This window comes from Shewanella sp. S23-S33 (assembly GCF_043359565.1).
Lineage (GTDB): Bacteria > Pseudomonadota > Gammaproteobacteria > Enterobacterales > Shewanellaceae > Shewanella > Shewanella oncorhynchi.
Genome location: NZ_JBHFFD010000009.1, coordinates 1 through 57671, shown reverse-complemented (window position 1 = coordinate 57671; position 57671 = coordinate 1). Strand labels below are relative to the sequence as shown.

The window sequence follows — 57671 nt, the reverse complement described above, 5'->3', positions numbered from 1 at the left end:
AATTGATAGAGAACAGCTAATGCTGTTCTCTATATCATTGATGGCCTATTTTTCAGATTGGGTGGCTAAAGGCGTTAATGTCACCGTTGAATTTGCCATGATATAAGTAAATTGTGCGTAGGCGGCGACGTTTTGAGCCAATGCGGCAGGGTCGATTTTATCTAAGGTATCATTCGGTGTGTGATGGTAATCGAAATAATCGTGGCCATCTTGCCTCAAGGATGCAACTGGAACACCTAAGGCAGGGAGCATAGACACGTCTGGCCCGCCTGAAGCTTGGTTATTGCCCAGTGCAACGCCATTGAATGACATAGGGCTGAGCGCTTGCTGTACTTCTGTGAATATGTTCTCATTCACTTTAGTGTCGATTTGATAAATTCTACCGGCCCCAAAATCAGACTCTGCAGCTATGTAGTGCAGCGGTAATTCCGCTTTATGAGCCTCTGCATACGCTTTACCGCCAACGAGCCCAACTTCTTCAGCGGCATATAGCACGACTCTAACTGTGCGAGCGGGTTTTATCACGAGATCTTGAATATGCTTGGCTGCAGCCGTCACAATGGCGACACCAGCGCCATCATCAATCGCGCCAGTACCTTCATCCCAGGAATCTAAATGAGCACCAATGAGCACTATTTCATTGGGCTTACTACTGCCCGTTACTTCGGCAATGACATTGTAAGAAGTATTAAAACCTAAGTTTTTTGGCGACATATGCAATTCGAGCAGGGCATTAGGATCGCGTTTTAGCAATGCACCAACCAAATCAGCATCGGGATTTGACATGGCAGCCGCGGGGATCTTAGGCACGCCATCTTGGTAGCGCATGATGCCAGTATGGGCCATGCGGTCATGATCTGTGCCAATAGAGCGGATCACGATAGCAACTGCGCCTTTTTGTGCTGCAGCGACTGCCCCTTTCGAGCGGCCACCAACGCTTTTACCATAACCTTCACCAGTGATATGGCGCTCTGTTTTTTGGTCAATAAAAACAATCTTACCTTGCACCTCTTCAGGCTTGGCTTGTTGTAATGCCTCTAGGCTATCAAAGCGCGCGATTTTAGCTTGTATACCTCCAGCAGGAGTCGCAATACTGCCACCAAGCGCAGTAATGACCAACGGCTGTTCTACAGGGACGGTGATTTTGGCTTTGGCTTCACCGCGCTCCCAAATTGGCACTTGTACGGCTTCTTTATAAACACGGTCAAAACCAAGGCTGGTCAGTTTATTTATCGCCCAATTAACGGCGAGGATATCTTTTGGGCTTCCAGCAAGTCTTGGACCCACTTCAACCGTGAGTGACTCGACTAAGTCATAGCTTAATTGCGAAGATAATGCTGCCTGTTGTAATTGAATGACTTCACTAGGGGCAGTTTCTACTTGAGTTTGGCACGCACTTAAACTCCCGATTAAAAGACTCGAGAGAAGTGTAGTTTGATAGGGCTTCATTAGATTTCCTTTATTTTTATTAAGCATGTCCCATTTTTAAAAACAATCTAGCAAAAAGTGTGCTTTATGTCCCGACTATATCCGTAAGGCGACGCTATATTAGCGCAGGGGTTAGTTTTAGGAGAGAAAGTGCGTAATGAATATTGAATTAATGCAGGAGCGAGCCGATCATGCCGTAGTGCTATTAAAGGCACTCGCGAACGAACGCCGTTTATTTATTCTTTGTTATTTATTGAATGAAGGAGAAATGTGCGTTGGCGAAATGAATAAAAAATTAGGCTTAAGTCAATCGGCACTATCACAACATCTTGCTTGGTTACGCAAAGATAATTTAGTAACCACACGCAAAGAAGCGCAAACGGTATTTTATTCACTCAAGAGTGATGAAGTACGGGAGATGATTCACTTATTGAACAACATTTATTGTCATTAATAGTGTTTTTCAGATATAAAAAAACCGGCAATTGCCGGTTTTTTTCATTTGCTATGTTATAGATTAAGCAGCGATTGCTTTGATCTTAGCGTTCAAACGTGCCTTTTGACGAGCGGCTTTATTCTTGTGAATAAGACCTTTAGTCGCCATACGGTCAACGATTGGTTGTGCAACAGCAAAAGCTTCTGTTGCTGTTTTGTGATCGCCTGCTTTAATTGCAGCGATTACTTTTTTAACGTATGTACGTAACATTGAGCGACGGCTGGCGTTATGCTGACGACGCTTTTCAGATTGAAGCGCGCGCTTCTTTGCAGACTTGCTATTAGCCAAGGTGCAACTCCTAAAAACTGGATTTGATACTTTTAAAGGCCGAGGAATATGCCTGCATTTAGTCACTTTGTCAATGACTATGATTGAATATTCATCATAAAGATAAATTAATCCAACCTGCCTTGGCTATCTTCGACCCAACTCGTGTAATATGTGGCGCAATTCTAGCAGCTATTACCGCAGTGTGACAGAGCCTGAATCGATTTTTTGAGATGTATCACCTAATCAATTCGATATGGGTCTGGGGGACGTTTGAGTAGAAAATTATTAAAATCTGGCCTGATTGTTAGTGCTATGACATTGATATCCCGAGTTTTAGGTCTAGTTAGGGATGTGGTTGTTGCTAATTTGATGGGCGCAGGGACAAGTGCTGATGTGTTTTTCTTTGCAAATAAAATTCCTAATTTTTTACGCCGTTTGTTTGCTGAAGGGGCTTTTGCACAGGCGTTTGTACCTGTTTTAACTGAGTACCAAGAGAAACATACCGCAGAAGAGACTCGTGATTTATTGAGTAAAGTTGCGGGCACATTAGGTTTGTTAGTGACAATAGTGACCCTTTTGGGGGTGGTTGCATCACCTGTGTTGTCAGCTTTATTCGGTGGTGGTTGGTTTATCGCTTGGCTTAACAACGAGCCAGATGGTGCTAAATTTGAACTCGCTACCGTTGTGCTTAAAATTACTTTTCCTTATCTGTGGTTTATCACATTTACGGCATTAGCTGGCTCAATTTTAAATACCCGAGGCCGTTTTGCGGTATCGGCTTTTACACCCGTATTTCTCAATGTGGCAATTATTGCGGCGGCTATTTTCTATGCGCCTACATCGACCCAGCCTGAGATTACCTTGGCTTGGGGCGTTTTTTGTGGTGGTTTGATTCAGTTCCTATTTCAAATTCCCTTTTTATTGCGTGAAAATGCGCTCGTCAAGCCTTCTTGGGGCTGGCATCACCCGGGCGTGGTGAAAATCAGAACTTTGATGATCCCAGCATTGTTTGGCGTGTCTGTCTCACAGATTAACCTGCTATTTGATACATTTATCGCCAGTTTTTTGATGACGGGTTCAATAAGTTGGCTCTATTATGCCGACCGTTTACTCGAATTTCCCTTAGGATTGTTTGGGATCGCGATTGCTACTGTAATTTTACCTGCGCTGTCACGAAATCATGTGAATGACGAAGGTGCGGGCTTTGGCAAGACGATGGATTGGGGGATTAAAGCGATTCTACTGCTAGGTCTACCGGCTATGATGGGGTTGATCGTGCTCGCAAAGCCCATGCTGATGGTATTATTTATGCGCGGCGCTTTTTCATTGCATGATGTTGAAATGGCTTCCTATAGTTTGATGGCTTATGGTAGTGGTTTGCTTAGCTTTATGCTGATTAAGGTGCTTGCTCCTGGCTATTACTCTCGTCAAGATACCAAAACACCTGTGCGTTATGGCATTATTGCCATGATCACAAACATGGGCTTTAACTTACTGTTTGCTATTCCTTTTGGGTATGTTGGACTGGCGATTGCGACTTCGATGTCAGCATTACTTAACGCCACGTTACTATACCGAGGCTTGCATTTAGCTGGCGTTTATCGTGTTTCTAGGCCGACTATGGTGTTTTTTGCTAAAGCCGTGGTCTCTACAGCCTTGATGGTGGTAGTCTTGTATTACTTTTTGCCTTCACAACAAATTTGGTTAGATTGGCATTTGTTCGATCGTGCGAAAGCCTTGATAGGCTTAATTTTAGTTGGGGCAGTCAGTTACTTATTGTGTCTGCTTTTGCTCGGAATTCGTCCTTGGTCAATTAAACGGGGAGCTTGATTGCTGATTCTCATCGCTAGCTGTTATATAATCAGCCGATTTGCGCTTGGCAGTTGTCTAACGTTATGGAATTAATCCGCGGTATACATAACATTTTGTCATCCCACCACGGGTGTGTATTGACTATAGGTAATTTTGACGGCGTCCATCGTGGTCATGCACAGGTGATTGCGAACTTAGTGCAGAAGGCGAAGCAGTTATCGCTGCCATCGACATTAATGACGTTTGAACCTCAGCCGCAAGAATTGTTTAGCGGTGACAACGCGCCGGCTCGTTTAAGTTTATTACGTGATAAAGTCATTTTACTCGATGAACTCGGGGTTGAGCGGTTAGTGTGTGTTAACTTTAATCGCACTTTTGCTAATCAACCTGCAGAGCATTTTATTGAAGAATTGTTGGTCCGCAAACTGGGTGTCAAATACCTCGTCGTCGGTGATGATTTTTGTTTTGGTCAAGGCCGTAAAGGCAATTTTGAAATGCTAGTGCAGGCGGGTATCCAATATGGCTTTACTGTGGTCAGCACTCAAAGTTTTATGCTGGGCTCGCAAAGAGTGAGCTCGACTGCTGTGCGTGAACAATTGGCGAAGGGCAATCTTGAACAGGCGAGACGCCTATTAGGACATCCTTTTACCTTGAGTGGCCGTGTAGCGCATGGGCAAAAAATTGGCCGCACAATTGGTTTTCCCACCGCTAATATCGCCTTAAAGCGCAATGTTGTGCCGGTACGCGGTGTGTTTGCGGTTAAATGTTATTGGGATAACAGCGATATTTATGAGGGTGTCGCCAATATTGGGTTTCGCCCGACAGTGAACGGTCAAGTGTGTCAGCTTGAGGTGCATCTTTTTGATTTTGAAGGTGACATTTACGGCAAACATGTTGAAGTCGAGTTGGTAGCTAAACTCCGAGATGAGCAACCTTTTGACTCATTGGATGCGCTAAAAAAACAGATTTTAAATGATGCAAATGAAGCCAGAGCTTTATTTGGTAATGATGCAGGCTGAAATTTATCAGTTTAATTAACGGTATAGGATCAATGAGCGACTATAAATTTACTTTGAATTTGCCGGAAACAGAGTTTCCGATGCGTGGTAATTTGGCAAATCGCGAGCCAGAGATGTTAGAGCGCTGGACAAAAGACGGTTTGTATCAACAGATCCGTGATAGCCGAATTGGCCGTACTCCCTTCATTTTGCATGACGGCCCACCGTATGCGAATGGCAGTATTCATATTGGTCACTCAGTTAATAAAATCCTCAAGGACATTATTGTTAAGTCAAAAACCATGTCTGGTTTTGACGCGCCTTATGTACCAGGTTGGGATTGCCATGGTTTGCCTATTGAGCTGAAAGTTGAGCAAAAAGTGGGTAAGCCAGGTCAAAAAATCTCTGCAGCAGAATTCCGTGAAGAATGCCGTAAATACGCTGCAGAGCAAGTTAACGGCCAACGTGAAGACTTTATCCGTTTAGGTGTGTTGGGTGATTGGCAAAATCCGTACTTAACAATGGATTTTTCGACGGAAGCTAATATTGTTCGTTCTTTATCGAAAGTGATTGAGAGTGGTCACTTGCATAAAGGCGTCAAACCTGTGCATTGGTGTACCGACTGTGGTTCAGCGTTAGCCGAAGCCGAAGTCGAATATGAAGATAAGACATCACCCGCAATCGATGTGGCGTTTGTCGCCGCTGACAGTAAAGCCGTTGCGGCTAAGTTTGGGGTAAGCGATTACTCACATCCTGTCTCTATGGTAATTTGGACGACCACGCCATGGACGCTACCAGCGAACCGCGCCTTGTCTTTGAGTCCTGAGCTGGATTACAGCTTAGTCGAATTCGAAAAAGACGGTGTGACGCAAGCGCTTATTTTAGCTGAAGTCTTGGTTGAATCTTGCCTGACTCGCTATAACATCGAAAGCCATACTGTGCTTGGTACAACCAAAGGCGCCGCGCTTGAGCTTGTCCGCTTTAATCACCCGTTCTTGGATTTTGATGTGCCTGCAATTTTAGGTGATCACGTCACTACTGATGCGGGTACCGGTATCGTTCATACTGCCCCAGGTCACGGTCAAGACGACTTTGTTGTTGGTCAAAAGTACGGCTTAGAAGTCGCAAACCCTGTTGGCGACAACGGTGTATACAAGCCTGATACTGAGTATTTTGCTGGGCAACATGTTTTTAAAGCTAACGATAACGTCGTAGCTTTGCTGAGAGAAAAAGGTGCCTTGCTGAATCACGTGGCTTACCGTCACAGCTACCCACATTGCTGGCGCCACAAAACACCGATCATCTTCCGTGCGACACCGCAGTGGTTCATATCTATGGATAACCACGGCCTACGCACGCAAGCATTGAAAGAAATCGAACAAACCCAATGGATCCCTGATTGGGGTCAAAGTCGTATCGAAAAAATGGTTGAAAACCGCCCTGACTGGTGTATCTCACGCCAACGTACTTGGGGTGTGCCTATCACGCTGTTTGTGAACCGAGAAACCGAAGAGTTACACCCTGATAGCGTGTCGCTGATGGAACGCGTGGCGAATCGTATCGAACAGCAGGGTATCCAAGCTTGGTGGGATCTTGATACCGCAGAATTGCTGGGTGATGAAGCGGAACAATACCGTAAAGTCACTGATACTTTGGACGTTTGGTATGACTCTGGCTCAACCTTCTCATCAGTGGTAGCCGCACGTCCTGAATTCCACGGACACGGGGTTGACTTGTATCTTGAAGGTAGCGATCAACATCGCGGTTGGTTTATGTCATCTTTGATGATTTCAACCGCAATGAATGGCAAAGCACCGTATAAGCAAGTGCTTACCCACGGTTTTACCGTTGATGGTAAAGGCCGTAAGATGTCAAAATCTATTGGTAACGTGATTGCACCACAAACGGTAACCAACAAATTAGGCGCCGACATTCTGCGTTTATGGGTTGCGGCAACAGATTACAGCGGTGAGATGACGGTTTCAGACGAAATCTTAAATCGCAGTGCCGATGCCTATCGTCGTATTCGCAACACTGCGCGTTTCTTATTAGCCAACTTAAACGGTTTCGAGCCCGCTAAGGATTTAGTGGCCGTTGAAGATATGGTGGCGTTAGATCGTTGGGTTGTTCGCCGTGCCGCTGCGCTACAACAGGAAATCATCGAAGCCTATGATCAATATAACTTCCATATAGTGACTCAAAAACTGATGCAGTTCTGCTCGGTTGAGTTAGGCAGTTTCTATTTGGATATCATTAAAGATCGCCAATATACGGCTAAGCAAGAAGGCCATGCACGCCGTAGTTGTCAATCGGCGCTGTATCTGATCTCTGAGGCCATGGTGCGTTGGATTGCGCCAATTCTAAGCTTCACTGCTGACGAAGTATGGCAATTACTGCCTGGCGAGCGTGATGCTTATGTCTTTACCCAAGAATGGTATCAAGGCTTGAAATCAGTCACCTTAGCGACTGATTTGAGCGATGACTATTGGCAGCAGTTGCTAACCGTGCGTAATGAAGTCAACAAAGTGATTGAACAAGCTCGCCGCGACAAACGTATCGGTGGCTCATTAGAAGCTGAAGTGACCTTGTTTGCGGATGCTACCTTGACTGAGCAATTAACCCATATCGGCGATGAGCTGAGATTTGTGTTGTTGACTTCTGAAGCCAAAGTATTGCCTTTAGCCGATGCGACATTGGAAGCGGTTGAGACTGAGTTGGCATCATTGAAATTAGTGGTTGCTTCAAGCACTGCCGAAAAGTGTGAGCGTTGTTGGCACCACAGAGAAGAGGTTGGTACTATTGAGGCTCACCCAACACTTTGTACTCGCTGCGTAACCAATATTGAAGGTGACGGCGAAGTTCGTCAGTTTGCGTAAAGGATCTGTATGCCATTAACTTGGAAAGACAGTGGCTTACGTTGGTATTGGGTAGCTGTATTGGTGTTTTTAGCCGATCAGCTATCTAAGCAATGGGTCTTAGCCAATTTTGATTTGTATGAATCAGTGAAATTATTGCCCTTCTTTAATTTCACTTATGTACGTAACTATGGTGCAGCTTTTAGTTTTTTAAGTGAAGCCGGAGGTTGGCAGCGCTGGCTGTTTACGATTGTTGCGATTGGATTCAGTACGTTATTAACTGTGTGGTTGCGTAAGCAATCGTCTTCTTTGTGGAAACTGAATCTAGCTTACACCTTAGTGATTGGTGGTGCTTTAGGTAATTTAGTCGATCGATTGATGCATGGTTTCGTGGTTGATTTTATCGATTTCTTCTGGAATAAGAGCCATTATCCAGCATTCAATATTGCCGACGCTGCTATTTGTGTCGGTGCAGTGCTGATTATTTGGGATGCATTTGTAAGCGATAAGTCTGAAGCTGATAGCGCTGAAGGGGTTAAAAAGTGACTGTGACACGTTCATTATTATGCCACATGAACATTGTGCTTGCTGATGGCTCAACTGCCGATAGCACTAAAGCCTCGGGTAAACCGGCTCGATTAAATGTGGGTGATGGTACTTTAAGTCCTGCATTTGAGGCGCAGCTGGTGACGCTTGCTGAAGGTGATAAGCACAGTTTCACGCTTGAAGCGATTGATGCCTTTGGCGAATCCAATCCTGATGCTATCCATTATCTAGATCGAAGCCGTTTTCCGGCTGACATGAGTTTAGAGGCTGGCGTGATTGTGAGTTTTGCAGGCCCTGGTGGTAGTGAGATCCCAGGTATTGTCCGTGATGTTGCGGGTGATTCCATCACAGTCGATCTTAATCATCCTCTGGCAGGACACAAGATCACTTTTGAACTGGACGTAGTAAAGGTATTTTAAGATGAAACTCGATCCTACTAGCCCAAGTTTAAACATTATGCTCGCTAACCCGCGAGGTTTCTGTGCGGGTGTTGATCGTGCTATCAGTATTGTTGAACGGGCGTTGGAATTATTTTCGCCGCCTATTTATGTTCGCCATGAAGTCGTGCATAACCGCTATGTCGTGCAGAATCTGAAGGATCGCGGTGCGGTTTTTGTCGAAGAGTTAGATCAAGTGCCGGATAACAACATTGTTATCTTCAGTGCCCATGGTGTATCTCAAGCGGTGAGACAAGAAGCTAAGGCGAGAGGGCTGAGAGTCTTTGATGCGACGTGTCCTTTAGTGACTAAAGTACATCTTCAGGTGACGCGTGCCAGCCGCAAAGGTATTGAGTGCATCCTGATTGGCCATGAAGGGCACCCTGAAGTCGAGGGTACTATGGGTCAATACGATAATCCTAATGGTGGCGTTTATCTGATTGAATCGCCTGCTGATGTTGAAGCTTTGGAAGTGCGCGATCCCAATAATCTCTGCTTCGTGACACAAACTACTTTGTCTGTAGATGATACTTTGGACATTATTGTTGCGTTACAGAAAAGGTTTCCCTCTATAGAAGGTCCGCGAAAAGACGATATTTGTTATGCAACGCAGAATCGTCAAGATGCGGTACGCAATTTATCTGCAGACGTTGATTTGTTGATTGTTGTTGGCTCAAAGAACAGCTCTAACTCTAATCGTTTACGCGAGCTAGCATTGAAAACAGGAACTCAGTCTTATCTAGTGGATACTGCAGATGATGTTGAGTCTAGTTGGTTTGATAATGTTACACGTGTAGCCGTCACCGCAGGAGCTTCAGCCCCCGAGGTCTTAGTCCAACAAGTGGTTCAAGCAATCGCTAAACTTGCCCCTAGTGTTGTGACTGAAGTTGAAGGACGTAAAGAAGACACTGTTTTTGCTGTGCCAGCCGAATTACGTTAAATCTGTGTACTGTTTAATCGTTAATAAAAAAGAGGCTATAAGCCTCTTTTTTATTGTCTCAAATTCATTCAAAGCATAATGATGTCAATGCTTATGTGCTAATGTTACTGGCTACTTACATTTTACTCATCTATTATTAACTGTTGGTAGTTTTTATCGTAATACTAAGATTTTTAAAGGTAAATAGCTGAAAAGCTTGTCAAAAATATGACTAAAATCGAAAGGTTGACACAAAGGGAATTTCAACGGGGCTTCTCATTAATTGAAGTGCTTGTTGCGTTAGTGATCTTAGTCATTGGCTTAATTGGCATTTTTAATCTGCATATTGTTGCAAAGCGTGGCAGCTACGAGTCTTTCCAAGAAACACAAGCCTCTTACTTGGCAAATGATATGATTAACCGGATGAAATTGAATAGTACTCAATTAGCAGCATATGCAGGTACATATAAGGGAGCTGAAACATCGCCTTCACTCAACTGTATTGGTGGGAATTTATGTACACCAGCCCAAGCTGTCAAATGGGATAGATATGAGTGGGAGCAATCGTTATTTGGTGCAGCTGAAGTCGTTGGGAGTAAGAAAGTGGGAGGGCTTGAAGCTCCAGTAGCTTGTATTACCATAGCGACAAACACAGTGAATGTTATTGTTACTTGGAGAGGAATTAGGGCGACTTCTGATGGTATTGGCTCGTTAAGTTGTGGCTCTGCTACCGTAGATAAAAGACGTCGTGTATTTTCAATTAAAACGGTGATTATTTAAATGTGCCGTTATAGCTATCAAAAGGGAATGTCACTCGTAGAGTTAATGGTAGCTATGGTTATTGGGCTATTTTTAACAACTGGTGTATTTGCAATGTTTGGGATGTCATCTTCTAATATCACGACAACTAGTCAATATAATCAGTTACAAGAAAATGGCAGAGTAGCATTGGCTATTTTGGAGAGAGATCTAAGTCAGTTAGGATTTATGGGAGATATTACGGGGACAGATTTTGTTATTGGATCAAATGCCACTATTTCTCCTGGTACTGCAGTAGTGAATGATTGTATTGGTGATGGCATAAATAATCTTAGTTTACCAAATAATCAGCCTGCACATTTTAGGCGATTATGGGGTTATGAAAATGTTAGTAGTGGTCCATCTTTTACCTGTCTAACAGACGTTAAAATTAATACTGATGTAATACAGATAAAAAGACTCGTAGGGCCATCTGTAGAGGCAAAAGATATTAAATCAACATATTATTATGTCTCTGCAACATCTAGTGAAGCTGTCTTTTTTAGCGGTGCAGGTGCGGTTCCTATATTGAAAAACGCACGAATTTGGGAGTTTCAACACCACATTTATTATATAAAGGATGATGCTGATGGTATTCCGATTCTAAGGCGTAGAACGTTGACGACTGGAAACGGCATGTCTAATGAAGATCAGCTAGTCGAAGGCATTGAAAATATGCGAATTTTATATGGATTCGATAATGATGGCGACGATACTCCTGATACATTTTTGTCTGCTGACGAGGTCACTTCTTTAATGTGGGATAATCAAGAGTTTCAGCGCCTTGTAGCATTGAAGGTATATCTTTTGGTTAGATCAACACAAGAAGATAAAAGTTATATAAATGTTACTAAGTATCGGCTGGGCGACAAAGATACTAATACTAAAATTCCTGTTAAGGAAGACCATTTTAGACGGAAAGTACTCTCTACAACAGTAGTATTAGAGAATCCGATACTAATTAGAAATTAGAAATTAGAAATTAGAAATTAGAATATAAGTTGATTTGAGGCTATGCAATGAAGAAACAGAAAGGAATAGTGCTCTTTTTTACTTTGATAGTACTACTTATTATGACTGTCATTGGCGTAGCTTTAGCTGTTAATTCTACTCAATCGTTACGTATGGCGGGAGCTGGAGCTGAGCGAATTGAAGCTCAGGCAATCGCTAGTGGTGGACTTGATGAAGCTATAGCAAGTAATAAAGGAGCTACGTTGGCAAATATGGTTGCAGTCACAAGCGTGACGAGCACTCTTGGGAGCAAGCAAGTTTTAACTCCAATGCCTAAAGATGGCACAATTCAAGATGTAAGTTGTCAGCGTAGCACTAAGGCAAGTGCTACTAACTTGATTAGTTGCCGACGTGTAGAGATTAGCAGCAATGCTTCATTCGGCAGAGATAAATTAGGCCAACTGAGTGTTGTCGCTGGTATTGAGCAAGAAGTGCTTACTGGGAGTTGATCATGTTCAAAATACTGACCTTCATTTGTGTATTTGTTTTGATAGGAATATCAAGTCTAACTCATGGTGATGACACTGAGCTTTATGTTTTTGAAACTGCCACTGATGCAGGCGCTCGCCCCAAAGTGCTTATTATATTCGACAACTCAGGTAGTATGGATACATGGGAGAATGTCCCAGATCCAGATTATGTTCCTCCAGCCGACTACAATTCAGACTATAATCCTTCGACCGATTACTCGGGGACTGGTATTAAAAATATTATCTATTTTTCAACAAGTTATAGCACTGATCTTGAGTCGTTGTTAGATTCGGATAAGCGTTTTTATAGTAAATACAATGGGTGCCATCAAAGCTGGACACCTTTAGCTGAGTATGGTTTTTTTAAAGGCCATGTTAGTGAACATTATTCTAAAAATTGGAATGATCTTAGAACTAATCAAAATTTAAGTAAAACTAGATATGTTGATTGCTGGGAGGATATAGCGGTCGCAGATCCTATTAACTCCAGTGATTATGGTAACTCTGGTTTTCCGAAGGATGGTAAAAGTACTCCTTATAATCATGTTTCAAGCCCATCAGATAATAGCTGGAACTCCGCGATAGCCACTGCTAAAAAAACGAATATAGGTAAAGGCGGTTCGGTTACCCTTTACACTGAAAACTATCTTTTATGGTATAAGCTAATTAAGAATGGAACTATACCTATAGTATCTAAAAAGCGTATTGATATTGCTAAGAAAGCAATTACTGATGTCATTAAGACTACGCCTTCTGTTGATTTCGGATTGGCCGTTTTTAATGATAACTCCAGTGGTAGCAATAAGGATGGCGGCAGAATAGTTTCAGGTATTCGTGATATGAGCCCGGGCACTACGCCAGGTATCGAGGCTCGTAGTAACCTTATTACAAAAATTGATCAGCTATATCCTGATACTTGGACGCCATTGTGTGAAACTTTAGTCGAGGCTTATCAGTATTTTTCTGGTGGGGCTGTCAAATATGGACACAAGGATACCAGTACCCCTAGCTGGGATGCGAGTATTGAATCTGACTCGAAATATAGTTCTCCTCTGAAAATTTGTACTGATGTTGCATATGTGATTTATGTAACCGATGGTGCTCCTACAAATGATAGTAATGCGAATACCTACGTGAAAGATCTTACAGCTGGAGGAAGCCCTTTAGGGGATTATTCCACCAAGGATGGTAGTTATCTTCCTGCACTAGCTAGTTATATGTATCAAAATGATTTGGTAAATAAAACCGATGCAAATGGAGATAATCCAAATCAAAATGTTCGTACTTTTACGATTGGATTTAGCTCAGGTGCTGATGATGCCGCCCCTCTTTTAATCGAAACAGCAAAACGAGGAGGTGGCAAATATTTTGCTGCTCAGGATAGTTTACAATTAACTAATGCATTATCTGATGCATTGAGTTCTATTCTCGAGATCGATTCAAGTTTTACTTCTCCTAGCATTGCCAGTAATAATTTTGACCGCACTCAGACTTTTGATTCTGCATATTATGCTATGTTTTTGCCAGGGAAGGGTCCTAGATGGATTGGTAATCTTAAAAAATTAAAAGTGACTTCAAGTGGTACATTAGTTGATGCGGGAGGAAATGTTGCCATAGGTGATAATGGCAATATTAAAAAAACAGCTTGTACATATTGGACAGACTGTAGCAAAGGAGCTGATGGTAACCAAGTTGAAGTTGGTGGTGTCTTGCAAACGTTTGAAAAAATTGATAATAGGGTCATTTACAGTAATACTGCTAGCGGCAATGGCCTTGAGGAGCTTAGTATCGCTAATGCTGCCAATGGAAGTTATGCTGATTTAGCTACTTATATGAGTATTGATGAAGCAGAACTTGACTCTACGTTTAAATGGATATATGGACTAGATGTAGATGACGAAAATGGGGATGGTAGTACTACTGACAAACGTAAAGATATGATGGGCGACCCATTACATTCTAAGCCTTTAGCAATAAATCTTGGTACTAATAAAGTCCCTGATGTTAGAGTTATCTTAGGCACTAACCATGGTTTGTTACACATGTTCAAGGATTCAGGTACCAGTGTTGATGAATCATGGGCATTTATGCCATATGAACTGTTACCAAATGCTCCTAAGCTACGAGAAAATTTATCTAGTGGCCACTATGTTTACGGTATGGACGCATCACCTGTGGCATATGTAAAAAGTGGTACGGGTGGTGAGAAACCAACTGCCGCTTGGATCTTCTCGGGCATGAGGAGGGGCGGTTCATCCTACTATGCGTTAAATGTAACTTCGCCAGATACTCCTAGCTTAATGTGGATAATTAATCCTGATGTTGCGGGATTCTCTGAACTTGGACAAACCTGGGCAGAGCCAATAATTACGTCCATTCCTGGTCATGATAAACCCGTACTCATTTTTGGTGGTGGCTATGATACTAGCTATGATTCAACACCAGCCACTTCGCCTCTTGGGAGGAGTGTTTATATTGTTGATGCTGAATCGGGAACTTTATTACATACATTCGGTTCCTCTGCAGGTGATGGAGTTACATTATTGCCAGGAATAAGTGATAGTATTCCAAACTCAGTTGCGGTTTTAGATAGTAATAACGATGGTGTTTCTGACCGCATTTATGCAACGGATACTGGTGGTAATGTATGGCGTATGGATTTACCAGGTACAGATACCTCGAAATGGACAGCATATAAGTTTGCTTCTTTAGGTGGCAATTTAGTTTCTGACCGACGTTTTTTTGCAGAGCCAGTCGTCGCACAAACTTTATTTAGTAATATTTCCGAAGTTTCGGTAGTTAATTCTGATGGTTCGACTACGACTACTAAGAATTATCAGAATGTACCTTATGATGCAATTGCAATAGGGAGCGGTAATAGACCTACGCCATTGTCTAAGTCAACCGAAGATATGTATTATATTCTTCAGGATCGTAATGTTATTACTAAAAGTTATAACAATAGTGATAATCCTGTACCTAGTACAATCACTCTAAGTGATTTATACAATGTTACTAGTGCTGCGCCATCAACGGAAACTGAAAATATTCAATTTGGCAAAAAATTAGGGTGGTATTATGGTTTTTCTACTGCTGGCGAAAAGAGTTTAACCGCAGGTCTAATTGTCGATGGAAAAATCTATTTTACATCTTTTGTCCCACCGTCGCAGTCAGTATCTGACACTATATGTACCGTTTCCGGTTTGGGACGGCTCTATGTGTTCGATTTACATAAAGGAACTCGAACTCTAACTAGCATTTACTATGAACTAGGTGAGCGGGTGCCTGATACACCTCAGATCGTTATTCCTGCACCAAAGACTGGTGAAGAACCATATATTTATATCATTGGTGTAGGCAAAGGTGAAAAGCGTAAGGATGGTGAATATTCTGGTACGATTAATGTTGGGGCTGGATTAGGAGTAAATAAAATTTATTATCATATAAACGACAACTGATAGAAGAAAAATGAAATTATATAAAGGTTTTACTCTGATAGAAGTCATGGTAACGGTTGTCATCATTGGCATTCTATCTTCTATTGCATATCCATCATATATTCAGTATGTGACTAAAAGTGCACGTACTGAAGGGGTTGCTGCGGTAATGAAAATCGCTAATTTACAAGAGCAATATTATTTAGATAATCGTGTTTATACGGAGGATATGGAAGATTTAGGTTTGTCGGCGAATCCATTTATAACTGAGCATGGGCACTATAGTGTCGCATCAGATGGAACGACAAGTATTATAATTACAGCAACAGCTCAAGGGGCTCAAGCATCTCGAGAGTCAACGTGTAAAACTATTACATTGACTGATGCAGGAGTCAAAGGACCTTCAGAGGAGTGTTGGAAATGAGTAAGTTCATTTACGGTTTGTTTTTTTTTGTATTAGTTGGATTTAATCTTGATGCTGTTGCTGAAGTAACTCAAGATTATAAATGCTATGTAAAATCATCATATGGAGATGAGTATGTAGTATTTTTTAAGTGGAAGGAAAAGGATGCAAACCGTCAAATGCAAGCGTTGCCAGCCAAACAACTGTCAGACAAAATAGGTAAGAAATATTTTGTTAAACAGGTTGATGAATGCGTGCCTGTTGATAAGTATTTTAGTTCAAGTAAGGCAAAGGAGCTAGACATGCATACTTCAAAATAGTGTACAATTGATAAATTTTATGAGCAGCCTAAGTCATCTACTCCTAATTTTATGACTCCTGATGTCAATATATTTATACTTTTTGATCCTGATGTTTTTCCACTAGGGCAATAGACTATGATTCCACCGGAAGAAAGTCCATCCGGAGAAAAAGTTATGTAGGCATCATTCTTATTACCTGTAATCTTTTCAGGTCCTTTAATTTTATCATTTGAATTAAAACTATCAATCGAACGTAGAACCTTGGTTGTTCCAATATACACCTTGATACCACTATTCCAGTTTGTTCCACATGCTGAACCGCTTGCATATGGGCAGATATTAACCGTCACACCATAGTTTATAGCTTGATTGCGTGCAAAAACAATAATTCCGTGAATTTTATCAACGTTACTATTCGTTCTGAAACCTTCGTACATAGATATTAGTGAAGGTACGCCGATGGTTAATAATATTGCTGCAACTGTAATAGTTACCATCAGTTCTACTAATGTGAAACCCTGCTTTTTTTTGCACATATCAACCATCCTCGTTTATTCTTAGTAAAGTATAAGCAAGAACGTAGCTAGTTTCAGCATAAATAGATAAGTCATTTTACAATCAATCTTTTGACTTTTAGAAAGATATGTTACTTGCGATTTTTTTAAAGGGGTAGTCTAATTTAATCATTTTCCTTTTATTCGACTATGAGCAATTTATATTGCTGCTTTTTGATAGACGAACCCGTCCTGCTTGATTAACAATAACAGCTCTAGAATAAGGGCTTGTGGCTGATGATGGACAATATTTGAGCGTTCCATTTGTACCAGATGCCAGCCCGTCAGGCTGAAACCGGATTGCCGTACGATTGTATTTAACTGTGTCTTTTGAATCAAAAGCATTTATCTTATAGAGTATTTTATCGCTGTCATCTAGTTGGTTATTACTGTTAGTGTCAATGAATACTGTTAGTCCAACTTGCCAATTTTGTACGCATTTTTCATCGATAACAGCACATGCTGTCACTGTTCTGTTAAGGGTAATTGCTTGGTTGCGTGCAAATTGCAGCGTTTGTTGGATGATGCGTATGCTGCTATCAGCTCTATATTGAGTATAAAAATCAGTTAAGGATGGTATTCCGCCTGTAAGTAAGATCGTTAAGATGGAAAGTGAAGTCATAAGTTCTATCAGGCTAAAGCCTTTTCGATGGAAGTTCATAACAGATCCTTGTTGTTTTACGCTTGCATCCCGCGAGCGAGTTAGTGCTGGTTAGAATGTAAGTATAAAATCTGAGGCAATATTCATAGTACTTTTTTTAGACTTTTATGTGCTAAAAGCGATTTTATAGAAACTGTGTTTTATGAGTAAAGCACTACATTCACTTCAATATTGACGTAACCCCGTGTAAGCTAGTGTTATTCTGTTTGTTTATGTTATTGCAAGGGATGAGGAATTTTTAATGAAAAAAGTTGAAGCCATTATTAAGCCATTTAAGTTAGATGATGTGCGCGAATCACTTGCAGAAATTGGTATCACTGGGATGACGGTACTGGAGGTTAAGGGTTTTGGTCGTCAGAAAGGGCATACAGAGCTGTATCGTGGTGCCGAATATATGGTGGATTTTTTGCCAAAAGTAAAAATAGAGTTAGTGATCCAAGACGATCTGCTCGACCAAGCAATTGATGTCATTGTTGAAACGGCCCGTACTGGCAAAATTGGTGATGGCAAAATTTTTGTCACAGATGTTGAACGTGTTATCCGTATTCGAACGGGTGAAGAAAACGAAGAAGCGGTATAAACTGCTTACGAACGATTCTAAAGGGCCTAGTGGCCCTTTTTTGTTGCCTAAGCATATGGAAAAACTAAATAGTACTGCAGGGTTTCTGAAATATCTTTAATGGAAAATAGCCTGTTTTACTCAACTAATATAGTTATCTCTTATCTGTAACATGGTATAACTTAGCCTCGCAAATGAGTTTTATGAGGTTGTCATTTTGGCTACAAAAAGAATAGTGATCGTGGGTGGTGGTGCTGCTGGTTTAGCGCTTGCATCGAAGTTGGGCCGTAAATGGGGCGGTAGTGATGTCGTCGATGTGTGCTTAATTGATAAAAGTCCTATTCATATATGGAAGCCTAAATTACACGAAGTCGCTGTTGGTGTGATAGATCAATCTATTGAAGGTTTACTCTATCGCGATCATGGACTTAAAAACGGTTATCGCTATATTCGTGGTGAGATAGAGCAGTGTGAGCCGGATGCTAAATCGATTCAGTTAGCCGCAGTCTATAATGATGAAGGTGAGTTGCTCCTAGAGCAACGACAAATCAATTACGATTTTTTAGTGCTTGCATTGGGTGGAGTTTCTAATAGTTTCAATACATTAGGTGCTGATGAGCATTGTATTTTCTTAGACAGCCTTGAAAATGCCAATTTATTTCATCATAAATTACTCGACGCTTTACTCCAATTAAATGAAACGCAAGAAAGAGTCAGCATTGGTATTGTCGGTGCGGGTGCGACAGGTGTTGAATTGGCAGCAGAGCTTCATCATGTCATTGAGTCTGTTAAAGAGTACGGTTATCTGAATATCGCTAAGCATCATCTTGATGTGCATTTGATTGAAGCGTCACCCAAAATCCTTCCTCAATTACCAGAGCGTGTAAGCGCTAGGGCTCAAGCTGTTCTTGATCAGATTGGTATACGTTTACATATCGGTGTTCAAGTTAAAGAAGTGACTCGTGATGGTTTCATTACCCAAGATGGCGATGTGATTAAAGCAGGCTTAAAAGTATGGGCTGCCGGTGTAAAAGGGCCAAAAGCATTTCAGCATTTTGCAAAATTGCCCATTACTCCGCGAAATCAGGTAGAAGTTGATGATTGTATGCGAGTTAAAGGTCATCAAGATATCTACGCCCTTGGCGATTGCGCTCTATTGATCCAAAGTTCTGGCCAGCCTGTTCCACCAAGGGCGCAAGCAGCAGCTCAGATGGCTGATACCTTGTTTGATAATATCGTTAATCGATTACAAGGTAAGCCTGAAAAGGCATTTATTTATAAAGATTACGGCTCATTAGTGTCTTTAAGCCGCTTCTCTGCGGTAGGCAATTTAATGGGGAACCTACGTTCTGGCACTTTCTTTGTTGAAGGCCATATAGCAAGATTGATGTATATCTCTTTGTATCAGAGGCATTTAGCCAGCCTTTATGGTTGGTTTTCGGCAATTGTGTATCGAGTGGCACAAAAGTTATTGAAGTGGCAGCGTCCGAAGCTCAAATTACATTGATTTCTATGTGATTTAGGAGATAGAAAGAGAGCAAATATGCTCTCTTTTTTTATTGTTTAGGAATTGCCGACGAGTCACGAATGATAGGTTCAGGAGTAAAGGTTCTAGAATATATGGCATCTTGCTCGCGACGTTTTGCTATTAATAATTCAGTAGCAACCTGAGCTATTTCTGCGTTTGGCTGATGTACTGTGGTAAGTTTAGGCCAGGTTTGACGTGAGAATGGGCTATCTTCGAAACCGACAATTGATAAATCAACGGGTATGTCTAAACCCGCTAAACGAGCCGCAAAAAGTGCACCAGCGGCAATTTCATCGTTACAAGCAACAATCGCCGTCGGGCGATTTTTTAGTTTGATGAGCTTGTTAGCGCCATCAACACCGGACTCAAATGAGTACTTCCCTTCAATTATGTAGTTTTCATTCAGCTTTAGGTTATTTATTGTTAATGCCTGTTTAAAACCAAGTAATCGCTCTTTGGTGGATTCATGGTGTAAATCTCCGCTTAAAAAAGCGATATGCTTGTGGCCTAAATCAATCAGATGCTGGGTGATTTGAACTGCACCGAATTTATCGTTGACTAAAATAGTCAATCCATTCTGATCGTTGTCTTTTTCTCCCGCAATAATGCGCACATAGTTAGCATCAATTTCAGTGAGTGCTTTGAGTACTTTAGGATCTTCTGACAAGGGAGGTGTTAGTACTAATCCTGCGAGCCTAGAATATTTGACTAGCGCTGTAAGCTCATCGCATATGGTCTCTGATTTGGCATTGCAAGGGTGGATGACAAGTTCATAGCCCTTGTCTTTACAGGCTGACAAGATCCCATTTTGCATATCAATAATATAGTAAGCGTTTGGGTTATCGTAAATAAAACCAATAGCATAGGATTTAGTTCCTGCTAGATTTCTTGCCGCTAAATTAGGTTGGTAGTTAAGTGCTTTTATCGCCTCGTTCACTTTGTCAACGGTGGCCTGCTTCACTGAAGGTTCGTTATTGGTTACACGGGATACTGTCTTGATAGACACTCCAGCATATTTAGCTACGTCGTTGATAGTGACTTTCATTGATGTAAAAACTCTTTGTCTAAGGTCGCGAGGGGTTTAACTGTTCTATGAACGTAAATTCTTTACCAGCAATTTACAAGCTTACATTTTTTATCAGTTTTTTCTGACTTATACATCTTATAGTGCGAGCTTTTGATGTGCTTAGCAATCCTGAATTGTTACAAATTGGCGTTAATTTATCATTGTTACAATTATGCTTGGAGTTGTAAATTTACGTCATAATATTAAAGCTCATGTTTTATAATGATTTTTAATAAAAATACTGATTCAACATTCTGCTTTATGACATTTTTTTGCTTCCATCGTTATTTTGTTGTGGCAAGGCTGTTAATTATTGTGTAATGTTTGCACTAGACATGACAGCGTTGTCATTCCTCGGGGAATGGTTATGAATACTAAAACGATAATAAAGTTATGGAAGGGAAACGAGATGCGACCATCAACCTTTAAGAAAACTGTACTAGCTACAAATATTGCTATCCTACTTGGCAGTGCTGTATCCATTAGCGCTGTTGCTGCAGACGCCGTGGCAACCACCGCAGCACCTGAAAATATTGAAAAAATTGAAGTTCGCGGTATGAGAGCATCAATGAAGGCATCAGTTAACGACAAACGTTTTTCTGATGCTGTAGTGGATGCGGTTACAGCAGAAGATATTGGTAAATTTCCAGATGGAGATGTGGGTGAGTCTTTAGGACGCATTCCTGGTGTCGCGGTTAATCGTCAATTTGGTCAAGGCCAACAAGTATCAATTCGTGGTGCTTCAAGCCAGTTAACCAGTACTCTGCTAAATGGTCATTCTGTGGCTTCAACGGGTTGGTTCGACCAACAAGCTATTGACCGTAGCTTTAATTACAGTCTATTACCACCAGAAATGGTGGGCGGTATTCAAGTTTTCAAATCATCTCAGGCAGATATTGCCGAAGGTGGTATTGGTGGTACTGTAATTGTTAAAACCCGTAAACCATTAGATTTAGATGCAAATTCTGTATTCTTAAGTACAAAGGGGGATTACGGCACTGTATCCGAAGAGATAGATCCACAAACCTCAGGACTTTATAGCTGGAAAACGGAAGATGAAAAATTCGGTTTCTTAGTTGCAGGTTCTTTAGATAAAACTCAATATCAACGCAATGGTATCGAATCTTTACTTGGTTGGGGGGAGATAGTTCCGACCACATTCCAGCAAGACCGAGAGCGTACCGCTGTTAATGCTGCATTCCAATACAGACCAACTGATAATCTTGAGTTTGGTTTGAATTTGATGAGCCTTCAACTTGATGCAAACAATGCTAATACTTCAATTTTCTTATTTCCTACTCAGCAGGGTGAAAATACTTGCCTTAAGAAAAATGCTGCAGGCGTGTGTACATTAGTTGAGCACACAGGTAAAGGTGGATTTGCTTGGGCTCAAACTTGGGCACGTAAAGCGAGTATGTCTTCTGACACAATTGATTTGGATTTTGCATATCAGGCAGATGCTTATAAGTTAGAAGGTCGTATTGGTAAGACCAAAGCTGAAGGTGGTACCGATTTAACTTCAAACTATGGTCAGTCTATTGGTAAACCTGAAGATTTCGCGGGTATCTATGATGCTACTGGCGATGTCATTGATATTAACATTGCAAACAACGCATTTGATGCTTCTGATTTTAATGGACAATTAGAAACAGCGGGTTGGGCTCTTAAAAAACAACCTAATACTGATGAAGAGTCCTTTGCGACATTTGACATTACTATTCCTGTTGAGCTAGGTGCTATTACATCATTTAAATCAGGCATTAGTTATGCCGATCATGATGTTACTCAAACTACCGAGGCTGCTCAATCCTCTAATATAGTAGCAAAAGATGCATCAGCTTATTATTCTGGTACTATGTCATCTGGCGCAGGCTTCACCTTACCTAAGCCCATTTTTGATAACATGATTAATGATGCCTATGCTGCTATCGATGGTTTTACTCTCGATAAATCAGGATATGGCACACTGCAAGAAAAGAATTTAGCGCTCTACACTATGGCTACATTCGCTGGTGAAGGCGTTCGTGGTAACTTCGGTTTAAGATATGTGTCTACTGATGTTGAATCTGATTATTATGCGTTCAGCAAAACAGGTACATATGCTGATGGTTTAAGTACTGAGAAAGCCAGCTATAACGATGTTTTACCAAGTGTAAATATTGCATTCGACCTTGCAAGTGATTTAATTTTAAGAGCCTCAGCAGCTCAAGTTATTTCACGTCCAAATTATGCCGATTTATTCGCAACCTCTAAGTTACCTGGCTTCAACGATGGTACTCCTGGTAACGAGAAGAAAGTCACCGGTAGCGTAAATTTACAGCCTTTTAAAGCTTCACAAGCAGATGTAAGTTTAGAATGGTACTTCAGTGGAGAAGGTTTATTTGCAGCAACTTACTTTATCAAAGATGTAAGTTCATTTATCTCTACAAGAGAAAAACTGAATCAACAAATAGGAATTGAAGATCCCAACTTAATCACTGCTGGTGGTAGTACATGTGGTGCGGGTATTTACGATTGTTGGACTGTAAGTGAAAATTATAACGCTAATGGTGGCTCAATTGATGGTATCGAACTTCAGTTACAAGATTCATTCGATAGTGGTTTAGGTTACTCAGTTAACTACACCTTTGCAGACGCTTCATCACCAGCTGAAAACTATGCAGACCGTGTTGGAGTATTCTCTGACTCATCCAAACATACTGTAAACTTAGTTGGTTACTACGAAATGGATGATTTCTCAGCTCGGGTAGCTTATAACTGGCGTTCTGAATATATGATGCGTGAATTACCAGGGTTCTATGGTAACCGTGAACATCAAGCGTATGGCACCTTAGATTTAAGTGCTAGCTATAATCTAACAGATTATCTGTCGTTAACTTTTGAAGTGGTTAACTTACTTGAAGAAGATAGCGTACAAAAAGGTGTATCTCCAGTGGATGCAGAGGGGGTTATTAGTGAATTTAAAGATAATTACCCTGTATGGAGTTTTGATGGTGAAGCCCGTTATAAACTCGGTGTTGCGTTACGCTTCTAATTTAATTAGTTAGATTAATAAGAGCCTAGCAATTGCTAGGCTTTTTATTAAGCACTAAACTGCGTTAAATTAAAAGTAGTAATATTAAAGGACTAATGGTTATCCAATATATGACTCAATGTGTTCATGCTTAATTGTAGGATCATGCTATGACTATAAGAAAAGTAGCGATAGTTGGTGGTGGGACATCAGGTTGGTTAGCTGCTAATCACTTAGGACTGGTTTTAAAGAACAATCCAGAACTCTCCATTACGCTCATCGAATCTCTAGATATCCCCATTATTGGTGTTGGTGAGGGGACTGTTCCCTCAATACGTAAATCATTATCAAGCTTTGGTATAAGTGAGTCAGACTTTATTAAATCTTGTGACGTCACTTTTAAACAGTCAATAAAGTTTGTAAATTGGCTCGATCGAGCAAAGCACGGAAACAATAATTTTTATCATCACCTTTTTGATATGCCGAGTCCATTGGGTGAGGATTTGACACCATATTGGTTAACTCATCCAAGAGAGCACTTTGCCGATTTAGTCTCGCCACAGCATGCCGTTTGTGAGGAAAATAAAGGACCTAAGTTTATAACAACTCCGGAGTATGGTGGCGTTATGGGTTATGCTTACCATCTTAATGCCGCAAAGTTTGCTAAGTTATTAGCTAAAAATTCCATTGAACGATTTAATGTTGAACATATTTATGCAACGGTAAATGATATTTCTTTAGAGAAAGATGGTTCTATTTGTTCATTGTTGACAGATAAAGGGGAGTTATTTTTTGATTTCTATATTGATTGCAGTGGTTTTGAATCTATTTTGTTAGCAAAAAGATTTGATGTACCATTTATTGATAAATCACACCAACTCTTCATTAATACAGCATTAGTTGCTCAAGTGCCCACACAGGCTTTAGATCAAATTCCGCCATTTACGATTGCAACGGCTCATCAGGCAGGGTGGATTTGGGATATTGCCCTCACGCAAAGACGTGGAACTGGTTTTGTCTACTCGACTGATTATATGAGTAATGCTGAAGCTGAAGATACATTTGATCAGTACTTAGGTGGTCAACTTGCCGATCTTTCACATAGAAAAATTGCTATGAAAGTTGGTTATCGTCAGCAGTTTTGGGTAAAAAATTGTGTTGCATTAGGCTTAGCACAGGGATTTTTAGAACCGATTGAAGCGACATCTATTCTACTGACGGACTTTTCTGCACGCTTTCTTGCGGAGCGATTTCCTTCCGATAAAGATGATATTGATTATCTTGCTAAGCGCTTTAATGAAACAGTTTCTCAAGCGTGGGAGAGAGTCGTTGAATTTGCTAAGTTACATTATTGTTTATCCGACAGGTCAGACTCTGCTTTTTGGCGTGATAATCGCACCGATGAAACTATTCCTGAAGGCTTAAAACAACGTCTTAAAATGTGGCAAGATTTTATTCCAATCGCAGAGGATTTTCCTTCAAAGTTTGAAGTGTTCAACAGAGAAAATTATTTATATGTGCTTTACGGTATGAAGTATTCTACTCGACCAACTTATAGCAATGCAGAAGTTGATCAACGCGTTGTTCAACATCTGGCTAAGATGACGTTGTTAAAAAGTAAAATGATAAGTGAGTTGCCAGATCATAGAGAACTACTTGATAAAATCCGTCTCTACGGATTGCAATCTATATAGAATTGTACGAGTTATATAGAAAAATATTAACAAGGAAAATAAAGATGACAACACATTATGTCCCTTTGAATGATTCTATTCATAGACACTTAAAAGTGAAAAACATTGTTGACTATAAATTTTTTGAAAACATGCACATGTTGCCTCTTCAGGTTCAAGAGTTCATGTCAGCAGCGACGAGCTTTCCTATTATATTTACCAAAAATTCTCAAACAGGTGAATTCTTACCTGTAGCAGTAACATCTTTAAAAGAAAACTCGAACAAATTGATGATAAATGGTAGATGGATTGCTCGTTATTTACCTATTCAAGTTCAATTGTATCCTTTTGGTGCGAGTTATATTGATAATGAAATCATTATTGGAATTGATCTAAATAACTCGTCTGTGTGTGAAAGCGGTGAAAATTCTTTGTTTACAGCTGATGGCGATAATACTGCTTATCTCAATACGCAGCTAGAGTTGGCCAGTCTTCAGGCTGACTATCTGGAAATGACAAAACATTTTATTAAGACTTTAATACAGCATGAGCTATTACAGCCTAGAACATTAACAGTAAATGCTCTGGACGGTACTAAGACCAACATTAATGGTATTTATACCGTTGATGAACAAAAAATTCATGAACTAGACGAAAGCGTTATGCTGGATTTTGCAAAACGTGGATTTTATTCTGTGATTTATGCACACCTTTGTTCTCTTAGTTTAATTGATTTAGTTATGGATAAATAACATTTAAAGAATGGTGTCATGCTGTATTGGTGGCATCAAATTATACGATTTATTTATGCTAGCTTTAAATTTAAGTAATGAATATGAATCACTTATAAATTTCTAACTCGCCAACATGACGCTACCCGTCAAAATGATCCAAATGGAGAAAAAGAGTTTTAATACTTTTACTGGGAGAAAGAGTGCTAATTTACGAGCAAGTAATCCTCCGATAATGGCGCCAGGACCTGCGAATAACACTAGCTCAAAGAGGGCATGGCTATTTGTTGAAAAAATATGGATAGGGCTTGCCGACCAGACTGTAATCGCAGAAACAACAACGCCAGTGGCGACCGCCATTTTGGCGCATAGTCCCCTTATCATGAGATAAATGACGACTAATTCACCGACGCCTACCGATAACCAAGCTGTGATAATACCGCCGAAATAGCCAATGAGAGCGAGCCAAAGAAAATCGACCAGCATTATAGAGCGAGTGATTTGTGTGCTACTTTTGCTACTGATAATGATGGCGATACCAAGCACTATCGAGAAAATGCTAAAGCTGGTGTGTAGCGAAGAGGGCGAATTGAGTTGTAGTAATTGGCTACTCCAGAAACCTAAGACAGAAAAGAAGGCTGCAAGTAATGATGCTTTTACAAAACCAGACCATGCATCATCTTCTCGGTGGTGCTTTTTATAATGCAGTGACCATGAAATCGCGCCTGCTGTCATGCCAAAGCATTGGATCATAAATGAAGTCGAGACACTTTGAGACTCACTAAAGTTGAGGCTCGAAAATACCGGAATAAAGATGACGCCACCGCCAGCTCCTGTCGAGTTTGCAAATATCGCTCCTGTGATTCCTAGAAAAACGAAGCGTCCATATTCTTGGATAAGATCAAATAGCGAATGAAAATGGCTCGCCCAAAATAACCAAGCTCCACAGAGTAGTAATATCAAACTGAGGTTAAGGTAATATCGATTTAAGCGCGGAGCAGGCTGGGTATTATTGGGCACAAGTGTGTTAATGGGATTCATCAATAGCTACCGTGATCTTTGTCATGTTATCGCTATGTTATCAATGAAAGACAGCGTTGTCACATAAGCTTGAATAAATAAATTAAACATTTTAAGTATATGAAAAATTAGCATTAATTATGTATTTTCATAAAAAATAACAATAATTGTCAAAAAAATGTAGAAATCCTGTTCTTTCTTGTGTACTTTAATAATGACAACGCTGTCATCTGCTTGTGTGACGCGTTGTTTGTAAGGTCTGCATGAGAGGATGAGGTCTCCTTATCATGTGTTTGGCAGGAGTATTGCTGTCGGGCGGCGATACGTTTGTCTTTGATATTTTGATAGTCTCTCCCCAGAAACTAGCGTGGGCTGGGTACTGTAAGCAGTGCCCAGCCATTTTTTTAGGATGTTTTTACGGTATTACTCAACTGCCTACCTCAGCACTTGAACGTTAGCGGCATAGATAAATAAAACTCACTGGTATAAACCAGATAATAAAAGAGGCTGCAATTTATGGCGATTCATTTAACGGCTGCGATGCGTGTCATTGCAATTGGCATGTCGAGTGTCATTGGCCATGTCGCACTCATCATGACAAGAAGAACGGTTTGCATCCCCCTGTTTATAATAGCATTAGCGTTTTTTTCGGCATTTTCCTCTTTTGCTGTATTTGCTGCCGACACAGCCACAAATAATTTAGCTTCAAATTCTGATGTGTCTAAATCGTCTGCACAGGTTTCAAAAACAATCACCACCGCGATACAGCAGGAATGGTTGCTAAAGTTACTTGATGAAGCACTGCGGCGCTCGGATTCGGGTTATCAAGCGCAAGAAATGTCGACTCAAATGAATCAAAAGCGCAAGGTTGAAGAAGCACTCGCTGGGACTGTCGACGTGTTTTGGAGCATGACCTCAAAAGAATTGGAAGAAACAGTGCTTCCCGTGCGCATTCCATTGTTTAAAGGGTTACTCGGTAATCGGCTGCTGATTATCCGTAAATCGGATGAGGCACGATTTGCTAATGTGAAAACCATGGCGGATTTTAGGCAGTTAAAGGCGGGGCAAAATCGTTATTGGCCCGATGCCACGATTTTAGAAGCCAATGGATTACCCGTCGTCACTAGCTATCAGTACACCAATTTATACCCCATGTTAGAAGGCGGGCGTTTCGATTATCTTGCCCTCGGCGCCCAAGAAATTGGCGAAGAACTCGCAAATCACCCCGATCCCGCACTTAAGGTCGATAGCCATATCCTGCTGCAATATCGCTCGCCAGCTTATTTCTTTGTTTCCCCTAAGCGCCCCGAACTTGCTGCGGCCATTTTAGCCGGGCTTGAAAGTATGGTAAGCGACGGCTCTTTTGATGAGATGTTTAATCGCGAGCTTAAAATTGAGCAGCTGTACCGTGAGGCTAAGTTTGAACAACGGGTGATTATCCGTCTTGATACACCTGATTTAAGTCCATTAACACCAATAGAGCGCACAGAATTATGGTTAGATCTTTTTAGTATGCAAGGTGCAAAATAATGAAAACATTAGCCTTAAAAGTACAGATTGGGTTAGCGGCAGCAATTTTTATGATTGTTAGCGTTCTGTTCGGTGCATCTTACTGGTTGGCGAGCGATAAATTGGCTGCCAGTGAAACTGAGTTTGAAGAAAATACCGTCGCCAATTTACAAGTGACCATGGCGCAGCCCATCTTCACCTACGACTATGAACAAATCCAAGCCGTGCTATCTGTGATGCTTAAATCTGCGCAGATTTATCATATTGTCGTGAGTGACCATCGCGGTAAAGTGTTAGCCGAGAGTCAACAGGCTCAAACAGTGGCCGATGAGTATCTAGTGAAACGTGAAATTCAATTTGCTGATCAAGGTAACCCAACGGGCCAATTGGCCATTCAGTTTTCTATGTTGCCTATTCGCGCTCAGTTGTCAGATTTACTCTTAGGTTATTTCTTGCAGGCGTTGTTAATTCTCGGTGGCAGTTTAATTGTTATCTTCATTATTCTTAAACGTTTAGTAATTAATCCACTTGGGAATGTGGTTCGCGCCATGGAAGAAATTGCCAGCGGTGACGGCGATTTATGCCACAGATTACCCGTTGAGAGTCAGGATGAGATTGGTCAGCTTGCCAAGGCATTTAATGGTTTTGTTGAGCAAATTCACGGCACGATTTCCAGAGTGCACGAAACCTCAGGGCAATTACTGGGCGATGCCAAAGCGCTGGGGTCACTGTCGCAAACCAACAATGATCGCGTGCAAACCCAACTAAAAGAAACCGAGGCGGCAGTGACGGCTGTAACTCAGCTAAGTGCCAGTGCTAACGAAGTTGCCATTAATGCCAAGCGCACCGCGGATGCAGCGAGTCAGGCCGATAAAGCGGTCGATGACAGTCAGCGGCAGTTCGATTCTGGATTAGATATTACCCGTAAGTTGGCATCTGAATTAGCCCGCTCGGCACTGTCTATTTCACAGTTACAGCAAGAAACGCAAAAGATTGATGAAGTCGTTGTAGTCATCAACAGTATTGCCGAGCAAACCAACTTACTGGCGCTTAATGCTGCCATTGAAGCGGCAAGGGCGGGTGAACAAGGGCGCGGTTTTGCTGTGGTTGCCGACGAAGTGCGTACGCTGGCGAGCCGAACCCAACAGGCAACTGGTGAGATCCAGAAGATGATCCAGCAGGTCCAGAGCCGAGTGGCCGAAACAGTCACTGTGATGAAAGCGAGCCAAGCCCTCTCAACTCAGGGCGTTAACCGCTCGGAAGAAATTAAGTTAGTACTCACTAAAGTGACTGATTTAGTCTCAAATATCAGTAATATGAACATCGAAGTTTCCCATGCGGCACAGGAGCAAACCTGCGTCACCGAAGCGATTTCTCGCACGTTAAATGATCTTGCCAATGTCTCAGGTTCAGCCTCACTCGATAGCGAGCACTTAGCGCACTCGAGCGAGCGACTGTTTCACCAAGGGGAAAGACTGCGGACGTTAGTAACTTCCTTCAGATTGTAGCCATTTCTGGAGCTAGATAAGGATAATCATGAAAAAAACACTCTCAGCAAGCGCCATTTTACTGGCTTTAGGATTAACGGCCTGTTCCGAGGCGCCTGTGACGCCTTACGCAGCGTCAGCCGATAAGGCTGTGGTTCAAACACAGCAAGCTCAGGACGCATTAACTCAAGCGCAGTTACAACAACTCGGGGATTCGTTAGTCGTAACTTACCGTGTTGTGACGAATGTGCCAGACGATAAGTGCCTAAAAGATAAAGCCGATGGCCGCTGTTTTGTCGCTCAAATTGATTTCGTGCCCGGTATGGATTTAGCCAGCCAAGATTGGGAAATTTATTTAAGCCAAATGCGCCCAGTGCAATCGGTTGAAAGCGGTGAATTGACGATAACGCACGTTAAAGGCGATTTACATCGTATTACGCCAACGGCTGCTTTTAAGGGATTTGTTAAAGGCGAGAAAAAGCAACTGACGTTCCGTGGTGAGCCGTGGCAATTGGCTGAAACCGACGCTATGCCAAACTATTACCTCGCAGCAAAAGGATTAGAACCCGTCATTATCGCCAGCACTCAAGTGGGTAAAGATGCCGAAACGGGTTTAGAGACGCGTCCGTATGTTGAAGGGTTTACGAATTTTAAAACCCAATATCAACGCACTGAAACGGATAAACTCGCGCCAGCCGATGCCACGCAATTATTTAAAGCCAATCAAAGCGTGAGTGAAGATGCCGCCTTGGCTGTGGATACCATTATCCCAACTCCACAAAAGGTGAAGATCCATTCAACCGATACACCAGTATCCCTTGCTGGTGGTATTAAGCTCGAATATCAGCAAGATAACCCAGAGCAAAAGAGTCAAGTTGCGGCGGCGGTGGCACGTTTAGCTCGCCTGGGTGTGGCTGAATCTGCGAGTGGCATTACGGTGAAATTTGCCAGCCAAAAAGGGGATGAGGGCCGTTATCGCTTAGATATTCAGCCAACTGAAATTGTGATCGCTGCCAATGATGCGGCGGGCTTCTCTTACGGTTTGTCATCATTAGCAAGCCTTGTGGATGTGAATTCGCTGAAAATGAATGCCATGACCATCGAAGACAGCCCACGTTATCCGTTCCGTGGTATGCACATTGATGTGGCACGTAATTTCCACAGCAAACAATTGTTGCTGGATTTGCTCGACCAAATGGCGGCTTATAAGCTCAATAAACTGCATTTACACATGGCTGACGATGAAGGTTGGCGACTCGAAATCGACGGGTTACCTGAGCTGACCGACATCGGTAGTAAACGTTGTCATGATCTTGCTGAAAATACCTGTCTGTTACCGCAACTGGGCAGTGGTCCTTTTGCGGAGTCGAGCGTTAATGGTTTCTATACTAAACAAGACTATATCGACATAGTGAAATATGCCGAGGCGCGTCAAATTCAAGTGATCCCATCAATGGATATGCCGGGTCATAGCCGCGCCGCGATTAAAGCGATGGATGCGCGTTTTCGTCGATTACAGGCTGAAGACGTAGAGCTTAAAAACACGGGCAAAGTGCAAGTTGTCCCTGTCCAGGAAACGGCAAATCAAGCTAGCACAGCGGTAAAAGCTTTAGATGCGGGCGCTCGTCAATTGCAAGCTGAAGGGAAAACCACTGCAGCTGAGCAATATTTGTTATCCGATGCAAATGACAAGACAGTTTATTCTTCAGTGCAATATTACGACGACAATACGCTTAACGTGTGTATGGAGTCGACTTATCACTTTGTCGATAAAGTGATTGATGAAATTGCCAAGTTACACCAAGCCGCGGGTCAACCATTGACGCGTTACCACATTGGGGCCGATGAAACGGCGGGAGCTTGGAAACAATCTCCGCAGTGTTTAGCATTTGTCGCCCATAACGATAAAGGCGTTAAGTCGATAGATGACTTAGGCGCTTATTTTATTGAACGAATTTCGACTATGTTAGCGGCAAAAGGCATTGAAGCAGCAGGATGGAGCGATGGTATGAGCCATGTTCGCCCTGAAAATATGCCCGCTAAGGTGCAGTCTAATATTTGGGATGTGATAGCCCACAAAGGTCATTCGCGCGCCAATCAGCAGGCGAATCTCGGCTGGGAAACCGTACTTTCTAATCCTGAGGTGTTGTACTTTGACTTCCCCTATGAGGCCGATCCTAAAGAGCATGGTTATTACTGGGCGAGCCGCGCGACCAATAGCCATAAAGTCTTTAGCTTTATGCCTGATAATTTAGCCGCTAACGCCGAGCAATGGACCGATATTGAAAATCAGCCATTCGAAGCGGATGACAGAATAAAATTTGATGAGGCGGGTAACAAAGTCTCGGGTCCAAGGGAGAAAGGCAAACCCTTTACTGGCTTGCAAGGGCAGGTTTGGAGTGAGTCGATTCGCAGTGACGATACGATTGAATACATGGTGTTTCCGCGTTTGTTGATGCTGGCTGAGCGTGCTTGGCATCAAGCTGCGTGGGAAGTGCCTTATCAGTATCAAGGCGCTGTGTATAACCAAAGCTCTGGGGCTTTTACCTTAGCCATGCGTGATGCACAGGCAAAGGAGTGGCGACAACTTGCGAATACCTTGGGCCACAAAGAGTTTATCAAGCTAGATAAAGCGGGGATTGATTATCGCGTACCGACGGTCGGCGCCGAGATCCGTGACGGTAAACTGTTTGCCAATATTGCCTATCCCGGCCTTAAACTCGAATACCGTAGCCTCAATGGCGAATGGCAAGTTTATCAAGCGGGATTGGCGGTCACTGCACCGATTGAGATCCGAGCCATTGCGGCCGATGGTATTCGTAAAGGCCGAAGTTTAATCGTTAACTAAATCGTTTTTATATCTGGCTGTATTTTAAAGATAAAATACAGCCTTTTTGTTTTTCTGTGTCAGTGATTTCCGATATTTTATTTTAGATGAAGAATTGCCTTAAAAAGTAAATGACAACGCTGTCATTTTTGCTGTAACATTGAGTTAACTAAAGTTGAGCGCTGTATTAACGGCAAATAATAAGCAACGGTAGCGCTGCATTGATAGGTGAAGAGGGGTGTCATGGGGTTAGTCCAGACAAAAGATCAACCACTGTTTATAGGTGTAGATGGAGGCGGTAGTAAATGCCGAGCCACCATCTACTGCGCAGACGGTACCGTTTTAGGGACAGGTGTTGCTGGACGCGCAAATCCACTGCATGGTCTCACACAAACATTTGAATCCATTGAAGCATCGACTCGCCTGGCGTTGCTAGATGCGGGCATGAACGAGAGCGATAGTCACTTGCTGGTGGCGGGTCTTGGTCTTGCTGGCGTAAATGTCCCTAGGTTATATCAAGATGTTATCAACTGGCAGCATCCTTTTGCGGCCATGTATGTCACCACAGATCTGCATACGGCTTGTATTGGTGCCCACCGCGGTGCCGATGGCGCGGTGATCATCACGGGTACTGGCTCTTGCGGTTATGCCCATGTTGGTGATACCAGCTTGAGTATTGGTGGTTATGGTTTTGCATTGGGCGATAAGGGCAGCGGTGCTTGGCTTGGATTAAAAGCCGCCGAACACGTGTTGTTAGCACTCGATGGCTTTGCCGTACCAACCCGATTAACTGACATGCTGCTGAGCTACTTTAAGGTCACTGATGCGCTCGGTATTGTCGAAAATCTAGCCGGTAAATCATCAAGTTGCTATGCCGCATTAGCCAGAAGCGTACTCGATTGCGCCAATGAAGGTGACGCGGTCGCGACGGCCATAGTGCAAGAAGGCGCAGATTATATTAGCGACATGGCGCGTAAGCTATTTAGCCTTAATCCGGTGCGTTTTTCTATGATCGGTGGCCTTGCTGAGCCTTTACAAGCTTGGCTCGGTACCGATGTGGTCGCCAAAATTTCAGAAACCTTAGCACCACCTGAATTCGGTGCTATGTATTTCGCCCAGCAAGAATTTAATAAGTCGTTGTCAGTGCACATAGGCACTGAAGCCAAATCTTGTATTTGAACGTGAAGGTAAAAGACATGACAAACACTATTATGGAACAAGAAGCACGCACTGCACCGCAAAAAATTGCGGGTCAATTAGAAGCTAACGCTGACATCATGCAGCAGTTAGGTGAGAAACTGCGCGCCTTCGCCCCTCGTTTTGTGATGATAGTAGGTCGCGGCTCATCGGATCATGCGGGTGTGTTCGCTAAGTACTTATTTGAAATCGAAGCGGGCGTACCGACGTTTGCCGCCGCCCCTTCAGTGGCGAGTGTGTATGGTAAGACCTTGAAACTCGAAGGCGCATTAGTGATTGTGATTTCGCAATCTGGCCGTAGCCCTGATATTTTGGCGCAGGCGCGTATGGCAAAAAATGCCGGCGCTTTCTGTGTTGCCTTAGTGAATGATGAAACCGCACCGATTAAAGATATCGTCGATGTTGTTGTACCTTTACGTGCCGGCGAAGAAAAAGCGGTTGCCGCGACTAAGAGTTATCTCGCAACGCTGTCGGCGATTTTACAACTCGCCGCCGCTTGGACTCAAAGCGAATCGCTCGCTAGCGCCGTAGCGTCTTTACCCCAAGCGCTGCAAACGGCGGTGGACGCTGAGCCACAACTCACACCAGAATCCGTTGCCGACGTGAAGAACTTAGTCGTACTCGGCCGTGGTTTAGGTTATGCGGTATCTAAGGAAATCGCGCTTAAGCTAAAAGAAGTGTGTTCAATCCATGCCGAAGCGTTCAGTAGTGCAGAGTTCCTCCACGGCCCTGTCACTTTAGTTGAGAAAAAACTCACTATCGTCGATGTGTGTATTGGCGATGAATCCTACGCTAGCCATATTGAACAAATTGAAAACGTGAGCCAACGCGGCGCCGATTTAGTGCATCTGAATCAAACCTCTACTGACATTCACCCACGTGTGGCGCCGTTAGCGTTATTACAACGTTTCTATATCGATGTGGCTGCGGTTGCGATTGCTCGCGGTATCGATCCCGATCAACCTGCTGGCCTTAAAAAAGTGACGCAAACGCTCTAAGTTACCGAGCTTTAAGCGGCCAACGTTTAAATAGGTGCTGCGGATTAGATTTAGCGGACTTTTAGCTGCACGATTAAACCTGTTCAGCTAAGCCCTCGCAGTGAACTTAATTTAAGACTTAAGTCACTCGTGTTATTTATTGAAAGAGGTTTGCGATGAAAATCACCTTGATCGCCGAGCGTATTTTTGATGGTGAATATTTCCATCAAGATGTGCCTGTTACTGTTGAAGACGGGCACATTCTGGCGTTTGATACGGTTGTTGGCGCGAAGGAAATCCGCCAAGTCGGAACGTTGGTGCCAGGTTTTATCGATGTACAAGTGAACGGCGGCGGTGGGGCGTTATTCAATGCCAATCCGAGTGTTGATTGTATTGAGACTATCGGCCGTGCCCATGCGCGTTTTGGCACGACAGGATTTTTACCCACACTTATCACCGATGATGTCAGCGTGATGGCCAATGCGGCCGATGCCGTGGCTGAGGCTTTAGTCAAAGGTAGCGCTGGCGTTTTAGGGGTGCATTTTGAAGGGCCACATTTATCTGTACCTAAAAAAGGTGTGCATCCACAGGGCTTTATTCGCGAAATCACAGAGGCTGAACTCGCCGTATTTTGTCGTCAAGATCTGGGGATTAAAGTGGTCACGCTTGCGCCTGAGAATGTGTCACCAGAGGTGATCCGCACGCTTGTCGCCTCGGGCGTTAAGGTGTGTTTGGGTCATTCTAATGCCGACTACGATACTGTGGTTGCGGCATTAGCGGCAGGCGCGACGGGCTTTACTCATCTTTATAATGCGATGTCTCCTCTAGGTTCCCGCGAGCCAGGCATGGTTGGCGCGGCGATTGAGAGTGAAACCGCTTGGTGTGGTTTGATTGTCGATGGTCACCATGTGCATCCCGCGGCGGCAAAGGTCGCACTACGGGCAAAACCTAGGGGCAAAATGATGTTAGTCACAGATGCTATGCCGCCAGTTGGTATGGACGATGAGACTAGCTTCGAGCTCTTTGGTACTCAAGTACTGAGAGTCGGCGATAGATTAAATGCTGTGACAGGTGAGCTGGCGGGCTGTGTGCTCGATATGGCGACTGCGGTCAATAATACAGTGAACTTATTAGGTTTACCTTTGGCGGAAGCCTTGAGAATGGCGGCGTTATATCCCGCACAGTTCCTCGGGATTGAGCATAAGGCTGGCCGTTTAGCACTGGGACATAGGGCTGATTTTGTTTTGCTCGATGCGCAGAACAAAGTGCAGGCAAACTACATTGCGGGACGGGCAGTCTATTCAGGGCCGATTTATGCGGGCCAGGCAATAGGGGCACACCCTTAAATCGCTTTTGCAGTTTAGGTGATTTTTAACATATATACCCAAACTACCTGAAAATGCAGGATTCAGCGGGAATTTAACGCACTTTAGGCAATGCCATTTATTGCTCCTGCATAAATGGCATTCACGCCATCCATGGCGATTGCGGTTATTTGCAGACCTAGTGGACTAAGTTAAAAATAACCAACGCAGTATAAAGTGCGTTAAAACCCGCCGAGACGGAGTGCCTAGGGCGCTCCACTTCCGTGTTGCATCAATTCAAAAGGTGGCCGACATTCTGTCATTGATGCGCCTTGAATTGAAGCACCCTAGGCGCTCTGAAACTCGTATCTTCAGGTCGCTTGGGTATAGCCCTTGTCGTATTTTGATGACAGGGGCTAAGTTTTTTTATTGTACAGCACTCATTTTAAACAGTATTAGTTTTGTACAGTATTAGTTTTGCTCAACTTTTATAAAAGCTTTTAATAACAATAATAAAGGATGATGGCATGGGGACTACACAGACAAACGCAATTATGCCAGCAAAGGTGAATAAACCTAGGTTGATGTCTCTGGATGCACTGCGCGGCTTCGATATGTTTTGGATTTTGGGCGGTGAGGCCCTGTTTGGGGGCTTGCTTATTTTAACGGGCTGGGCAGGTTGGCAATGGGGCGATGAACAAATGCACCATAGCCAATGGCATGGTTTTCACTTCTACGATTTGATTTTTCCGCTGTTTATTTTCCTCTCTGGTGTGGCCTTAGGTTTATCTCCCAAACGTTTAGATAAATTACCGATGAAGGATCGATTACCTGTGTATCGGCATGGGATTAAACGACTCTTTTTATTGCTGCTACTGGGCATTTTATATAATCACGGTTGGGGTACGGGCGCGCCTGCCGATCCTGAAAAAATTCGCTATGCCAGTGTGTTAGGTCGAATCGCCTTTGCATGGTTCTTTGCCGCATTATTGGTGTGGCACACGAGTCTACGAACTCAAATTATCGTCGCCTTGGGTATTTTGCTCGGTTATGGCGCAATCCAACTTTGGTTGCCTTTCCCCGGTGGACAGGCAGGCGTGCTCTCGCCAACGGAATCCATCAATGCCTATGTCGATTCGATTTTATTACCCGGCGTGAGCTATCAGGGACGCACGCCCGATCCAGAGGGTTTACTGTCGACTATTCCCGCCATCGTCAATGCGTTAGCAGGGGTATTTGTCGGCCACTTTATTGTTAAATCCCATCCTAAAGGCGAGTGGGCCAAAGTGGGGTTGCTCGCCGCTGCGGGTGGCGTTTGCTTAGCCTTAGGTTGGCTGTTAGATCTTGTCATTCCGGTCAATAAAGAGCTGTGGACCAGTTCATTTGTGCTGGTGACGTCGGGCTGGAGCATGTTACTGCTGGCGGTATTCTATGCCTTAGTCGATGTGCTTAAGTGGCAAAAATCCGCATTTTTCTTCGTGGTGATAGGCACCAACGCCATCATTATTTACTTAGCGTCGAGCTTAGTGGATTGGAAATATATCGCCCAAAGCGTGTTTGGCGGCTTAGTGCTGGCCTTGCCTGAAAGCGCTCAAACGTTAGCAGCGGTTGTCAGCTTGATTGCTGTGCAGTGGCTGGTTTTATATTGGATGTATCGCCGCAATATTTTTGTCAGGATTTAGTCAGTTCGCTTAATCGCTTGAGATAAGCCGCACACACTCAGTGTCTGCGGCTTTTTTTACATTATTTTCTGGATGTGAGTCATCACTTACTTATAACTTATCAGTTAGCCAATCGAGGATTACGAGGGAATATTCGCGAGAATTTATTAAATGACAGCGTTGTCTTTTTGTGTTATTTGTTTTAACATCACTGAAACAATGGTGCGTTTGGATGATAACATTAGCCATTGCGGACGAGTCGCAATACGGATATTCGGGAACTTAGGCATTAATGTAAACCCCGTTATCACCTCAATAATTAATTACTATAAGAAGCAGGTTTATGGAAATGACACTCGATAAAAGCCAGCAAAAAAGCAGCTTTCTCCCCATGGCCATAGTGGCCGCTCTCTTTTTCATCCTCGGATTCGCCACTTGGTTGAATGGTTCATTGATGCCGTATTTGAAACAAATATTGCAACTCAATCCCTTTCAAGCGTCGTTGATCCTGTTTTCTTTTTATATCGCAGTGACCTTTACTGCCTTGCCATCCGCTTGGCTTATTCGCAAAGTCGGTTATAAGAATGGTATGGCGATTGGCATGGGCGTAATGATGCTGGCGGGTTTACTGTTTATCCCCGCCGCGGAAACCCAAATATTTGCCTTATTCCTTTTCGCTCAATTAGTGATGGGCGCGGGCCAAACTCTATTACAAACTGCGGTTAACCCTTATGTGGTGCGTTTAGGCCCTGAAGAATCCGCCGCTGCCCGTGTGAGTGTGATGGGTATTTTGAATAAAGGTGCGGGTGTGATTGCGCCTTTGGTGTTCTCTGCACTGATTTTAGACAGTTTTAAAGACCGTATTGGTACTGAGCTGACTCAAATTCAAATTGAAGAAATGGCCGACGGCCTAGTATTCCCTTATTTAGGCATGGCGATTTTTATCGGAATTTTAGCGCTAGCGGTAAAAAAATCCCCATTACCAGAATTATCCAATGAAGATGAAGTGGCTGAAAATACCGATAAAGGCCAACTTAAAGCGGCACTGTCTCACCCTAACTTAGCCTTTGGCGTGCTGGCGCTGTTTGTGTATGTAGCGGTGGAAGTGATCGCCGGTGACACTATCGGCACTTTTGCGTTATCACTCGGGGTTGAACATTACGGGGTGATGACCTCCTATACCATGGTGTGTATGGTGCTGGGTTATTCTTTAGGTATCCTGTTAATCCCGCGTTTTATCTCCCAACCTAAGGCCTTGATGGTGTCGGCCATTCTGGGTTTGTTACTGACATGCGGTATTTTGTTTGGCGACAATAATTCCTACGCTATTGCTAATGTTTTGTTAGTGCCTTTTGGCGGTGTTGCGCTGCCCGATACTTTGTTGATGATTGCCTTTCTTGGTTTAGCTAATGCAATCGTTTGGCCTGCGGTGTGGCCGCTAGCCTTGTCTGGTATGGGGAAATTGACCAGTACAGGTTCAGCATTACTCATCATGGGGATTGCGGGTGGCGCCTTTGGTCCAGTGTCTTGGGGCTTAATGAGCTCAGCGACAGATATGGGCATGCAGGGCGGTTATATTGTGATGTTGCCCTGTTATCTGTTCATCCTGTTCTACGCGGTGAAAGGTCATAAGATGCGTAGTTGGTAGACAAGTAAGCTTGAGTCGCTAAAAAGAAGCCCTCGATGATGAGGGCTTTTTGTGTCTTAGTTTATCTAAGCGGTTCTTGTGAACTTTATACTAAGGCCAAATTAGAACGCGTAACTTACGCTAGCAAGTACGGTATCTGAGTTTTTAAATACACCATCAGAGACCTTTTGATCGCCGCTAAGATCTGTGCCTAACCAAGCGAGAGAAAGCCCAAAACCTGATAGTTCAGTCGATACGCCAACAGAGTAATCTGAGTAGCTATCAAAACCTTCACCGTCATCTAATGCATCACCCACGTTATAGCCGTAGTGCAGATCGAGGCTCCAGTTCTCAACAAATTCATAGGAATAGTTAAGCTCAGCGTAGTGATAGTCTAAATCAGTGCCGCCATAGTCATTGGTGTACCAGTAAGCGGCGCGAAAGCCTTTAAAATCCATACCAGCCGTGACTTCAAAGTAGCCTATGTCACTCTCGCCAGAGTAGTTATAACGGTTAAGGGTAATGTCGTAGGTCAGATCTTCGTTGATCTCACCGCCATAGGCGACATAGAAATCGTATTCGATGGCAGGGCCGTTATAGCCTGGCTCATCAAAGTCCACGTTACTTGCCCAAGCGCCGACAGAGAAACCCGAGTCGAAGCTCCAATCGATACCGCCTTGCAGGGCAGGATCGCCAGCGGTTTGTGATACGCCGCGAAAACGATAGTCGTTAGTGAGACTAATTTCCCCTGTTACTTCGGCGGCGGCCATGCCGGAGAATAGGGTCGTGGTTAGCGCGAGTCCGACAAGCTGTACCAGCCGTTTTTTATTCAGATTGTTATACACGGTATTTCTCCCATTTTCTTTGTTGACTCGGACGTGTTACTGGCGGCCATGGTTATTCAATCGTGCCAGTGCATCCGTTGGTTTGCCAAACAACAGCCTAGGAAAACCCGTTGCTGTGACCTCATGGCGAGTATTGCTAAGATAACTTAGCTTGTTTGAGGCTAACATCAGCCTCGTTGATCTCACTTTTGTTCGAAAATGACGTAAACCTTGCGGCAGGGTTCCACGACTTCCCAAGTGCCTTGAAAACCCGCGGGTATAATAAACCTGTCACCCACAGTGAACGTCTGCGATTGACCTTGAAGATCAGTGATAACACTTATCCCTTCGAGGATTTCGCAGTACTCGTATTCAGTGTAGTTTATTTTCCAAGCGCCTGATTCACTTTGCCAAATTCCACTGTGAAATTGATCACAAGGACTAGAATAATGATTCTCTAGCCCTTGAGTTGGATTGCCTGCTAACAACTTTTCCATCGGTAACTGATAGGTTTCGACGGGTGTTTGCGCCGTAGCAAAGCGAATAATGGCGTTGATACTCACAGTCATTTGCGATTTCCTTGTTGAGCTGACATTCGGCTATTTCATCGTTGGCATCACAAACTCGGCTTGAGTCTGTTTACCCACCGGCCAGCGGGCAGTAATTGCCTTACGCTTGGTATAAAAACGCACGCCATCGGGGCCATGCATATGCAGCGGCCCAAAGAGTGAACGCTTCCAACCGCCAAAACTGTGGAACGCCATCGGCACCGGGATCGGCACGTTCACTCCAACCATACCGACTTGTACGTGGTGACAGAAATGCCTTGCCGCTTCACCACTTTGGGTGAAAATCGCCGTGCCATTACCAAATTCGTGTCGGTTAATCAGCTCAAGCGCCGTTGGGTAATCTTTCACGCGCACAATCGCCAGCACTGGCCCAAAGATTTCTTCGCGGTAGATGCTCATTTCAGGCGTGACATGGTCGAATAGACAGGCGCCGAGGAAATAACCCTGTAGATTTTCTTCAACACTCAGTTTACGGCCATCGACCAGCAGCGCTGCGCCTTCTTGCACACCGGCTTCAACATATTGGGTGACCTTGGCAAGGTGTTGTTTTGAGATCAGCGGACCCATTTCCATCTCTGGCGTCAGGCCGTTGCCGACTTTTAAGGTTTGGATTTGCGGTAGCAGTTTTTCCACTAACGCGTCGCCCACATCGCCTACCGCGAGTACGACTGAAATTGCCATACAACGCTCACCAGCACTGCCGTAAGCGGCACCCATTAAGGCGCTAACGGCTTGATCTAAATCTGCATCTGGCATGAGTAACATATGGTTTTTCGCGCCGCCTAAGGCTTGCACGCGTTTGCCATGTTTAGAGGCTGTGCTGTAGATGTATTCGGCAATCGGAGTTGAGCCTACAAAGCTCACCGCTTGCACATCTTTATGGGTGAGTAAGGTATCGACGGCTTCTTTGTCGCCGTTAATCACGTTAAACACGCCATCGGGAAGACCCGCTTCTTTAAGCAGCTCGGCAATCCGCATCACCGAGCTTGGGTCTTTTTCCGAGGGTTTCATAATAAAGGTGTTACCGCAGGCAATCGCGATTGGGAACATCCACATGGGAACCATCACGGGGAAGTTAAAGGGCGCTATGCCTGCGACAACACCTAAAGCTTGATTAACTGACCAAGAATCGACGCCGCCACCCACTTGCTGGGTGTGTTCACCTTTAAGCAAGTGCGGAATACCACAGGCAAATTCGACCACTTCGAGACCTCGGATCAACTCGCCCTTAGCATCGTCTATCACTTTGCCGTGCTCGCGGGTGATAAGCTGCGCCATTTCATCTAGGTTCTGCTCAACTAAGGCTTTGAATTTAAAAAGCACTCGAGCACGGTTGAGCGGCGTGACTTGCGACCAGGTTTCAAAGGCATTTTTTGCGATTGCGATGGCTTCGCCGACTTCGGTTTCGCTTGCCAGTGAGACTTGGCCACGTAGTTCACCCGTGGCGGGTTCAAAAATATCTTGGGTTCTGGTACTGGCAGGGGTGTGCTGACCATTAACAAAATGAGTGATCTTGAGCATAGTTAACCTTTGAAGTTCCCCGCCGCAGTGGGGTGTTAAATGTGAGAGTAGAACGAACCGCTGGTGCTATTATCCAACGGCGTTAATGGCATCGCTTAGGCTATTAACCATTTGGTCAATCTCGCGTTTATCGACAATCAGTGGCGGTGACATGGCAATGATGTCGCCCGTGGCTCGTACTAAAGTGCCGTGGCGGAAGCAGTGTTCAAACACGCCGTAACCCCGTTTACCCGCGCCTTGAGCGTTAGGGGAGAATTGAATCCCCGCCACTAAGCCTGTGTTGCGGATATCAATCACATTCGGTAACCCTTTGAGGCTGTGTACTGCGTCTTCAAAGTAGCGTTCAAGCTCAAAACTGCGTTCGAATAATTGCTCATTTTCATAAATTGATAGGGTGGCAAGCGCCGCAGCCGCAGCCACTGGATGACCGGAATAGGTGTAGCCGTGGAAGAACTCAATCAGTTCATTGGGGCCTTGCATGCAAGTGTCGTGGATAAAATCTTGCACGAACACAGCGCCCATAGGAATGGCGCCGTTATTGATGGCTTTAGCCGTGGTGATTATATCTGGGATAACGCCCCAACGTTGACTCGCAAAAGCGGCGCCAACGCGGCCAAAAGCGGTAATGACTTCGTCAAAAATCAGTAGGATGCCGTGCTTTTTAGTGATTTCACGCAGACGTTTTAAGTAACCTTGTGGCGGCAATATCACCCCAGCAGAACCTGACATAGGTTCAACGATTACGGCGGCAATATTCTCGGCGCCATGTAGGGTCACTAGCTGTTCTAATACTTCGGCTTTTTCTGCGCCAAAGTGCGAGAGTCCACGGGTAAATGCCGCATTTTGGATATCTAAGGTATGAGGTAAGTGATCGACGCCTTGCAATAATTGGCCGCTAAATGCTTTGCGGTTATTGCTTAATCCACCCACAGAGATGCCGCCAAAGCCGACACCGTGGTAACCCATTTCGCGCCCGATAAAGCGGGTGCGTGAGGCTTGACCATTGGCTCTGTGATAGCAAAGTGCCATCTTAAGCGCAGTATCGACGGACTCAGAACCTGAGTTAGTAAAGAAGACTTTGTTCAATCCCTCAGGACTGAGCTCGACTAACCGCTCGGCAAGTTCAAAGGCGATAGGATGACCCATTTGGAAGGAGGGCGCGTAGTCCATCTCTTTAATTTGTTTGCTGACTGCTTCGCTGATTTCCTTGCGACCATGGCCTGCGTTACAACACCATAAACCTGCGGTGGCATCTAACACTTTATTACCATCAATATCCGTGTAATACATGCCTTCGGCCTTGGCGAGTAACCGCGGACTGGCTTTGAATTGGCGGTTAGCGGTAAAAGGCATCCAGAAATGTTCAAGTGAGGGTGCGCTTGAGGAATTGAGCGGCAAATCGGCCATAGTGTCTACCTTGTCCTGTATTTTCAGGTCTTGTTTTAGGGTGGCTAATATTTGCTATGCTATGTTAGAAATAATGAACATGGAAGAGCCGTGTGCAGTTATTTGTGGCAAAAAAGCTATTTTTGTAAAAAATATTGAATTTTATTGCTTAAACAGCGTAACCTGAAGCTCGGATTATGACTGTGATGATGTTTACCATTTGCGCTAAAGTCGTCACGGGCCACTATTTTCTTGTCTATGAACGATAAACCACACCTATACGAATGATTAAGAGGTCATCATGAGCACACCGAAGAGCCGCAGCGAATGGGAAAGTCTGGCTGCCAGCCTGTCTATTAATGGTAAGGCGTTTATCAATGGCGAATACCAAGATGCCGTTTCGGGTAACACCTTTGATTGTATTAGTCCTATCGATGGCCGCTTGTTGGTAAAAGTGGCGAGTTGCGATCTTGCAGATGCTAATCTTGCGGTTGCTAATGGCCGCAGCGTATTCGAGTCTGGTGTTTGGTCGCAGCAGTCTCCGGTAAAGCGCAAACAAGTGATGATACGTTTCGCCGAGTTACTGGAAGAAAATGCCAATGAACTCGCGCTGTTAGAAACCCTCGACATGGGTAAACCAATTCGTTTCTCCAAAGCGGTGGATATGGGGGGGGCTGCCCGTGCGATTCGCTGGTCTGGCGAAGCTATTGATAAAATTTACGATGAACTCGCGCCAACGGCTCACAATGAAATTGGCATGATCACCCGTGAGCCTGTGGGGGTTGTGGCCGCGATTGTTCCGTGGAACTTCCCCATGCTGATGGCGTGTTGGAAGCTCGGGCCCGCGCTGGCCACGGGTAATAGTGTAGTATTAAAACCCTCTGAAAAGTCACCCTTAACGGCTATCCGTATGGCGCAACTGGCTATTGAAGCTGGGATCCCAAAAGGCGTACTCAACGTGTTGCCAGGATTTGGTCATACTGTGGGTAAAGCCTTAGCGTTGCATATGGATGTGGATACGCTGGTTTTCACAGGTTCCACCAAAATTGCCAAGCAATTAATGATTTACGCTGGTGAGTCGAACATGAAACGCGTGTGGCTAGAGGCGGGAGGCAAGAGCCCTAATATCGTCTTTAATGACGCGCCAGATCTCAAAGCCGCTGCTGTTGCTGCTGCCGAAGCCATTGCTTTTAACCAAGGTGAAGTTTGCACCGCAGGTTCGCGTTTGCTGGTGGAGTCCGAGGTTAAAGATGAGCTTATCGCGCTTATCGCAGAGGAGCTAGCCTCATGGCATCCAGGGCATCCACTCGATCCCGCCACTGTGAGCGGCGCCGTTGTTGATAAACAACAGTTAGACACAGTACTCAGTTATATCAAAGCGGGTAAAGACGAAGGTGCAACCTTAGTCCACGGTGGCTGCCAAGTTATGGCCGACACGGGTGGTGTGTATGTGCAGCCAACGGTATTTTCTAACGTAAACAATCAGATGAAAATTGCCAGCGAAGAGATCTTCGGTCCTGTGTTATCTGTCATTGAATTTAATGGCATGGAAGAGGCGATATCGATAGCCAACGATACCATCTACGGCTTAGCTGCTGGCGTGTGGACTTCGGATATTAGCAAGGCCCATAAAACAGCCAAAGCCCTTCGCTCTGGCATGGTGTGGATCAACCATTACGATGGCGGCGACATGACAGCGCCATTTGGTGGCTATAAACAATCAGGTAATGGCCGAGATAAATCTCTGCACTCCTTCGACAAATACACAGAACTGAAAGCGACCTGGATCGTGTTATAAGCGGACTATTTTTATAACCGCTCTTTTTTGTCTATATTTGTCTATATAAGAGAAGGAGCCGCTTTCGCCCAATACTAAAACCTCTTTTCATATTACATGGAAAGAGGTTTTTTATTTTTTGTAGCTCAAGGCGTCCCCATTTTTCTAAGCCATATTTCACTTGTAAAATCTGCATCTGTTACCGTGAATAAAATGTTACCGTCTTGATTCGTAATGTTGTTGCTCATTTATACCCGATAGAATATTGACTTTAAACACTCCCATTAATATCTAAATTTACTTCCATTCTTATCTGCGTCATAAATATCGTAAGTTATCGCTTATAAATTTGTGGCTTTCAAACATTACCATTAATGAATTTAGTCATAGAGTGAAAAGTGTTGTAAGTTATTTGTGATATTATAGGGTGCTTAGAGCATTGAATAAGAAGGCAAGTATGCACAATGTAGAAGAGTTTGGGGCAATCGTCAGTAAAGCTCTAGATAGTTACAAATCCGATTTTATGGAACTTGTTAGGGAATATGCGACTTTTTGTAAAAATCAAGGTGAGGCATATTGCGATTTTTTTGTCGATATAGCCTCTATGATGAATGGCGCATGGCTTTTAACCGCAGTATGTGAGTTTGAGGATGTTTCAGAATTTAAAGCCTTTAATTGGTATCAATTATTGAATGTTGATATAGACAATATGCCAGAAGATGATTTGTTCTCCCTACAAAAAAAGCTATATGAAATCGGTTATATTTGGTTGGTGGAGCAATTGATTTCCTCTAAAAAAGAAATAAAAAGTATCGAAATTAGGTTGTTTCATAATGGCAGCAATGAATACCAATCTTTGGCATAATTAGCTTCTAACAGAGCTAAACGACATCAGTCACTGGGCTCATTGGATAGAATTTTTTGTGTGTGGTTATGTCATACCGTTGGTAGTATTTACCTCTAGGGCAAGTATGAAGAACTTTATTAGCAAAGATCTAGATATTGAAGAGTTTAAAAAAAGATTCGATAACACCAGAGAAAGTTTTATAAATTCTCTAAAAACAGCAAGTAAAGGTTATCGAAATGTAAGGTTCTTCGCTTGTGATGAAAGTGGAGTCCCCATTAAATGGGTATGGGATGATGAAACGTTCACACATAACTGGGAAGAGGGCACTCTTGAAGATGCTATTCAGTTTGCCCGTCACATGATAAATAGTGGAATGTATTTTGCGTTTATGGGTTGTTTGTCTGGTTCCAGTGATCTTGATATTTGGCTGACCACCTTTGAAAACCCCATAAAGAAACCTACATGGCCAAGTGGTAAAGAACCCAAATTTGAGATTATCCATGAAGTGTTAACTTGTTAGGGCTTTGTTTACCGATCTAAATTAGGAAACAAAGCCTCGTTATGACTGCATATTTTATCTCAACGTAAGAGCATTCACCTGTAAATACGTGATTTTAGCGTGCAACTGCTGTAGCCTCGTGGAAATTTATTGTTTCTTATTTTGATCTTTTAGGATGCAGGTCTTGAGCTTTGCCATCTAAGGTTGTTCGTTATTTCCCTGTGATTTTTGCTGAGCCAATCGCTCGTCAGCAAAGCGTTCACTCATTAGAGAGGGTGTCATGTGAATGCACTTCAAAACCCAATTAGGCAGTTCAATTTCGTGAAACTAGCTGTGCTGGCATTGCTAAGCTTTTTGGCTGGCTGTTCTTCAATGCAGACGGGTGAGAATGGTAACTGGATGGGATTCACTGAATCGGGTCAGGCTTCCTTTTATGGGGATAAACATCAAAATAGGAAGACGGCCAGTAGTGAGCTTTACCAGCATAAATTAAAGACAGCAGCGCATAAAAAGTTACCCTTTGGCTCGAACGTTAAGGTCACCAATGTCGATAACGGCAAAAGTGTGATTGTAAAAATCAATGATAGAGGGCCTTTCGTGCGTGGCCGCATTATTGATTTGTCTAAATCGGCGTTCAGCAGCATAGGCAACACTTCCTCTGGTTTGATTGATGTGAAAATTGAAGTCATTAAATAGCGGCTATTTCGAAAGCGGCAACTTGAAAATGAGCAGTTTGAAAGCACTCTCTTCAAAACGCGGCTTCGACGCAATCTAATGATTGAATGCACTAATGATTGAGCGCATAAAATCGAGTCGACGTTTTTAAAGAAATACCAAAGCAGACAATTTGTTAAGCTGATATTTGGGCTTTACGGCATTTGGTGAGAGACTATCGGCAGATTTGGATAACAGTAAAAGGACCCGCTATGGAATACCCACTTGTTAGTACGCAGTGGCTCGAAGCACACCTCACCGATCCCCATTTAGTCTTGCTCGATGCCAGTATGGAAACCGTTATTGGTAAAGAACCTCTGGTTTACGATGAGCCTATTTGCATTCCGCGCTCACGTCGATTCGACTTGGAAAATGTGTTTTGCGATAAAACTTCAACTCAAATCCATGCCTTGCCGACGTTTGAGCAATTCAGCCAAGGGATAGCGCAACTTGGGATTGAAGCCGACAGTGTTATCGTTATCTATGATAACCAAGGCATTTATTCAGCCCCACGGGCGTGGTGGACCTTTAAAGTCATGGGCTTTAATCGAGTCTATGTACTCGATGGTGGCTTGCCTCAATGGATTGAAGAAGACCGCATTACCTCATCGCGTTATCAAGCCGAAGGCGTCGATTATGGCCCGACGGATATCGATACTTTGGCGGATGTGCTGCAATACCACCCCGAGCTTGTGATGGATGCCGAGGCCGTGTTATCACGAATTGAAGATGCCGGAACGGCGATTGTCGATGCCCGTGGTGCGCCACGCTTTTTAGGGCAAGTGAGTGAGCTGCGCCCAGGTGTGCGCTCAGGACATATTCCTTGCTCGGTTAATTTACCCTTCGCTCAAGTGCTCGATGGTAATAAAATCAAAACGGTCAGTGAGCTACAGTCTATTTATCAAGGGCTAGCAGCGGATAAATCCGCAAGGATATTCAGCTGTGGTTCTGGGATTACGGCGTGTATTTTGATCTTAGCTTCGGTCGCCGCGGGGCATACACATCCTATCCTCTATGACGGTTCATGGGCGGATTGGGGCAGCCGTAACGATCTGCCGATAAGTGTTAATTGAGTATCACCATTGAAATTAGTGCTGTAGATTAATTAAGTTAGCCGTGGTTTTTGTTGAACATCATGTGACTTTTACGTCGTTTGGCGAAATGCCAAGGAGAAACCTTTGATAGCGAGATTGATCGATAAATTGGTATTTGGATTTATTTTAGTGATTGCCTTACAGTTACCACAACTGGCTGATCATTATCAGCAATTTTTATCAGGCCTTTATGAATCGACTCGATGGCAGGTAGAAGGTTACGAGGCAACGGCTAAGGAATATCATTACGCCGATGTTGATGCCATGATTGCCCGCCACCAGCAAAATGAGGAGCCAAGTGTGCGTGCCGACGCTGAGCAAAAGGTACAGACACTGGCGCTTTATAAAGCGTTAACACAGGGCGTGGCGATTTTTAATACGGGCAATTTGTTTGAGAAAACTGCCTATATGTTTAACCCTGTTCGCTTTGATTATCTTGAGAAAACCATCAGTAACTTTAAGCCAGGGATACCTTTAACTTCTAGTGGTATTGGCTTTGGCGTCTTGGTGGCTTTAGTCGTGCATTATCTTGGGTCTATCCCTTTTATCCTGTGGGCAAGGCGTAACAAGCGACTTAAAACAAGTCCTTAAATCTGTGATATAGCATGCCTGCAGCGAGCATAGGTGAGCGGAACGTCGGGCCGCCGGGGAAGGTGATGTGTTTGATTTTAGCAAATACATCGAAATGTCCCGCCTGTTGGCAAATGGCCTCGGCAAGCAGTTTTGCCGCCATGTGAGTGGCATTCACGCCGTGTCCCGCATAGGCTTGGGCGTAAAAAATATTATTTGCATCAGGAAGGCGACCAATTTGTGGCATACGGTTAGCACCGATACCTATCATGCCGCCCCATTCATAATCGATACGTACCCCTTTTAATTGCGGGAAAACTTTCTCAAGATTCGGTCTTAGTGCCGCTTCAATGTCTTTCGGATCTTTACCCGAATAGGTACAAAGGCCGCCAAATAGCAAACGACGATCTGCCGATAAGTGAAAGTAATCTAGGGCAATTCGCATATCCGCGAAGGCCATGTTTTGCGGGATAATACTCGCGCATTGGGCCTCAGTTAAGGGCTCTGTTGCCAATAAATAACTGCCTGCAGGTAATACTTTCCCCCCTACAAAGCTATTAAGTTTGTGGCCGATATAGGCATTGCCCGCCAGCACTAAGTATTGGCATGTGACTTCGCCCTTAGCGGTAATGACCTTAGGTTTGGCGCCTTGAATGATTTTTTCAGCAGCGCTGTACTCAAACAACCTAGCGTCGAGATTACGGGCGACGCGAGCTTCACCCAGAGCAAGATTCAGCGGGTGTAAATGGCCGCTGCCCATATCTACCAGCGCACCTTGATAAAAATCTGAGCCTATGACTTCACTTAATTGTGGCTTAGTTAACAGCTTGATTTCTTGCTGATAACCTATGGCTTTGAGTGCGCTAAATTCTTCTTCAAGCTCATCCATGTGACGAGGTTTAACCGCTAAGTCACAGTAACCCATTTGCAGATCGCAGTCGATACTGTGTTCTTGTATGCGATTTCGCACTATCTCGACGGCTTCAAAGCCCATCTGTTGAATTGCTTGAACACCTTCAGTGCCGATTTCACTTTGAAATTGTGCAGGGTCATGGCCTATGCCGCGAATGAGTTCGCCGCCATTACGCCCCGATGCGCCCCAGCCAATTCGCCTCGCTTCTAACAGCACGACACTCATACCGCGCTGTGCGAGTTCTATGGCGGTATTGATACCGCTAAAGCCGCCGCCCACTATGCAGACATCGGCACTGATATTGCCTTCGAGTTGTGGGTGCGCGTAAATTTCTTTAGCAGTATCAACATAATAAGAGTGTGGATACTGTTCGCTGTGCACTGGAGGTTTGCTTGCCATTATGGCTCCCAAAAATTGTTTTTATTGTAAATTGGACTTGTCTCAGTATACTCATCACACTTTTAACATGACGCAAAAAAGTGTTCGTTTTATTTAACACGCTTTTTATGTAGAATACAATGAAAGCAGTAAAACACGCGCTTTTTGGGCGAAAATGCGTTCTGGATGGTGTTTATCCTGAACAACCTGTTCGTCATCTATCGGGATTGACCCGAGCCTTTAGGGGGATGTGAAATTTGGATATTGGAGCCAGCCTCAAAACTGTTCGAAAAATGAAAGGCTTATCTCAACGAGAATTAGCCAAACGTGCTGGTGTGACTAACAGTACGATTTCAATGATCGAGAAAAACAGTGTTAGCCCGTCAGTCAGCTCTTTAAAAAAAGTGCTGTCGGGTATCCCGATGTCTTTAGTGGACTTTTTCTCCATTGAAGCCTCAACGGATAGTGAGCAAAAGGTCGTCTATCGATCCAATGAATTACTGAATATCGGTACTGGACCACTTGAATTTAAACTGATCGGTCGTGATTACCCGAACCGCGCAATGTCAGTGATGAATGAGATTTATCCACCCGGTTCAGATACGGGTGAAGAGATGCTAAAGCACGAAGGTGAAGAGGCCGCTATGGTGATAGAAGGTAAATTCGAACTCACTGTTGGGGATGAAGTGTATATTTTGGAAGCGGGTGACAGTTATTATTTTAACAGTGAATTGCCCCATAGATTCCGCAATCCCTTCGATGAACCTTGTCGCCTAGTGAGTGCGACTACACCTGCAAACTTCTAATTAAGTCATTAACTTACCCTATTATTCAACATATTAGGCCACTTACTCACTAAAAGTGAGTGGCGTAATACTGTTATTCAACATTACTGCGGATTTATACCAATCACATTAAATATCTAATCAGTTCAGAGCCTCACAGGCATTTCAATCCAAGGCGCATTGACGCAGAAATGGTCATTCCCTTTTAAGTCAATGCAACACGGGAGTGGGATGCCTGTGAGGCTCCCGAAGGGCGGGTTTCAACGCACTTTATACTGCGTTTAAGGCTTTCGACAGAGCACCACTATGCCTTCAAGCCTTCGCCTTGTCTAAAGCGCGTTGAACTCCCGCTGAATGAACAGATATTTAATACGATTGGTATTACCTACTTTCTAACCCTGTCATATTGGTTATATATCCTCTTCTTTGTGTAAATAATATTGGTTCAAATTTGGTTCGAATACGGTTTAATTTACCCTGTAAAAAGTGAGCTTTATGCTGGTGTAACCGCTGGTTTATATACATGAATTAGCGAGAAATGGGGTAAATATACATTTAACTACATGTTATCTATGCTTATTAAGAATAAGTGGATTAAATAACCTTTAACAAGTGTTTAACCTCTTGCCTAGTGCTAAATTTCGGTGTACTGTGTGAAAAAATGAACATTTAAAGGCAAAGTGTTCGTTATGCTAGTAAAATCTATTCTAAAGGTGAGATATGTCAGCCGATTTACCCCTCATAGGTGTTATTGCATGCAATCAACAATTGGGATCACACCCCTTTAATATTGTTGGTGAAAAATACCTTTTAGGCGTAGTTAATGGCGCTAAAGGCTGGCCGTTAGTGATCCCATCTTTAGGTGGCGATTTACCGATAGACGCTATTTTAGAGCGTCTTGATGGTATTTTGTTTACTGGCTCTCCTTCTAATGTAGAACCCCATCTTTATGCAGGCCAGCCGAGTGAGCTTGGTACACACCATGATCCTAAACGTGACGCGACAACTTTGCCGCTGATCCACGCTGCTATTGCTGCTGGGGTACCTGTATTAGGTATTTGTCGCGGTTTTCAAGAAATGAATGTGGCTTTTGGTGGCAGTTTGCATCAGAAGCTCCATGAGGTGGGTGGCTTTATTGAACATCGAGAAGATAAAACCGCATCCTTAGATGTGCAGTATGGGGCTTCTCACAGTATTACTGTTGAGCCCGGGGGGCTTATTTACGAGGCCTGGGGCCGTAACTCTGCAGAGATTAACTCTGTACATACTCAAGGCGTGGAGCGCCTGGGTGTTGGGTTGCGGCCAGAAGCTTATGCTCCAGATGGGTTAGTGGAGGCTTTCTCCGTAATTGGTACTAAAGAATTTGCCCTCGGTGTGCAATGGCATCCAGAGTGGAAGGTGAGCGAGAATCCGTTTTACCTCTCCATTTTCAATGCCTTCGGTGATGCATGCCGACGTAGGGCTACAACTCGAGTGAAATAATAATGAATAAGCTAATCGCTTTTTTAAAAGAACGAAAAATCACAGAAGTCGAATGTGTTATCAGTGACATGACTGGCATCGCCCGCGGCAAGATTGCTCCAGTCGATAAGTTTCTCGATGAAAAAGGCATGCGTTTGCCCGAAAGTGTGTTGTTGCAAACTGTGACCGGTGATTTTGTCGACGAAGAGATTTACTACAGTTTGCTCGATCCCGCCGACATCGATTTTGTTTGTGTACCCGATGAAAATGCCGTCTTTATGTTGCCTTGGACCATCGAAGCCACGGCACAGGTTATCCACGATTGCTACGACAGAATGGGTAATCCGATTGAGCTGTCACCACGTAACGTGTTGAAAAAAGTCTTGTCTCTCTATGACGAACAGGGCTGGGAACCTGTTATCGCTCCCGAAATGGAGTTCTATTTGACTCGTCGTAGTGACGACCACGATTTACCCTTAAAGCCTCCAATTGGTCGTTCAGGTCGCCCCGAAGCGGGTCGCCAGTCATTCTCTATTGATGCTGCCAACGAATACGATCCTATGTTTGAAGACATGTACGATTGGTGTGAGCTTCAAGGTTTAGATATCGATACTTTAATCCATGAAGATGGTCCCGCACAGATGGAGATTAACTTCAGTCATGGCAACGCATTATCTTTAGCTGATCAAGTGTTTATCTTTAAGCGCACTTTACGGGAAGCCGCGCTGAAGCACGATGTTTGCGCCACTTTTATGGCAAAACCCGTGACGGATGAGCCTGGCAGTGCGATGCATATTCATCAAAGCGTGATCAATAAAGAGACGGGCAAGAATATTTTCACCAATGAAGATGGTACTAAGAGCAAGCTATTCTTGGGATATATTGCAGGCCTACAAAAATTCATTCCTGAGTTGCTGCCACTGATGGCGCCAAATGCGAACTCGTTTCGTCGTTTCCTCCCCGGCACTTCGGCACCTGTAAACTTAGAATGGGGCGATGAAAACCGTACCTGTGGTTTACGCATTCCAGAATCTTCACCACAAAACCGTCGCATTGAAAACCGCATTCCCGGCGCCGATGCTAACTGTTATTTGGCGATTGCCGCGAGCTTGTTGTGTGGCTATATCGGCATGGTTGAGTCGCTAAAACCTTCGACTCCTGTGCAAGGTAAAGCCAATGAAAGCCGTAGCAATAATACCCATTGTTTACCGCTGACATTAGAGGAAGCATTAGCGGCGATGGAAGAAAGTGATGCCTGTAAGCAATATTTAGGCGAATCCTTCACCACTGGATTTGTTGCGGTAAAACAGGCTGAACTTGAAAACTTCCGCCGTGTTGTCAGCTCATGGGAACGTGAATTCCTATTACTCACTGTGTAATGTTTTGGATTGATTGCACTGACCGTGTTGCCGCGTTAACCCAAGGAATAAGGGGTTAACGTTGGCCATAACGATACTGATGCGTGCACTGTTTTAGTGAGGTTGCACTTAACTGGTGCAACTCGCTTGTTAAATAATATGATGGTTTTTAATGGTTTGTCCGTTAAAGTGAATATTCAATTCCATCGCTTGTCTGCTAGGGAAATAAAATAGGTTTAACAATTTTAGGTTGTTCGCTTACTAGCGTTACTAACTAATTGTTAGTCATATTTAAAATGTGTTTATCTAAGTGTTTTTTTGCGATTGCTTAGGGACTTGAGGCATTTGCCTTAATGTTGCAAAATGTACAAGCAGTGTCATATTTAGTCTGTTTTTTTGAGTGTTAATGCAATGCCGATGCCTCGAAAATTTGGCACGAAACCTGATACTTAACAAATTGCAGCAAGATATAAAGTAGGCATGGTTATCATGCCGTAGAGACTGCCGATGCGGTTTTTAAGGTGTAGCATTGGTCGAAAATAACAACAATATCCGGGCAGCCCGGTGACACAATGTCAGAATTTGCTTAAGCAGTTCTGCTACCCGAGAAAGGAGAAAGCATGAAGCTATTTAATAAGATGACCACATTAGCGCTGGTGACTGCGAGCGTATTTGCGAGCGCAGTGGCCCAAGCGGAAGAAGTGGTTCGCGTGTATAACTGGTCAGATTATATCGCGGAAGATACCTTAGAAAACTTCAAGAAAGAAACGAGCATTAGGGTAATTTACGATGTATTTGATAGTAACGAAGTGCTTGAGGCTAAATTACTGTCTGGTCGTAGTGGCTACGATATCGTTGTACCTTCTAACCACTTTCTCGCTAAGCAAATCAAAGCGGGTGCTTTCAAACCTTTAGACCGCGCTAAGTTACCTAACTTTAAAAATTTAAATCCAGCCCTGATGAAGTTGCTTGAAAAAGCCGATCCGGGTAACCAATATGCCGTGCCTTACTTATGGGGAACTAATGGCATTGGTTACAACATAGATAAAGTGAAAGCCGCTGTGGGGGAAGATGCGCCATTTAACTCAATGGAACTGATCTTCAATCCTAAATACGCTGAAAAAATTTCTAAGTGTGGCTTTGCTATGTTGGACTCTGCCGACGACATGGTGCCACAGGCGATGATTTATTTAGGCTTAGATCCTAACAGCACTAAGGCTGAAGATTATGAAAAAGCGGGTGAGTTACTGGAAAAAATTCGTCCTTATGTGACGTATTTCCATTCTTCACGTTATATTTCTGACTTAGCGAACGGTGACATCTGTGTCGCTTACGGTTTCTCCGGTGACGTATTCCAGGCGAAGGCCCGTGCTGAAGAAGCAAAAAATGGCAATAAGATTGGCTACTCCATTCCAAAAGAAGGTGCCAATCTGTGGTTCGATATGTTAGCTATCCCAGCTGATTCAACGAACGTTGATAATGCACTCACGCTGATTAACTATTTTCTACTTCCAGAAGTCATAGCGCCTATCTCTAACTATGTGGCCTATGCTAACCCGAACGATCCCGCTCAACCTCTGGTTGATGAGGCTATCCGTACCGATCCTGCGATCTATCCACCACAAGAAGTGTTAGACAAACTTTATATCGGTGAAATTCGTCCTTTGAAAATTCAGCGCGTATTAACTCGTGTTTGGACCAAAGTGAAGTCAGGACAATAGTCGATAGGGGGCAAGCCTAGCTTGCCCCCAGCTTGGCAAACTTCTATGTCCAATCCTATGCATAGTTAATCCACGTATAGGATTTGACACAGTTTGTTTAACCACTTTTCATTCATTAATCGTGTTGAACCTAGAGTTTGAGCGTATCTACGCCTCATTTTCGGGTGGAGAAGTACTATGGCAATCACCTCGAGCGTCACCAATAAACCGACAACAAAGACGCAAGAAAAAGTACTGCTCAAGATTGAGCGGGTAAGCAAATTATTCGATGACGTGCGGGCTGTCGACGATGTGTCATTAACTATCAATAAAGGCGAAATTTTTGCCTTACTTGGCGGGTCAGGTTCGGGTAAGTCAACACTACTGCGCATGTTGGCGGGTTTTGAAAAGCCCACCTCTGGCCGTATTTTCCTTGATGGGGAAGATATCACCGATTTACCGCCATACGAACGTCCAATCAATATGATGTTTCAATCCTATGCTTTGTTTCCCCACATGACAGTGGCACAAAACATTGCATTTGGTTTGAAGCAAGACAAGCTGCCTAAAGCCGAAATTGAACAGCGTGTGCAAGATATGCTGAAACTCGTGCATATGGAGCAATACGGTAAGCGTAAACCGCATCAGTTATCTGGTGGTCAGCGCCAGCGTGTTGCACTTGCCCGTTCATTGGCGAAACGACCTAAATTATTACTGCTCGATGAGCCTATGGGCGCATTAGATAAAAAACTGCGTACCCAAATGCAGCTAGAAGTGGTTGAAATCCTTGAGCGTGTCGGCGTGACCTGCGTGATGGTGACCCACGATCAGGAAGAAGCCATGACAATGGCTGGTCGAATTTCGATCATGAGTGATGGCTGGATAGCTCAAACTGGCTCGCCAATGGATATTTACGAAAGCCCGAACAGCCGCATGATTGCCGAGTTTATCGGTACTGTGAATTTGTTTGGTGGCGCGATTGAAGTGGATGAGGTCGACCATCTGATCATCAAGTCCAATGATTTGGCCCAACCTTTCTATGTCGGTTATGGCGTCACGACTAACGTTGAAGATAAGAATGTTTGGCTAGCAGTGCGTCCCGAAAAGACCATTATTAGCCGTGAACAGCCTGAAGGTCAGTACAACTGGGCGAAAGGAATCGTGCATGATATCGCTTATTTAGGCGGTATTTCAGTCTATTACATTCGTTTAGAGAATGGTCAAATCGTACAGTGCAGTATGACTAACCGTGAACGCCGCGCCGATCATGCCACATGGGATGACGAAGTGTTCATTAGTTGGGAGGACACCAGTGGCGTGGTGTTGAGATCATGAAGAAACCCATTAAATTAAAGTGGCTTAAGGGCCGCTTCTGGACCATAGGTATTCCCTACGCTTGGCTGCTGCTGTTTTTTGCCTTACCGTTTGCGATTGTCCTTAAACTGAGTTTTTCGACGGCGGCGATTGCTATCCCGCCCTATGAAGCAACATTCCAATATGCTGACGATGTATTAAATATCTTCCTGCATTTGGGTAACTATTTGATGTTGCTTGATGATTCGCTGTATTACATGGCTTATCTCAGCTCATTGAAAATGGCGTTAATTTCGACCTTGGGCTGCTTGATTATTGGCTACCCAATGGCCTATGCCATTGCCCGTGCCCCTGCGCGGTTGCAAACCGTGCTGCTGCTGTTAGT

At 43.7% G+C, this 57671-nt stretch carries 49 protein-coding genes and 1 pseudogene; 38 read left to right on the top strand and 12 right to left on the bottom strand.

All coding sequences use genetic code 11. The features are described from left to right. Positions 1–45: 45 nt before the first annotated feature. Positions 46–1449 (bottom strand): M28 family metallopeptidase, encoded by a 1404-nt coding sequence (locus ACHA99_RS01830; protein ID WP_393940710.1) that lies wholly within the window; start codon positions 1447–1449, stop codon positions 46–48. 136 nt (positions 1450–1585) lie between these two features. On the opposite strand from ACHA99_RS01830, the gene ACHA99_RS01825 reads away from it, so the two are divergent. Next, positions 1586–1882, top strand: coding sequence for a metalloregulator ArsR/SmtB family transcription factor (locus ACHA99_RS01825; RefSeq protein ID WP_006084975.1), 297 nt, complete (start codon positions 1586–1588; stop codon positions 1880–1882). Between the two features lie 63 nt (positions 1883–1945). On the opposite strand, the gene rpsT is transcribed toward ACHA99_RS01825, so the two are convergent. Continuing rightward, the gene (gene rpsT, locus ACHA99_RS01820) at positions 1946–2212 is read right to left on the bottom strand and encodes a 30S ribosomal protein S20 (protein WP_011790375.1); all 267 of its coding nucleotides are present in this window, start codon (positions 2210–2212) and stop codon (positions 1946–1948) included. A gap of 252 nt (positions 2213–2464) precedes the next feature. Between rpsT and murJ the strand changes: the two genes are divergently transcribed. The 12 genes from murJ to ACHA99_RS01760 all read left to right on the top strand — a co-directional run bounded on the left by murJ (position 2465) and on the right by ACHA99_RS01760 (position 16200). Beyond that, complete coding sequence (murJ, locus tag ACHA99_RS01815; protein ID WP_105249941.1) at positions 2465–4024, top strand: murein biosynthesis integral membrane protein MurJ; 1560 nt, start codon at positions 2465–2467, stop codon at positions 4022–4024. A gap of 65 nt (positions 4025–4089) precedes the next feature. Continuing rightward, positions 4090–5025 (top strand): bifunctional riboflavin kinase/FAD synthetase, encoded by a 936-nt coding sequence (ribF, locus tag ACHA99_RS01810; RefSeq protein ID WP_105249940.1) that lies wholly within the window; start codon positions 4090–4092, stop codon positions 5023–5025. 32 nt (positions 5026–5057) lie between these two features. After that, the gene (gene ileS / locus ACHA99_RS01805; protein WP_393940704.1) at positions 5058–7880 is read left to right on the top strand and encodes an isoleucine--tRNA ligase; all 2823 of its coding nucleotides are present in this window, start codon (positions 5058–5060) and stop codon (positions 7878–7880) included. 9 nt (positions 7881–7889) lie between these two features. After that, positions 7890–8405 (top strand): signal peptidase II, encoded by a 516-nt coding sequence (gene lspA / locus ACHA99_RS01800; RefSeq protein ID WP_028760922.1) that lies wholly within the window; start codon positions 7890–7892, stop codon positions 8403–8405. Then, positions 8402–8824: an FKBP-type peptidyl-prolyl cis-trans isomerase gene (fkpB, locus tag ACHA99_RS01795; protein ID WP_028760921.1), complete on the top strand. Its 423-nt coding sequence runs from the start codon at positions 8402–8404 to the stop codon at positions 8822–8824. The genes lspA and fkpB overlap by 4 nt, the downstream gene beginning before the upstream one ends. Before the next feature lies 1 nt (position 8825). After that, positions 8826–9782, top strand: coding sequence for a 4-hydroxy-3-methylbut-2-enyl diphosphate reductase (gene ispH, locus ACHA99_RS01790; RefSeq protein WP_028760920.1), 957 nt, complete (start codon positions 8826–8828; stop codon positions 9780–9782). A gap of 207 nt (positions 9783–9989) precedes the next feature. Then, the gene (gene pilV / locus ACHA99_RS01785; RefSeq protein ID WP_393940701.1) at positions 9990–10541 is read left to right on the top strand and encodes a type IV pilus modification protein PilV; all 552 of its coding nucleotides are present in this window, start codon (positions 9990–9992) and stop codon (positions 10539–10541) included. Further along, positions 10542–11531 carry a PilW family protein gene (locus ACHA99_RS01780; protein WP_393940699.1) on the top strand — a complete coding sequence of 330 codons (990 nt, stop codon included), beginning with the start codon at positions 10542–10544 and terminating at the stop codon, positions 11529–11531. It abuts the gene before it with no gap. A 47-nt stretch (positions 11532–11578) separates the two neighbouring features. Next, positions 11579–12019 carry a PilX N-terminal domain-containing pilus assembly protein gene (locus ACHA99_RS01775; protein ID WP_063883424.1) on the top strand — a complete coding sequence of 147 codons (441 nt, stop codon included), beginning with the start codon at positions 11579–11581 and terminating at the stop codon, positions 12017–12019. Further along, entirely contained in the window at positions 12019–15498 is a 3480-nt protein-coding gene (locus tag ACHA99_RS01770) for a pilus assembly protein (protein WP_393940720.1), read from the top strand. The genes ACHA99_RS01775 and ACHA99_RS01770 overlap by 1 nt, the downstream gene beginning before the upstream one ends. 10 nt (positions 15499–15508) lie before the next feature. Then, positions 15509–15901: a type IV pilin protein gene (locus ACHA99_RS01765; RefSeq protein ID WP_393940698.1), complete on the top strand. Its 393-nt coding sequence runs from the start codon at positions 15509–15511 to the stop codon at positions 15899–15901. Further along, the gene (locus ACHA99_RS01760) at positions 15898–16200 is read left to right on the top strand and encodes a TapY2 family type IVa secretion system protein (protein WP_393940696.1); all 303 of its coding nucleotides are present in this window, start codon (positions 15898–15900) and stop codon (positions 16198–16200) included. The genes ACHA99_RS01765 and ACHA99_RS01760 overlap by 4 nt, the downstream gene beginning before the upstream one ends. A 17-nt stretch (positions 16201–16217) precedes the next feature. Here ACHA99_RS01760 and ACHA99_RS01755 read toward each other — a convergent pair whose 3' ends face one another. After that, positions 16218–16718: a GspH/FimT family pseudopilin gene (locus ACHA99_RS01755; protein WP_393940694.1), complete on the bottom strand. Its 501-nt coding sequence runs from the start codon at positions 16716–16718 to the stop codon at positions 16218–16220. Between the two features lie 166 nt (positions 16719–16884). Continuing rightward, on the bottom strand, positions 16885–17397 hold the full coding sequence (locus ACHA99_RS01750; RefSeq protein WP_393940692.1) for a GspH/FimT family pseudopilin: 513 nt from the start codon (positions 17395–17397) through the stop codon (positions 16885–16887). Positions 17398–17638: 241 nt separating this feature from the next. On the opposite strand from ACHA99_RS01750, the gene glnB reads away from it, so the two are divergent. Beyond that, on the top strand, positions 17639–17977 hold the full coding sequence (glnB, locus tag ACHA99_RS01745; RefSeq protein ID WP_028760911.1) for a nitrogen regulatory protein P-II: 339 nt from the start codon (positions 17639–17641) through the stop codon (positions 17975–17977). 196 nt (positions 17978–18173) lie between these two features. Then, complete coding sequence (locus tag ACHA99_RS01740) at positions 18174–19463, top strand: NAD(P)/FAD-dependent oxidoreductase (RefSeq protein WP_105249931.1); 1290 nt, start codon at positions 18174–18176, stop codon at positions 19461–19463. Positions 19464–19512: 49 nt separating this feature from the next. On the opposite strand, the gene ACHA99_RS01735 is transcribed toward ACHA99_RS01740, so the two are convergent. Further along, entirely contained in the window at positions 19513–20529 is a 1017-nt protein-coding gene (locus ACHA99_RS01735) for a LacI family DNA-binding transcriptional regulator (protein ID WP_131525952.1), read from the bottom strand. A 430-nt stretch (positions 20530–20959) separates the two neighbouring features. Between ACHA99_RS01735 and ACHA99_RS01730 the strand changes: the two genes are divergently transcribed. The 3 genes from ACHA99_RS01730 (at position 20960) to ACHA99_RS01720 (ending at position 25988) form a co-directional block, all read left to right on the top strand. Continuing rightward, positions 20960–23584, top strand: coding sequence for a TonB-dependent receptor (locus ACHA99_RS01730; protein WP_393940718.1), 2625 nt, complete (start codon positions 20960–20962; stop codon positions 23582–23584). 149 nt (positions 23585–23733) lie between these two features. Then, a complete protein-coding gene (locus ACHA99_RS01725) occupies positions 23734–25257 on the top strand; it encodes a tryptophan halogenase family protein (RefSeq protein WP_330147347.1) in 1524 nt (507 codons plus the stop codon). Between the two features lie 44 nt (positions 25258–25301). Further along, positions 25302–25988 (top strand): SapC family protein, encoded by a 687-nt coding sequence (locus ACHA99_RS01720; RefSeq protein WP_393940688.1) that lies wholly within the window; start codon positions 25302–25304, stop codon positions 25986–25988. Between the two features lie 102 nt (positions 25989–26090). Here ACHA99_RS01720 and ACHA99_RS01715 read toward each other — a convergent pair whose 3' ends face one another. Next, complete coding sequence (locus tag ACHA99_RS01715) at positions 26091–27008, bottom strand: sulfite exporter TauE/SafE family protein (protein WP_393940686.1); 918 nt, start codon at positions 27006–27008, stop codon at positions 26091–26093. A 495-nt stretch (positions 27009–27503) separates the two neighbouring features. On the opposite strand from ACHA99_RS01715, the gene ACHA99_RS01710 reads away from it, so the two are divergent. From ACHA99_RS01710 to nagP, 8 genes are all read left to right on the top strand, one after another. After that, positions 27504–28517 carry an ABC transporter substrate-binding protein gene (locus tag ACHA99_RS01710; RefSeq protein WP_131525463.1) on the top strand — a complete coding sequence of 338 codons (1014 nt, stop codon included), beginning with the start codon at positions 27504–27506 and terminating at the stop codon, positions 28515–28517. Then, entirely contained in the window at positions 28517–30004 is a 1488-nt protein-coding gene (locus ACHA99_RS01705) for a methyl-accepting chemotaxis protein (RefSeq protein WP_393940684.1), read from the top strand. Before ACHA99_RS01710 ends, ACHA99_RS01705 begins: the two co-directional genes overlap by 1 nt. Positions 30005–30032: 28 nt before the next feature. Beyond that, complete coding sequence (locus tag ACHA99_RS01700) at positions 30033–32831, top strand: family 20 glycosylhydrolase (RefSeq protein WP_393940682.1); 2799 nt, start codon at positions 30033–30035, stop codon at positions 32829–32831. 222 nt (positions 32832–33053) lie between these two features. Further along, positions 33054–33989: an N-acetylglucosamine kinase gene (gene nagK, locus ACHA99_RS01695; RefSeq protein ID WP_393940680.1), complete on the top strand. Its 936-nt coding sequence runs from the start codon at positions 33054–33056 to the stop codon at positions 33987–33989. 17 nt (positions 33990–34006) lie between these two features. Continuing rightward, positions 34007–35005, top strand: a complete 999-nt coding sequence (gene nagB-II / locus ACHA99_RS01690; protein WP_220592270.1) for a glucosamine-6-phosphate deaminase NagB-II — start codon at positions 34007–34009, stop codon at positions 35003–35005. A 155-nt stretch (positions 35006–35160) separates the two neighbouring features. Continuing rightward, positions 35161–36330, top strand: a complete 1170-nt coding sequence (gene nagA / locus ACHA99_RS01685; protein ID WP_393940677.1) for an N-acetylglucosamine-6-phosphate deacetylase — start codon at positions 35161–35163, stop codon at positions 36328–36330. A 485-nt stretch (positions 36331–36815) separates the two neighbouring features. Next, a complete protein-coding gene (nagX, locus tag ACHA99_RS01680) occupies positions 36816–37970 on the top strand; it encodes a transmembrane glucosamine N-acetyltransferase NagX (protein WP_393940675.1) in 1155 nt (384 codons plus the stop codon). A gap of 328 nt (positions 37971–38298) precedes the next feature. Further along, positions 38299–39597, top strand: a complete 1299-nt coding sequence (gene nagP / locus ACHA99_RS01675; protein WP_393940716.1) for an N-acetylglucosamine MFS transporter NagP — start codon at positions 38299–38301, stop codon at positions 39595–39597. A gap of 101 nt (positions 39598–39698) precedes the next feature. On the opposite strand, the gene ACHA99_RS01670 is transcribed toward nagP, so the two are convergent. The 5 genes from ACHA99_RS01670 to ACHA99_RS01650 form a co-directional block, all read right to left on the bottom strand. Further along, positions 39699–40421, bottom strand: coding sequence for a TorF family putative porin (locus ACHA99_RS01670; protein ID WP_006080670.1), 723 nt, complete (start codon positions 40419–40421; stop codon positions 39699–39701). Positions 40422–40457: 36 nt separating this feature from the next. Then, positions 40458–40589, bottom strand: a complete 132-nt coding sequence (locus ACHA99_RS01665; protein ID WP_393940672.1) for a hypothetical protein — start codon at positions 40587–40589, stop codon at positions 40458–40460. A 14-nt stretch (positions 40590–40603) separates the two neighbouring features. Continuing rightward, positions 40604–40969 (bottom strand): cupin domain-containing protein, encoded by a 366-nt coding sequence (locus tag ACHA99_RS01660; protein WP_393940670.1) that lies wholly within the window; start codon positions 40967–40969, stop codon positions 40604–40606. Positions 40970–40999: 30 nt separating this feature from the next. After that, positions 41000–42490 (bottom strand): CoA-acylating methylmalonate-semialdehyde dehydrogenase, encoded by a 1491-nt coding sequence (locus ACHA99_RS01655; protein ID WP_393940668.1) that lies wholly within the window; start codon positions 42488–42490, stop codon positions 41000–41002. Between the two features lie 69 nt (positions 42491–42559). Then, positions 42560–43897, bottom strand: coding sequence for an aspartate aminotransferase family protein (locus tag ACHA99_RS01650; RefSeq protein ID WP_393940666.1), 1338 nt, complete (start codon positions 43895–43897; stop codon positions 42560–42562). Between the two features lie 280 nt (positions 43898–44177). On the opposite strand from ACHA99_RS01650, the gene ACHA99_RS01645 reads away from it, so the two are divergent. From ACHA99_RS01645 to ACHA99_RS01620, 6 genes are all read left to right on the top strand, one after another. Then, entirely contained in the window at positions 44178–45674 is a 1497-nt protein-coding gene (locus ACHA99_RS01645) for an aldehyde dehydrogenase (protein WP_393940664.1), read from the top strand. 436 nt (positions 45675–46110) lie between these two features. Then, positions 46111–46518 carry a hypothetical protein gene (locus tag ACHA99_RS01640; protein ID WP_306682875.1) on the top strand — a complete coding sequence of 136 codons (408 nt, stop codon included), beginning with the start codon at positions 46111–46113 and terminating at the stop codon, positions 46516–46518. 106 nt (positions 46519–46624) lie between these two features. Continuing rightward, on the top strand, positions 46625–47020 hold the full coding sequence (locus ACHA99_RS01635) for a hypothetical protein (protein WP_393940661.1): 396 nt from the start codon (positions 46625–46627) through the stop codon (positions 47018–47020). 261 nt (positions 47021–47281) lie between these two features. Continuing rightward, positions 47282–47695, top strand: a complete 414-nt coding sequence (locus ACHA99_RS01630; RefSeq protein ID WP_028760889.1) for a septal ring lytic transglycosylase RlpA family protein — start codon at positions 47282–47284, stop codon at positions 47693–47695. A 230-nt stretch (positions 47696–47925) separates the two neighbouring features. Next, entirely contained in the window at positions 47926–48786 is an 861-nt protein-coding gene (locus ACHA99_RS01625) for a sulfurtransferase (RefSeq protein WP_212599954.1), read from the top strand. A gap of 105 nt (positions 48787–48891) precedes the next feature. Further along, positions 48892–49398, top strand: coding sequence for a DUF2937 family protein (locus tag ACHA99_RS01620; protein WP_028760887.1), 507 nt, complete (start codon positions 48892–48894; stop codon positions 49396–49398). Here ACHA99_RS01620 and ACHA99_RS01615 read toward each other — a convergent pair. Further along, complete coding sequence (locus ACHA99_RS01615; protein ID WP_393940658.1) at positions 49382–50689, bottom strand: NAD(P)/FAD-dependent oxidoreductase; 1308 nt, start codon at positions 50687–50689, stop codon at positions 49382–49384. The two genes, ACHA99_RS01620 and ACHA99_RS01615, sit on opposite strands and share 17 nt — an antisense overlap. A gap of 236 nt (positions 50690–50925) precedes the next feature. On the opposite strand from ACHA99_RS01615, the gene ACHA99_RS01610 reads away from it, so the two are divergent. The 6 genes and pseudogenes from ACHA99_RS01610 to ACHA99_RS01585 all read left to right on the top strand — a co-directional run. Then, on the top strand, positions 50926–51474 hold the full coding sequence (locus ACHA99_RS01610) for a cupin domain-containing protein (protein WP_028760885.1): 549 nt from the start codon (positions 50926–50928) through the stop codon (positions 51472–51474). A gap of 699 nt (positions 51475–52173) precedes the next feature. Beyond that, positions 52174–52935: a gamma-glutamyl-gamma-aminobutyrate hydrolase family protein gene (locus ACHA99_RS01605; RefSeq protein ID WP_105249909.1), complete on the top strand. Its 762-nt coding sequence runs from the start codon at positions 52174–52176 to the stop codon at positions 52933–52935. Between the two features lie 2 nt (positions 52936–52937). Beyond that, positions 52938–54293 carry a glutamine synthetase family protein gene (locus ACHA99_RS01600; protein WP_105249908.1) on the top strand — a complete coding sequence of 452 codons (1356 nt, stop codon included), beginning with the start codon at positions 52938–52940 and terminating at the stop codon, positions 54291–54293. 599 nt (positions 54294–54892) lie between these two features. After that, a complete protein-coding gene (locus tag ACHA99_RS01595; protein WP_393940655.1) occupies positions 54893–55993 on the top strand; it encodes a polyamine ABC transporter substrate-binding protein in 1101 nt (366 codons plus the stop codon). A gap of 177 nt (positions 55994–56170) precedes the next feature. Continuing rightward, a complete protein-coding gene (gene potA / locus ACHA99_RS01590) occupies positions 56171–57307 on the top strand; it encodes a polyamine ABC transporter ATP-binding protein (RefSeq protein ID WP_028760881.1) in 1137 nt (378 codons plus the stop codon). Further along, a pseudogene (locus tag ACHA99_RS01585) lies at positions 57304–57671 on the top strand (putrescine ABC transporter permease PotH); the annotation flags it as partial. The gene potA and the pseudogene ACHA99_RS01585, both read left to right, overlap by 4 nt.

Bases quoted from the DNA above. Each gene is read 5' to 3' on its own strand.
- ACHA99_RS01830 (WP_393940710.1), bottom strand. From the start codon at position 1,449: ATGAAGCCCTATCAAACTACACTTCTCTCGAGTCTTTTAATCGGGAGT.
- ACHA99_RS01825 (WP_006084975.1), top strand. From the start codon at position 1,586: ATGAATATTGAATTAATGCAGGAGCGAGCCGATCATGCCGTAGTGCTA.
- ribF (WP_105249940.1), top strand. From the start codon at position 4,090: ATGGAATTAATCCGCGGTATACATAACATTTTGTCATCCCACCACGGG.
- ileS (WP_393940704.1), top strand. From the start codon at position 5,058: ATGAGCGACTATAAATTTACTTTGAATTTGCCGGAAACAGAGTTTCCG.
- lspA (WP_028760922.1), top strand. From the start codon at position 7,890: ATGCCATTAACTTGGAAAGACAGTGGCTTACGTTGGTATTGGGTAGCT.
- ispH (WP_028760920.1), top strand. From the start codon at position 8,826: ATGAAACTCGATCCTACTAGCCCAAGTTTAAACATTATGCTCGCTAAC.
- pilV (WP_393940701.1), top strand. From the start codon at position 9,990: ATGACTAAAATCGAAAGGTTGACACAAAGGGAATTTCAACGGGGCTTC.
- ACHA99_RS01780 (WP_393940699.1), top strand. From the start codon at position 10,542: ATGTGCCGTTATAGCTATCAAAAGGGAATGTCACTCGTAGAGTTAATG.
- ACHA99_RS01775 (WP_063883424.1), top strand. From the start codon at position 11,579: ATGAAGAAACAGAAAGGAATAGTGCTCTTTTTTACTTTGATAGTACTA.
- ACHA99_RS01765 (WP_393940698.1), top strand. From the start codon at position 15,509: ATGAAATTATATAAAGGTTTTACTCTGATAGAAGTCATGGTAACGGTT.
- ACHA99_RS01760 (WP_393940696.1), top strand. From the start codon at position 15,898: ATGAGTAAGTTCATTTACGGTTTGTTTTTTTTTGTATTAGTTGGATTT.
- ACHA99_RS01755 (WP_393940694.1), bottom strand. From the start codon at position 16,718: ATGTGCAAAAAAAAGCAGGGTTTCACATTAGTAGAACTGATGGTAACT.
- ACHA99_RS01750 (WP_393940692.1), bottom strand. From the start codon at position 17,397: ATGAACTTCCATCGAAAAGGCTTTAGCCTGATAGAACTTATGACTTCA.
- glnB (WP_028760911.1), top strand. From the start codon at position 17,639: ATGAAAAAAGTTGAAGCCATTATTAAGCCATTTAAGTTAGATGATGTG.
- ACHA99_RS01735 (WP_131525952.1), bottom strand. From the start codon at position 20,529: ATGAAAGTCACTATCAACGACGTAGCTAAATATGCTGGAGTGTCTATC.
- ACHA99_RS01730 (WP_393940718.1), top strand. From the start codon at position 20,960: ATGCGACCATCAACCTTTAAGAAAACTGTACTAGCTACAAATATTGCT.
- ACHA99_RS01725 (WP_330147347.1), top strand. From the start codon at position 23,734: ATGACTATAAGAAAAGTAGCGATAGTTGGTGGTGGGACATCAGGTTGG.
- ACHA99_RS01720 (WP_393940688.1), top strand. From the start codon at position 25,302: ATGACAACACATTATGTCCCTTTGAATGATTCTATTCATAGACACTTA.
- ACHA99_RS01715 (WP_393940686.1), bottom strand. From the start codon at position 27,008: ATGAATCCCATTAACACACTTGTGCCCAATAATACCCAGCCTGCTCCG.
- ACHA99_RS01710 (WP_131525463.1), top strand. From the start codon at position 27,504: ATGGCGATTCATTTAACGGCTGCGATGCGTGTCATTGCAATTGGCATG.
- ACHA99_RS01705 (WP_393940684.1), top strand. From the start codon at position 28,517: ATGAAAACATTAGCCTTAAAAGTACAGATTGGGTTAGCGGCAGCAATT.
- ACHA99_RS01700 (WP_393940682.1), top strand. From the start codon at position 30,033: ATGAAAAAAACACTCTCAGCAAGCGCCATTTTACTGGCTTTAGGATTA.
- nagK (WP_393940680.1), top strand. From the start codon at position 33,054: ATGGGGTTAGTCCAGACAAAAGATCAACCACTGTTTATAGGTGTAGAT.
- nagB-II (WP_220592270.1), top strand. From the start codon at position 34,007: ATGACAAACACTATTATGGAACAAGAAGCACGCACTGCACCGCAAAAA.
- nagA (WP_393940677.1), top strand. From the start codon at position 35,161: ATGAAAATCACCTTGATCGCCGAGCGTATTTTTGATGGTGAATATTTC.
- nagX (WP_393940675.1), top strand. From the start codon at position 36,816: ATGGGGACTACACAGACAAACGCAATTATGCCAGCAAAGGTGAATAAA.
- nagP (WP_393940716.1), top strand. From the start codon at position 38,299: ATGACACTCGATAAAAGCCAGCAAAAAAGCAGCTTTCTCCCCATGGCC.
- ACHA99_RS01665 (WP_393940672.1), bottom strand. From the start codon at position 40,589: ATGTTAGCCTCAAACAAGCTAAGTTATCTTAGCAATACTCGCCATGAG.
- ACHA99_RS01660 (WP_393940670.1), bottom strand. From the start codon at position 40,969: ATGACTGTGAGTATCAACGCCATTATTCGCTTTGCTACGGCGCAAACA.
- ACHA99_RS01655 (WP_393940668.1), bottom strand. From the start codon at position 42,490: ATGCTCAAGATCACTCATTTTGTTAATGGTCAGCACACCCCTGCCAGT.
- ACHA99_RS01650 (WP_393940666.1), bottom strand. From the start codon at position 43,897: ATGGCCGATTTGCCGCTCAATTCCTCAAGCGCACCCTCACTTGAACAT.
- ACHA99_RS01645 (WP_393940664.1), top strand. From the start codon at position 44,178: ATGAGCACACCGAAGAGCCGCAGCGAATGGGAAAGTCTGGCTGCCAGC.
- ACHA99_RS01640 (WP_306682875.1), top strand. From the start codon at position 46,111: ATGCACAATGTAGAAGAGTTTGGGGCAATCGTCAGTAAAGCTCTAGAT.
- ACHA99_RS01635 (WP_393940661.1), top strand. From the start codon at position 46,625: ATGAAGAACTTTATTAGCAAAGATCTAGATATTGAAGAGTTTAAAAAA.
- ACHA99_RS01625 (WP_212599954.1), top strand. From the start codon at position 47,926: ATGGAATACCCACTTGTTAGTACGCAGTGGCTCGAAGCACACCTCACC.
- ACHA99_RS01615 (WP_393940658.1), bottom strand. From the start codon at position 50,689: ATGGCAAGCAAACCTCCAGTGCACAGCGAACAGTATCCACACTCTTAT.
- ACHA99_RS01605 (WP_105249909.1), top strand. From the start codon at position 52,174: ATGTCAGCCGATTTACCCCTCATAGGTGTTATTGCATGCAATCAACAA.
- ACHA99_RS01600 (WP_105249908.1), top strand. From the start codon at position 52,938: ATGAATAAGCTAATCGCTTTTTTAAAAGAACGAAAAATCACAGAAGTC.
- ACHA99_RS01595 (WP_393940655.1), top strand. From the start codon at position 54,893: ATGAAGCTATTTAATAAGATGACCACATTAGCGCTGGTGACTGCGAGC.
- potA (WP_028760881.1), top strand. From the start codon at position 56,171: ATGGCAATCACCTCGAGCGTCACCAATAAACCGACAACAAAGACGCAA.